57 protein-coding genes and 1 pseudogene (2 of these 58 only partly in view) are annotated in these 55,802 nt (G+C 72.3%); 25 read left to right on the top strand and 33 right to left on the bottom strand.

Going from position 1 to position 55,802, the window contains the following annotated elements; genetic code table 11:
* On the top strand, positions 1–900 hold the 3' portion of the coding sequence (gene metC / locus E4198_RS07255; protein WP_136182448.1) for a cystathionine beta-lyase. The gene continues 297 nt to the left of window position 1, outside the view; 900 of the gene's 1,197 nt are visible here — the last part of the coding sequence; its start codon lies beyond the left edge, outside the window; the stop codon is at positions 898–900.
* 373 nt (positions 901–1,273) lie between these two features.
* Positions 1,274–1,525 (top strand): hypothetical protein, encoded by a 252-nt coding sequence (locus E4198_RS07250; RefSeq protein ID WP_168711388.1) that lies wholly within the window; start codon positions 1,274–1,276, stop codon positions 1,523–1,525.
* Between the two features lie 240 nt (positions 1,526–1,765).
* Here the strand turns inward: E4198_RS07250 and E4198_RS07245 are convergent, their stop codons facing one another.
* Positions 1,766–2,929 carry an esterase-like activity of phytase family protein gene (locus E4198_RS07245; protein ID WP_136182446.1) on the bottom strand — a complete coding sequence of 388 codons (1,164 nt, stop codon included), beginning with the start codon at positions 2,927–2,929 and terminating at the stop codon, positions 1,766–1,768.
* 245 nt (positions 2,930–3,174) lie between these two features.
* A complete protein-coding gene (gene sodN, locus E4198_RS07240; protein WP_027766112.1) occupies positions 3,175–3,570 on the bottom strand; it encodes a superoxide dismutase, Ni in 396 nt (131 codons plus the stop codon).
* A gap of 116 nt (positions 3,571–3,686) precedes the next feature.
* On the opposite strand from sodN, the gene sodX reads away from it, so the two are divergent.
* The gene (gene sodX, locus E4198_RS07235; protein WP_281727966.1) at positions 3,687–4,238 is read left to right on the top strand and encodes a nickel-type superoxide dismutase maturation protease; all 552 of its coding nucleotides are present in this window, start codon (positions 3,687–3,689) and stop codon (positions 4,236–4,238) included.
* Here the strand turns inward: sodX and E4198_RS07230 are convergent.
* Complete coding sequence (locus E4198_RS07230; RefSeq protein ID WP_136182445.1) at positions 4,148–4,771, bottom strand: CGNR zinc finger domain-containing protein; 624 nt, start codon at positions 4,769–4,771, stop codon at positions 4,148–4,150. The genes sodX and E4198_RS07230 overlap by 91 nt on opposite strands.
* An 88-nt stretch (positions 4,772–4,859) precedes the next feature.
* Between E4198_RS07230 and E4198_RS07225 the strand changes: the two genes are divergently transcribed.
* Positions 4,860–5,639: a class I SAM-dependent methyltransferase gene (locus E4198_RS07225; RefSeq protein WP_136182444.1), complete on the top strand. Its 780-nt coding sequence runs from the start codon at positions 4,860–4,862 to the stop codon at positions 5,637–5,639.
* A 98-nt stretch (positions 5,640–5,737) separates the two neighbouring features.
* Here E4198_RS07225 and E4198_RS07220 read toward each other — a convergent pair whose 3' ends face one another.
* From E4198_RS07220 to E4198_RS07210, 3 genes are all read right to left on the bottom strand, one after another.
* Positions 5,738–7,300 carry an alkaline phosphatase D family protein gene (locus E4198_RS07220; protein ID WP_136182443.1) on the bottom strand — a complete coding sequence of 521 codons (1,563 nt, stop codon included), beginning with the start codon at positions 7,298–7,300 and terminating at the stop codon, positions 5,738–5,740.
* Complete coding sequence (locus E4198_RS07215) at positions 7,297–7,908, bottom strand: phosphoesterase (protein WP_247597581.1); 612 nt, start codon at positions 7,906–7,908, stop codon at positions 7,297–7,299. Before E4198_RS07215 ends, E4198_RS07220 begins: the two co-directional genes overlap by 4 nt.
* Before the next feature lie 213 nt (positions 7,909–8,121).
* Entirely contained in the window at positions 8,122–9,318 is a 1,197-nt protein-coding gene (locus E4198_RS07210) for an NADP-dependent malic enzyme (RefSeq protein ID WP_136182441.1), read from the bottom strand.
* Between the two features lie 472 nt (positions 9,319–9,790).
* On the opposite strand from E4198_RS07210, the gene E4198_RS07205 reads away from it, so the two are divergent.
* From E4198_RS07205 to E4198_RS07180, 6 genes and pseudogenes are all read left to right on the top strand, one after another.
* Positions 9,791–10,741, top strand: a complete 951-nt coding sequence (locus E4198_RS07205; RefSeq protein ID WP_136182440.1) for an ABC transporter substrate-binding protein — start codon at positions 9,791–9,793, stop codon at positions 10,739–10,741.
* Positions 10,742–10,919: 178 nt separating this feature from the next.
* The gene (locus E4198_RS07200) at positions 10,920–11,831 is read left to right on the top strand and encodes an amino acid ABC transporter permease (protein WP_136185231.1); all 912 of its coding nucleotides are present in this window, start codon (positions 10,920–10,922) and stop codon (positions 11,829–11,831) included.
* 53 nt (positions 11,832–11,884) lie between these two features.
* Positions 11,885–12,637, top strand: coding sequence for an amino acid ABC transporter ATP-binding protein (locus E4198_RS07195; protein ID WP_027766105.1), 753 nt, complete (start codon positions 11,885–11,887; stop codon positions 12,635–12,637).
* Positions 12,638–12,748: 111 nt separating this feature from the next.
* Positions 12,749–12,931 carry a DUF6104 family protein gene (locus E4198_RS07190; protein ID WP_136182439.1) on the top strand — a complete coding sequence of 61 codons (183 nt, stop codon included), beginning with the start codon at positions 12,749–12,751 and terminating at the stop codon, positions 12,929–12,931.
* Positions 12,932–13,060: 129 nt separating this feature from the next.
* A complete protein-coding gene (locus tag E4198_RS07185) occupies positions 13,061–13,912 on the top strand; it encodes a DUF4097 family beta strand repeat-containing protein (protein ID WP_136182438.1) in 852 nt (283 codons plus the stop codon).
* A 1-nt stretch (position 13,913) separates the two neighbouring features.
* Positions 13,914–14,932 (top strand): annotated as a pseudogene (locus E4198_RS07180) (helix-turn-helix transcriptional regulator).
* Between the two features lie 706 nt (positions 14,933–15,638).
* Here the strand turns inward: E4198_RS07180 and E4198_RS07175 are convergent.
* From E4198_RS07175 to E4198_RS07130, 10 genes are all read right to left on the bottom strand, one after another.
* Positions 15,639–16,070, bottom strand: a complete 432-nt coding sequence (locus E4198_RS07175) for a hypothetical protein (protein ID WP_136182437.1) — start codon at positions 16,068–16,070, stop codon at positions 15,639–15,641.
* Between the two features lie 97 nt (positions 16,071–16,167).
* Positions 16,168–17,583: an alpha/beta hydrolase gene (locus E4198_RS07170; protein WP_136182436.1), complete on the bottom strand. Its 1,416-nt coding sequence runs from the start codon at positions 17,581–17,583 to the stop codon at positions 16,168–16,170.
* Positions 17,555–17,824 (bottom strand): hypothetical protein, encoded by a 270-nt coding sequence (locus tag E4198_RS07165; protein ID WP_136182435.1) that lies wholly within the window; start codon positions 17,822–17,824, stop codon positions 17,555–17,557. The genes E4198_RS07170 and E4198_RS07165 overlap by 29 nt, the downstream gene beginning before the upstream one ends.
* 199 nt (positions 17,825–18,023) lie before the next feature.
* Positions 18,024–18,602 carry a GNAT family N-acetyltransferase gene (locus E4198_RS07160; protein WP_136185230.1) on the bottom strand — a complete coding sequence of 193 codons (579 nt, stop codon included), beginning with the start codon at positions 18,600–18,602 and terminating at the stop codon, positions 18,024–18,026.
* A gap of 48 nt (positions 18,603–18,650) precedes the next feature.
* Positions 18,651–19,613 (bottom strand): zinc-binding dehydrogenase, encoded by a 963-nt coding sequence (locus tag E4198_RS07155; RefSeq protein WP_136182434.1) that lies wholly within the window; start codon positions 19,611–19,613, stop codon positions 18,651–18,653.
* Between the two features lie 91 nt (positions 19,614–19,704).
* Positions 19,705–23,541, bottom strand: a complete 3,837-nt coding sequence (locus E4198_RS07150) for a multifunctional oxoglutarate decarboxylase/oxoglutarate dehydrogenase thiamine pyrophosphate-binding subunit/dihydrolipoyllysine-residue succinyltransferase subunit (RefSeq protein ID WP_136182433.1) — start codon at positions 23,539–23,541, stop codon at positions 19,705–19,707.
* Positions 23,542–23,934: 393 nt separating this feature from the next.
* Complete coding sequence (locus tag E4198_RS07145; protein ID WP_136185229.1) at positions 23,935–25,038, bottom strand: ATP-binding protein; 1,104 nt, start codon at positions 25,036–25,038, stop codon at positions 23,935–23,937.
* 17 nt (positions 25,039–25,055) lie between these two features.
* Positions 25,056–25,832, bottom strand: a complete 777-nt coding sequence (locus E4198_RS07140) for a response regulator transcription factor (protein ID WP_136182432.1) — start codon at positions 25,830–25,832, stop codon at positions 25,056–25,058.
* Between the two features lie 81 nt (positions 25,833–25,913).
* Positions 25,914–26,609, bottom strand: coding sequence for a spermidine synthase (locus tag E4198_RS07135; RefSeq protein WP_136182431.1), 696 nt, complete (start codon positions 26,607–26,609; stop codon positions 25,914–25,916).
* 64 nt (positions 26,610–26,673) lie between these two features.
* Positions 26,674–27,228 carry a hypothetical protein gene (locus E4198_RS07130; protein WP_136182430.1) on the bottom strand — a complete coding sequence of 185 codons (555 nt, stop codon included), beginning with the start codon at positions 27,226–27,228 and terminating at the stop codon, positions 26,674–26,676.
* 148 nt (positions 27,229–27,376) lie between these two features.
* Between E4198_RS07130 and lon the strand changes: the two genes are divergently transcribed.
* Complete coding sequence (lon, locus tag E4198_RS07125) at positions 27,377–29,788, top strand: endopeptidase La (RefSeq protein WP_136182429.1); 2,412 nt, start codon at positions 27,377–27,379, stop codon at positions 29,786–29,788.
* 243 nt (positions 29,789–30,031) lie between these two features.
* Positions 30,032–30,475: a MarR family transcriptional regulator gene (locus tag E4198_RS07120; RefSeq protein ID WP_136182428.1), complete on the top strand. Its 444-nt coding sequence runs from the start codon at positions 30,032–30,034 to the stop codon at positions 30,473–30,475.
* Positions 30,476–30,495: 20 nt separating this feature from the next.
* On the opposite strand, the gene E4198_RS07115 is transcribed toward E4198_RS07120, so the two are convergent.
* The gene (locus E4198_RS07115) at positions 30,496–31,365 is read right to left on the bottom strand and encodes a hypothetical protein (protein WP_136182427.1); all 870 of its coding nucleotides are present in this window, start codon (positions 31,363–31,365) and stop codon (positions 30,496–30,498) included.
* Between the two features lie 472 nt (positions 31,366–31,837).
* On the opposite strand from E4198_RS07115, the gene E4198_RS07110 reads away from it, so the two are divergent.
* From E4198_RS07110 to E4198_RS07090, 5 genes are all read left to right on the top strand, one after another.
* Entirely contained in the window at positions 31,838–34,783 is a 2,946-nt protein-coding gene (locus tag E4198_RS07110; RefSeq protein WP_247597580.1) for a nitrate- and nitrite sensing domain-containing protein, read from the top strand.
* Between the two features lie 83 nt (positions 34,784–34,866).
* A complete protein-coding gene (locus E4198_RS07105; protein ID WP_247597872.1) occupies positions 34,867–35,379 on the top strand; it encodes a roadblock/LC7 domain-containing protein in 513 nt (170 codons plus the stop codon).
* Entirely contained in the window at positions 35,376–35,765 is a 390-nt protein-coding gene (locus E4198_RS07100) for a DUF742 domain-containing protein (RefSeq protein WP_027766092.1), read from the top strand. Before E4198_RS07105 ends, E4198_RS07100 begins: the two co-directional genes overlap by 4 nt.
* 28 nt (positions 35,766–35,793) lie before the next feature.
* The gene (locus tag E4198_RS07095) at positions 35,794–36,399 is read left to right on the top strand and encodes an ATP/GTP-binding protein (protein WP_136182424.1); all 606 of its coding nucleotides are present in this window, start codon (positions 35,794–35,796) and stop codon (positions 36,397–36,399) included.
* An 80-nt stretch (positions 36,400–36,479) separates the two neighbouring features.
* Positions 36,480–37,718, top strand: coding sequence for a styrene monooxygenase/indole monooxygenase family protein (locus tag E4198_RS07090; RefSeq protein ID WP_136182423.1), 1,239 nt, complete (start codon positions 36,480–36,482; stop codon positions 37,716–37,718).
* Here the strand turns inward: E4198_RS07090 and E4198_RS07085 are convergent.
* From E4198_RS07085 to ctaD, 12 genes are all read right to left on the bottom strand, one after another.
* Complete coding sequence (locus E4198_RS07085) at positions 37,705–38,448, bottom strand: hypothetical protein (RefSeq protein WP_136182422.1); 744 nt, start codon at positions 38,446–38,448, stop codon at positions 37,705–37,707. The genes E4198_RS07090 and E4198_RS07085 overlap by 14 nt on opposite strands.
* A gap of 169 nt (positions 38,449–38,617) precedes the next feature.
* Positions 38,618–39,487 (bottom strand): protein kinase, encoded by an 870-nt coding sequence (locus tag E4198_RS07080; RefSeq protein WP_136182421.1) that lies wholly within the window; start codon positions 39,485–39,487, stop codon positions 38,618–38,620.
* 132 nt (positions 39,488–39,619) lie between these two features.
* The gene (locus E4198_RS07075) at positions 39,620–39,898 is read right to left on the bottom strand and encodes a hypothetical protein (RefSeq protein ID WP_027766089.1); all 279 of its coding nucleotides are present in this window, start codon (positions 39,896–39,898) and stop codon (positions 39,620–39,622) included.
* A gap of 4 nt (positions 39,899–39,902) precedes the next feature.
* On the bottom strand, positions 39,903–40,385 hold the full coding sequence (gene soxR / locus E4198_RS07070) for a redox-sensitive transcriptional activator SoxR (protein WP_136182420.1): 483 nt from the start codon (positions 40,383–40,385) through the stop codon (positions 39,903–39,905).
* A 43-nt stretch (positions 40,386–40,428) separates the two neighbouring features.
* On the bottom strand, positions 40,429–41,211 hold the full coding sequence (locus E4198_RS07065) for a TetR/AcrR family transcriptional regulator (protein ID WP_136182419.1): 783 nt from the start codon (positions 41,209–41,211) through the stop codon (positions 40,429–40,431).
* Between the two features lie 66 nt (positions 41,212–41,277).
* Entirely contained in the window at positions 41,278–42,255 is a 978-nt protein-coding gene (locus E4198_RS07060) for a diiron oxygenase (protein WP_136182418.1), read from the bottom strand.
* A 209-nt stretch (positions 42,256–42,464) separates the two neighbouring features.
* On the bottom strand, positions 42,465–42,872 hold the full coding sequence (locus E4198_RS07055; RefSeq protein ID WP_247597579.1) for an SH3 domain-containing protein: 408 nt from the start codon (positions 42,870–42,872) through the stop codon (positions 42,465–42,467).
* 234 nt (positions 42,873–43,106) lie between these two features.
* The gene (locus E4198_RS07050) at positions 43,107–43,790 is read right to left on the bottom strand and encodes an alpha/beta fold hydrolase (protein ID WP_136185227.1); all 684 of its coding nucleotides are present in this window, start codon (positions 43,788–43,790) and stop codon (positions 43,107–43,109) included.
* 25 nt (positions 43,791–43,815) lie between these two features.
* Positions 43,816–44,211, bottom strand: coding sequence for a hypothetical protein (locus E4198_RS07045; RefSeq protein ID WP_136182417.1), 396 nt, complete (start codon positions 44,209–44,211; stop codon positions 43,816–43,818).
* 200 nt (positions 44,212–44,411) lie between these two features.
* Complete coding sequence (locus E4198_RS07040) at positions 44,412–44,612, bottom strand: DUF5133 domain-containing protein (protein WP_136182416.1); 201 nt, start codon at positions 44,610–44,612, stop codon at positions 44,412–44,414.
* A 185-nt stretch (positions 44,613–44,797) separates the two neighbouring features.
* Positions 44,798–45,190: a cytochrome c oxidase subunit 4 gene (locus tag E4198_RS07035; protein WP_136182415.1), complete on the bottom strand. Its 393-nt coding sequence runs from the start codon at positions 45,188–45,190 to the stop codon at positions 44,798–44,800.
* A complete protein-coding gene (ctaD, locus tag E4198_RS07030; RefSeq protein ID WP_136182414.1) occupies positions 45,187–46,935 on the bottom strand; it encodes a cytochrome c oxidase subunit I in 1,749 nt (582 codons plus the stop codon). The genes E4198_RS07035 and ctaD overlap by 4 nt, the downstream gene beginning before the upstream one ends.
* A 292-nt stretch (positions 46,936–47,227) precedes the next feature.
* Between ctaD and E4198_RS07025 the strand changes: the two genes are divergently transcribed.
* From E4198_RS07025 to E4198_RS07010, 4 genes are read left to right on the top strand one after another with little or no spacing between them, the layout of a single operon-like run.
* Positions 47,228–48,694, top strand: coding sequence for an aldehyde dehydrogenase family protein (locus E4198_RS07025; protein ID WP_136182413.1), 1,467 nt, complete (start codon positions 47,228–47,230; stop codon positions 48,692–48,694).
* Positions 48,695–48,721: 27 nt separating this feature from the next.
* Positions 48,722–49,153 (top strand): GMC oxidoreductase, encoded by a 432-nt coding sequence (locus E4198_RS25680; RefSeq protein WP_281727965.1) that lies wholly within the window; start codon positions 48,722–48,724, stop codon positions 49,151–49,153.
* The gene (locus E4198_RS07015; RefSeq protein ID WP_136182412.1) at positions 49,150–49,407 is read left to right on the top strand and encodes a hypothetical protein; all 258 of its coding nucleotides are present in this window, start codon (positions 49,150–49,152) and stop codon (positions 49,405–49,407) included. Before E4198_RS25680 ends, E4198_RS07015 begins: the two co-directional genes overlap by 4 nt.
* The gene (locus E4198_RS07010; RefSeq protein WP_136182411.1) at positions 49,404–50,069 is read left to right on the top strand and encodes a dienelactone hydrolase family protein; all 666 of its coding nucleotides are present in this window, start codon (positions 49,404–49,406) and stop codon (positions 50,067–50,069) included. The genes E4198_RS07015 and E4198_RS07010 overlap by 4 nt, the downstream gene beginning before the upstream one ends.
* Before the next feature lie 78 nt (positions 50,070–50,147).
* Here E4198_RS07010 and E4198_RS07005 read toward each other — a convergent pair whose 3' ends face one another.
* Positions 50,148–50,837 (bottom strand): HAD family hydrolase, encoded by a 690-nt coding sequence (locus tag E4198_RS07005; RefSeq protein ID WP_136182410.1) that lies wholly within the window; start codon positions 50,835–50,837, stop codon positions 50,148–50,150.
* Between the two features lie 166 nt (positions 50,838–51,003).
* The gene (locus tag E4198_RS07000; RefSeq protein ID WP_136182409.1) at positions 51,004–51,750 is read right to left on the bottom strand and encodes a peptidoglycan recognition protein; all 747 of its coding nucleotides are present in this window, start codon (positions 51,748–51,750) and stop codon (positions 51,004–51,006) included.
* A gap of 118 nt (positions 51,751–51,868) precedes the next feature.
* Here E4198_RS07000 and E4198_RS06995 point away from each other — a divergent pair, with 118 nt between their 5' ends.
* Positions 51,869–52,786 carry a universal stress protein gene (locus tag E4198_RS06995; RefSeq protein WP_247597578.1) on the top strand — a complete coding sequence of 306 codons (918 nt, stop codon included), beginning with the start codon at positions 51,869–51,871 and terminating at the stop codon, positions 52,784–52,786.
* Between the two features lie 189 nt (positions 52,787–52,975).
* On the opposite strand, the gene E4198_RS06990 is transcribed toward E4198_RS06995, so the two are convergent.
* Entirely contained in the window at positions 52,976–53,506 is a 531-nt protein-coding gene (locus tag E4198_RS06990; protein WP_136182407.1) for a hypothetical protein, read from the bottom strand.
* Between the two features lie 206 nt (positions 53,507–53,712).
* A complete protein-coding gene (locus tag E4198_RS24815) occupies positions 53,713–53,883 on the bottom strand; it encodes a hypothetical protein (RefSeq protein WP_168711387.1) in 171 nt (56 codons plus the stop codon).
* Positions 53,884–54,217: 334 nt separating this feature from the next.
* Between E4198_RS24815 and E4198_RS06985 the strand changes: the two genes are divergently transcribed.
* From E4198_RS06985 to E4198_RS06975, 3 genes are all read left to right on the top strand, one after another.
* On the top strand, positions 54,218–54,892 hold the full coding sequence (locus E4198_RS06985) for an HNH endonuclease family protein (RefSeq protein WP_027766077.1): 675 nt from the start codon (positions 54,218–54,220) through the stop codon (positions 54,890–54,892).
* A gap of 71 nt (positions 54,893–54,963) precedes the next feature.
* The gene (locus E4198_RS06980) at positions 54,964–55,614 is read left to right on the top strand and encodes a DUF4232 domain-containing protein (protein ID WP_247597577.1); all 651 of its coding nucleotides are present in this window, start codon (positions 54,964–54,966) and stop codon (positions 55,612–55,614) included.
* Positions 55,615–55,678: 64 nt separating this feature from the next.
* Positions 55,679–55,802 carry the start of a saccharopine dehydrogenase NADP-binding domain-containing protein gene (locus tag E4198_RS06975; RefSeq protein ID WP_136182406.1) on the top strand. Its footprint extends 1,082 nt past the window's final position, so 124 of the gene's 1,206 nt are visible here — the first part of the coding sequence; the start codon lies at positions 55,679–55,681; its stop codon lies beyond the right edge, outside the window.

Raw genomic sequence — 55,802 nt, 5'->3', positions numbered from 1 at the left:
TTCGTCCGGGCCGGCGACCACGTCCTGGTCACCGACTCCGCGTACCTGCCCACACGCCGCTTCTGCGATTCCCTCTCGGCGCTCGGTGTGGAGACCGAGTACTACCCGCCGGGCATCGGGGCGGACATCGCCGTCCTCGTCCGCCCCACGACGCGGCTGGTGTACCTGGAGTCCCCGGGGTCCACCACCTTCGAGGTGCAGGACGTGCCGGCGATCACGGCCGCCTGCCGGGCCCGGGGCGTCACCACTCTCGTCGACAACACCTGGGCCACGCCCGTGTACCACCGTCCGCTGGAGCTGGGCGCGGACGTCGTCCTGCACTCGGCGACGAAGTACCTCACCGGCCATGCGGACAGCATCCTGGGCGTCGCCGTGTGCACCACCGCCGCGTACCCTGCCGTGCGCGCCACGGCCATGCGGCTGGGGCAGTGTGCCGGGGCGGACGACGTCTACGCCGCGCTGCGCGGCCTGCGCACCCTGGACGTGCGGCTGGAGCGCCACCAGGCGCAGGCGCTGGAACTCGCGCGCTGGGCGGGCAAGCAGCCGGGCGTCGCAGCCGTGCTCTCCCCGGCGCTGCCGGAGGACCCCGGGCACGACCTTTGGCGCCGCGACTTCACCGGAGCCTCCGGCCTCTTCGGCCTGGAACTGGACCCCCGGTACGGGCAGGAGGAAGCCGACGCCCTGGCCGACCGGCTCACCCTCTTCGGGCTCGGCCACAGCTACGGCGGCTACGAGAGCCTCGTGGTGCCGTGCGAGCCCACGCGGCACCGGCTCCCCGGCACCTGGCGCGGACGCGGGCCGCTGCTCCGCGTCCACGTCGGATTCGAGGACGTGGAGGACCTCAAGCGCGACCTCGCGGACGGTCTCCGGGCGCTGCCGCCTCTCCCCGGCCCGGCCTGACCGCACCGGCCGCACCGGGCCCGGACGGACCCGCGCCCGTGGGCGGGCCGTCCCGACCGGCCGCCGGGCGCCGTCCCGAACACCTCTACGATGCCCCTGAACTGCTGGCCGGTGCCCCACTGCCGATGCCGGAGCGTACGGCCCCCGGACGGCTCTCGGCTGCGCGCTGGACCCTCCCCCCGGTCGTCCGTCCCGGACGGCGTGTGGGAGGCGTTCCAGCGGGAGGCGGAGGAGTCCGGACGGCGCGGAGCGGCGGGTGCCGCCGGCGTTCCGAAGGAGCCGTCCGCGCGGGGCGGATGGTCGCCGCACGGCTGGCACCGGTCGGGCCCCGCACGAGATGCGGGGCGGCGGCGGTTGGCCGCAGCCCCGGCGGGTGGGCCTGGTGTTCGCGGTGCTCTGTCTGCTCGTGGGCGGCCTGTGGTTCGCCGACCAGCGCGGCCACCTGAACCTCGGATCCCCCGGCTCCGGCGCTCAGGAGGAGCCGCTCGCCGCGGAGACGGACCGGCCCACCGGTGCGCCGTCGGCCGCCGCGCTCTCCGGCCTGCCCACCTTGGAGCGCCCCTGGGCGGGCGTCCACTGCGACGCCGGGGCGGACGGCATGCGGCACCCGGACTTCCCTTCCTAACAGGCGGACGGGGGCGGGGACGGCCCTACGCGCGACCCGTACGACCGCAGCCGCGAGGCGGGTACGGGCGGCGCCGCCCCCGACGCCTGCGGCACGGCGACCCGCGTCAGATCACCCGGACACGACCGTGCCCGGTCCGCAGCGCGGGCCCGGGCACGGCTACCCGCACGGCAGCGGCGCGCCGGCTCGCGTTTCGAGCGGTGTGCCGCTGCCCTTGTGAAGCTGTGCCGCTGGTGGTTCTCAGCGGATGCCGAGTGCGACGATCTGGGTGACGGCGTTCTCGGCGAAGTTGTCGTCGCTGACCAGGATCAGGGTTTGTTCGCCGTTCGGAAGCGTCGGCCCCCAGGTCATGCCCTCGGTGTTGTCGACGGTGGACAGGCCCAAGTCGTCGAAATCCGCGACCGGTTTCTTGCGCATGGGCGCGACCTCCCGTCCGTTCAGGGAGCCCATGTCCCGCACGTCGGTCGCGCCGTGGGTGGTGGCGTCGTAGAGGCGGATCTTGTAGCCCGCGCCCGCCACCCAGGTGCGTTCGAGTACGAGGTAGCGGTCGGGGTCGTCGGGGAAGGCGAGGATCGCGGGTACGCCGGTGTCCGGGCCCCACGGGCTGGTCGGGTCGGACTCGGCGAAGATCTTCTCGAGGGGGTAGGCGAACTGTCCCCGCACCTGGCCCTGCCGGTTCTGCTGGGTGACGCGGATCAGGGCGCCGTGTTCCAGATCCGGTTCCAAGCCGTCCTGGAGCAGCGGGCCTTCGACGGCGCTGGTGAGCAGGCCACCCCCGCCGCCGAAGGTGATCGCCTCGACTGCCTGGTTCCGCCGGATGCCCCAGTCGCCTGTGGTGACCCGGTAGTGGGGCGCCAGGGGATGCTGTCCGAGGTACTCACCCGTGCGGGTGGCGAACTGGATCGACGGCTGGACCACTGGTTCACCCGCCGACTTCGGCCGGTTGCCTTCCTGGGCCCACACGTACTGGCAGTTCCGTGGGTCCACGCGCAGCTCTTCCGGGTCCACGGCCTTGCCGTCGCCGGCGGTCGGCGGTGGGTAGAACGAGCCGTCCGGCTGCCGGAGCGGGTGCGTGCCGGTGAAGTCCACACTGTGCACCCCGGAACGGTCCACACCGATCTTGGCGGTGTAGAAGCGAGCGGGCTGCAGGTACGAGCGGTCGTCGCTGATCATGACGTAATCGCCCGTGCACGGATCGCGGTCGATGCCGGAGAGCCCGCCGACAGTGGTGTTCCGGAAGGTGAGCTGATGGGGAATGATCTTCTCGCCGAGCAGGCGGGCCTGCACCCCGCCGCGGTCGGCCGGCGCGGCCTTTCCGTCCGGCGGTACTGCTACCGCAGGCGTCATCGTCGCGGTGAGCACCAGGGCCGCGGCACATGCGCGACGGGTCAGGGAAGCTTTCATGGGAATGATCTTGACCTGGTTTGCGTCGGCGCGCAGTCACCCAGTGGGGTGATCAGCCTCCGGGGCCACGGACGGGAGTTCGCGGACGTACACCCGTTGGAAGGCGAATGAGGCGCCTCAGCGGCCGGGCCAAGAAGACCGCACCCGGTCCGTGAGGGACGCCGTGCTCGGCGGCCTGCGGACCGGGTGCGGACCGGGTGACCAGACGATCAAGGAAATCGCAGGTCAAAGGGCTGGAGATCAGGTCAGCCCTTCTTGGTCTCCCAGAAGATCTTGTCGATCTGGGCGATGTGGTCCAGCGCCTTCTGGCCGGTCGCGGGGTCGGTGGACCCCTTGGCGGCGCTGAGGGCCTTGAGCGTGTCGTTGACCAGTTGGTGCAGCTCCGGGTACTTCTCGAAGTGCGGAGGCTTGAAGTAGTCGCTCCACAGCACGGAGACGTGGTGCTTGGCCAGCTCCGCGCGCTCCTCCTTGATGGTGGTGGCGCGGGCGCGGTAGTGCGGGTCCTCGTTGGCCTGGTACTTCTCCTGGATGGCCTTGACGGACTCCGCCTCGATGCGGGCCTGTGCGGGGTCGTAGACACCGCAGGGCAGGTCGCAGTGAGCGCTGACCTGCACCTTGGGGGCGAACAGGCGGGAAAGCATGAAAGCCGTCCTTCCTCGTGATCGTCTTCTCAGGTGCGAGGTTACTCGCTGGGGTAGGTGTTTTCCCGGGTGCCCCAGAGGGCTTGGGCCAAAAGTCCCAGAAGGAGTCGTGCCGGGTGGATGATCGGAAGGACCGGAGGCGGAGGATGCCCGAGCGGGCGAAGTCACGGGGGAAGCCGCGGGCCGCGTCGGCGCGGGCGCGTGCGGGGCGACCGGACGGCGGGCCGCGTGACCAGGGGCTGCTGCGGCGGATCGGGCTGGCGGAGGTGTACAACCCCTCGATGCAGCCCACCCTGTACCCGGGAGACCAGCTGGTCGTGCACTACGGCGGCCGGGTGCGGGCCGGGGACGTGGTGGTGCTGCGGCACCCGTTCCAGCACGACCTGCTGATCGTCAAACGTGTGCTCCGGCGGCGCGGCGCGGCGGGCTGGTGGGTGCAGGGGGACAACCCGGCGGTGCGCAACGACAGCCGGGAGTTCGGGGCGGTGCCGGACGAACTGCTGGTCGCGCGCGCGTTGCTGAGGGTGCGGCCCCGCCGGGCCGCGGGTCGCGGCGCCGGAGCCGGTGCCGCAGCCGCTCAGGCGTCGGTGTTCTCGCTGCTGCGCTGGGCGCTGTCCGCCGTGCGCCCCTTGGTGCCGCCGCCGGCCAGCCGCTTGCGCGCCCGGTAGGCGGCCACGTTGGCGCGGGTCGCACAGCGGTCCGAGCAGTAGCGCCGGGACCGGTTGGTCGAGGTGTCCAGGTAGGCGTTGCGACAGGGGCCGGCCTGGCAGATGCCGAGCCGGTCCACACCCAGGTCGGTGAGGTGGAAGGCCAGTCCCATGCAGGCCGTGGCCGCGTAACCGGCCGTCGCGTTGGCGGCGTGGTCGGCGAGGTGCATGTGCCAGAGGGGGCGCCCGTCCGCGCCGCGGTCGCCGTGCCCGGAGATCTGCGGGCTCGTGGGGAACTCCATGAGCAGCGCGTTCAGCAGGTCCACTGCGCGGACCTCGTCGCCGTCGGCCGCCGCGCCGAAGACCGCGCGCAGTCGTGTCCGTACGGCTCGCAACCGGGCCACGTCCCCGTCCGTGGCCCGGCGCGCCATCTGCCGGGCGGGGCCGAACAGTTCGCGCACGGCGTCGACGGACGTGAGCGTGTCCTCGCCGCGTTCGGGCTGCTCGGTGTTCACCAGGCGCACCGCCCAGTCCGAGTAATAGTTGAGTTCCACTTGTGGTCCTTACGGCAGCGGTCTATCGTCGGGGTGGGGCTTCGGTAATGGCCGAACTGCCATCCAGGGTATTACTCGAGGAGGACGGATGACGACCGAAACGGCCGGCCGTACGGACTGGCAGGCATGGCAGCGCAGTTGGGACCGCCAGCAGGAGTGGTACCTGCCCGACCGCGAGGAGCGGTTCCGGGTCATGCTCGACATGGTGGAGGCCGTCGTCGGCCCCGCGCCGCGGGTGCTGGATCTGGCCTGCGGCACCGGCAGTATCTCGGACCGGGTGCTGCACCGGTTCCCGGACGCCCGCACCACCGGCGTCGACCTCGACCCGGCGCTGCTCGCCATCGCCCGCGGCCACTTCGCGGACGAGGAGCGCGCCGAGTTCGTCACCGCCGACCTCAACGACCCCGACTGGACGGCGCGGCTGCCGCACCGTTCCTACGACGCGGTGCTGACCGCCACCGCGCTGCACTGGCTCCGCACCGATGCGCTGCGCGGTCTGTACGGGCAGCTCGCCCCGGTCGTGCGGGAGGGCGGAGTCTTCATGAACGCCGACCACATGCCGGACGAGGACACCCCGCGCCTGGACGAGGCGGTCCGTGCGTTCGAGCGGTCGCGCAAGGAGCGGGAGAAGGCGGCCGGCGTCCAGGACTGGGCCGACTGGTGGGGGACGGTGGCCGCCGACCCGGTGCTCGCCGACGCGGCGGCCGAACGCTTCCGCATCTTCGGCGACCCGCGCACCGGCGACCACTTCTCCGACCAGGTCCAGGCGCCGGCCTGGCACGTCCGCACCCTCCGGGAGGCGGGCTTCGCCGAGGCCCGCCCGGTGTGGGCCTCGCCCTCCGACGCACTGGTCCTGGGCCTGCGCTGACACGGGTCGGCGCTAGGTGCGCCTGCGCTGACACGGCCGCGCCCCCGACACCACGCGTCCCCGCCGGGGTCCGCCCCGGCGGGGACGCGCGGTGCCGTTCAGTCGCGGCGGTAGTGGGCGTGCGAGCCGCTGGTCGCCGAGTCCTCGTAGGCGCCGGGCTTGCCGCGGTCCACGTGCCACTTCGTCAGGGTCGACACGGGTGACTTCGGGTCGTGGCGGGAGCGCACCACCCGCATGTGCGTCGTCCACCGCTCCGGGGTGACCTCGTACAGGTCGTAGCCGTACGAACCCGCCTGGAAGTACTGGAGGTGCGGGTTGGCCTCGCCCATCAGCGGGCCGTTCTTCTCGTTCCACTCCGGCCGGTAGGCACCCGAGCAGACGGAGTGCGAGGTGAACTCCGCGCCGACCACGGGGGAGTCGGCGGCGTCGAAGTCGGTGCGGATCTCGTCGACGAACGCCGAGTGCCAGTCGCCGGTGATCACCACCAGGTCCTCCAGCTGGGCGCCGTGCACGTGGCCGAGTACGTCCGCCCGTTCGGTGCGGAAACCGTCCCACTGGTCGGGGAACATGATGTCGCTGCCCGGTTTGGCGCGCAGCTGGCTCAGCATGATCGAGTTGGCCCAGCAGTGCCACGCGTCCGGTGCGTTCGTCACACCCTGCTTCAGCCAGTCGCGCTGCCGCGTGCCCAGAATGCTGCCGTCCGCCGTGTCGGGCACCGTGCGGTACGACCGCAGGTCCAGCACGGTCAGCTCCACCAGTCCGCCGATGTCGCGGCGCCGGTGCAGCACGGGTTCCGGGAGCGCCGCGTCGACGCCCGGTTCGCCGTCGCGGTGCGGCTGGTGCTCGTACCACGCCTGGTAGGCGGCGAGTCGCCGCTGCAGGAAGGGTGCGCCGCCGACGGCCGGGCTGTAGTTGTTGCGCACCTCGTGGTCGTCCCAGGTCAGGAACCAGGGGTGATTGGCATGCGCGGCGCGCAGCGACGGGTCGCCCTTGTAGAGCGCGTACCGCTTGCGGTAGTCGGCCAGGGTCAGGCACTCGCCGGTGTCGTGGTTGCGGTCCCGGTCGCCCGATCCGGGACCGTACTCGTAGATGTAGTCCCCGAGGTGGACGACGAAGTCCAGTTCCTCGGCGGCGATGCCGCGCAGCGCCGCGTAGTAGCCGTCGTAGAACTTCTGGCAGTTGGCGCTGGCGAAGACCACCCGCCGGGCTCCCGGCGCGGGCGCGGTCTTGGTCCGGCCGATCCGGCTGGTCCTCCCGCGCGCGGTGAAGGCGTAGTAGTAGTGGCGCCCGGGGCGCAGCCCGTCGACCGGCACGTGCACGCTGTGGCCCAGCGTGGCCGACGCGTGGACGGTCCCGCGCTGGACCACCGTGCGCATGCCGCGGTCCTCGGCGACCGTCCAGCCCACCTCGACCGTCTCGGGGAGGTCCTGTTCCACGGCGAACGGGTCCGGCACCAGGCGCGTCCACAGCACGACGCCGTGCGGCAGCGGATCGCCGGACGCCACGCCCAGCGTGAACGGCGCCGGATCGTACGTGGCCCCCAGCGCCTCGGCGGCGGCCCGCGCCTGCGCCGGGGAGTGGCCGGCGGCCAGCGGCCAGGCGAGGTTCAGCGCGCCCGCCGCGGCGGCGGCCCTGAGCAGTCCGCGTCTGCCGAGCCTCATGCGATCCCCTCCCGGCGCGCCGGGGCGGTGGGTGCGGCGGAGGGAACGCGGGCGCTGCCGCCGTGCAGGGTGAGGGAGAGGGCGTCGGCGTAGCCGTCGTTGGCGGCCCCGCCGTCCTGCGTCAGCGCCAGCACCAGCCGCACCGACCGGGCGCCCGGCGGTACGGCGGCCTCGGCCGTGCGCTCGAACATGCCGGTGCGGCCGTCGCGTTCGGTCGCGGTGAGCGGGCCGAGCACGGCGAGCGCGACGGGCGTGCCCCTGCCGTCCCGGAACTCCACCGAGAGCCGGGCGCCGTCCTCCTGGTCCCCGAACCCGCCCAGCCACGCCGCCGCGCGGAACCGGACGCCGCCCCCGTCCACGGCGCCGCGGCCGGTGGCGCCGTCCGTCGGCAGGGCGACGTCCTGGAGCAGCGTGGTACGGGGGGACGTGCCGCCGGCGAAGAAGCGGCTGCCGCGCCGCGGCGGCCCCGGGTCCTTGGGCCCGGGGTGTCCCTCGCCGAAGTCGTAGCGGATGAGGGCGGGCGCCCCCTCGGTGACCTTCCAGCCCGTCACGGCGTCGACGGGTGCGTCCGTCCCGCCGGGTCCCTGCTCGGCGTCGCCGTTCCGCACGAGGTTGTCAGCGATGACGCCTCCCGATGTGACTCACGGGGCGACACCGGGTGCGTCACCCGGCGTGATGATCACATCGACGTATGGCGCGGATCGGGGCGCGCCGCCCCGTCGTCCCCCGACCGGCCCTCCCCTTTCCCCCCGGTGGCGCACCGCGGAGGGGGTGACCGCACCCGGTGCGGTCACCCCCTCTGTCGGCTGAGCCCCGCAGGGCTACGCGCGGGCCACGCCCTCCGCGCGGGCGGCCGCGGCGACCGCCGAGGTCACCGCGGGGGCGACCCGCTCGTCGAACGGTGACGGAATGACCCGCTCCGCACTCAGTTCGTCCGCGACGACCGCGGCCAGCGCCTCCGCCGCCGCGATCTTCATCCCCTCGGTGATCTCGGACGCGCGCACCTGGAGCGCCCCGGCGAAGACGCCGGGGAAGGCGAGCACGTTGTTGATCTGGTTGGGGTAGTCGCTGCGCCCAGTGGCCACCACGGAGGCGTACTTGCGGGCGACGTCCGGGTGGATCTCCGGGTTCGGGTTGGCCATGGCGAAGATGAACGCGCTGTCGGCCATCGTGGCGACGGCCTCCTCCGGCACCGTGCCGCCGCTGACGCCGATGAAGACGTCCGCGCCGTCCAGCGCGCTCTCCAGCGAGCCGACGAGCCCCGCCTTGTTGGTGAAGCCCGCCAGGTCGCGCTTGGCGGAGTTGAGGTCCTCGCGGTCGCGGGAGACGACGCCCTTGCGGTCGCAGACCGCGACGTCGCCGATGCCGGCCTCGACCAGGATCTTGGCGATGGCGACGCCGGCCGCCCCGGCGCCGGAGATCACCACGCGCAGGTCGCCGAGCGCCTTGCCGGCCAGTCGAGAGGCGTTGCGCAGCGCGGCGAGCGTGACGATCGCGGTGCCGTGCTGGTCGTCGTGGAAGACCGGGATGTCGAGGCGCTTCTTCAGTTGCTCCTCGATCTCGAAGCAGCGGGGCGCGGAGATGTCCTCGAGGTTGATGCCGCCGAAGGACGGCGCGAGCCGGGCGACGGTCTCCACGATCTCGTCGACCTCGTGGCAGTCGAGCGCGATCGGCACCGCGTCCACGCCGCCGAACTGCTTGAACAGGATCGCCTTGCCCTCCATGACGGGGAGCGAGGCGGCCGGGCCGATGTCGCCGAGGCCGAGGACCGCGCTGCCGTCGGTCACGACGGCGACCACCTGGGAGCGCCACGTGTAGTCGTGCACCAGTTCCGGCTGTTCCGCGATGGCGCTGCAGACCTTGGCGACGCCCGGCGTGTAGGCGAGGGACAGGTCGTCCGCGTCCCGCACCGGCACCGTCGCCTGCACCGCCATCTTTCCGCCGCGATGGAGCGCGAATGCCGGGTCGATCATGTCCTCGTCCAGCCCGTCCTTGGGATTGACGATCTCCGCTGCCACTGTGTGGACCCCTTGTTTTCGTATAACTGCTGAGGGTGGCCGCTCCCGGGTGAGGGGCGGGCGGGCACCACGTCCGTGACCGGGCTTGCGGGTAACCGCCGCCTGGGGGAGACACGGACGCCGGGCGCGCCGCACACGCGCCCTGGTCCCCGGGTGAGGGGTGTAATCGTCCTTTCTACCCGACCGAGGTGCGTGCCGACGAACCTCTTTCTACGGTGGGTGAGGAACCTCTCACGGCGCTGACACGCGGCTGACACGTGGTCCGCACACCTGTGCCGCGGGTGAGCGCCATAGCGCCTTTCGGGTGCCCTGTATCCGGAGTCGACTATCCGTTATCCGATTTTGACATCGTCGGGCCACTGGGATGACTACCCCGGGTGGCAAGATTCCCCCCATCAGACGTGGCCGGACCGTGACATTCGACGACGAGTGCGCGCGCCGGCGACACCCTCACTCGCAGGAGGACCTGGCCATGACCGTTCGCACCACCCGACGTTCCCCGGCCTTCCGATCCCGGATCGGGGCGGCAGGAGCCATCGCGGTCGCCGGAGCACTGCTGCTCACCGGCTGTGGGGATCAGACGGACGGGGGCGGGGACGGCGACGGCGGCGGCAAGAAGACCGCCGACGCGGAAGCCCCCCTGTACGACGAGCTGCCGCAGAAGATCCAGAAGGCCGGGACCATCAAGGTCGGCTCGGACATCGCCTACGCGCCGGTCGAGTTCGTGGACGAGAACGGCGAGCCCGCCGGCATCGACCCGGACCTGGCGAAGGCCATGAGCAAGGCGCTGGGCGTCGACTTCCAGTTCCAGAACGGCACCTTCGACCAGCTGATCCTGGGCATGAACTCGGGCCGCTACGACGTCGTCATGTCAGCCGTCACCGACACCAAGGAGCGTCAGGAGGGTGTGAGCGACGACGCCGAGGGCGGCGCCGACTTCGTGAACTACTTCAAGGCCGGCTCCTCCTTCCTGGTCGAGAAGGGCAATCCGGAGAACGTCCAGAATCTCGACGACCTCTGCGGCAAGACGGTCGCGGCCCAGCGCGGCACCGCGAACGAGGCCCTGGTCCGCGCGCAGAACAAGAAGTGCGACGAGAAGATCGACCCGTTCTTCGCGGACAAGGACACCGACTCGATCACGCAGCTCCAGAACGGCCGCGCGGACGTCGTCGTCACCGACTTCCCGGTGGCCGCGTACAACGCGAAGACCTTCGGCAACGGCGAGCAGTTCGAGGTCGCCGGCGGCCAGATCGACGCCGCCCCGTACGGCATCGCGGTGAGCAAGAAGAACACCGAGCTCCGCGACGCCATCCAGTCCGCCATGAACCGGATCATGGAGAACGGCGAGTACGAGAAGGTCATGAAGAAGTGGGATGTGACCAACGGCGCACTGGACGAGGCGACGGTCAACGCCGGCAAGTGAGCCGCAGCCGGGGCGTGACGGCGGGCCGCCGGACGGCCGCCGCCGCGCCCCGGCGCCCGCACCACCCGCTTTCTGATCCCGAAGGTAACCATCCGTGTCTGAACCCGAAGAGCCCGGAAAGGCCGCGGGCGGCGGCTCCCTGCGCAAGGGGGGCACCCGCCCGGCCGGCCCCGGGGCCATGAACACCGGCAAGGTCCCGCCGGAGGCCATCAAGGCCATTCCCGTCAAGCACTACGGCCGCTGGGTCGGCGCCGCCGCCGTCCTCACCCTGCTCGGCCTGCTCGTTCTGGCGTTCGCCCAGGCCCAGATCAACTGGGGCGTCGTCGGCGACATGCTCGACGACGAGACGTTCGTCAAGGGCGCCTGGGAGACCCTGAAGATCACCGTGTTCGCCATGATCCTGGGCGTGGTCCTGGGCATGCTGCTCGCGGTGATGCGCATGTCGGAGAACAAGGTCCTGTCGTACGTCGCCTGGGTCTACATCTGGTTCTTCCGCGGCACGCCCGTCCTCGTCCAGATCTTCCTCTGGTTCAACCTCTCGATCATCTTCGAGACGATCAACCTGGGGCCGATCTACCAGGACGAGATGAACGACTTCATGACGCCGTTCATGGCAGCCCTGCTGGGCCTGGGCCTCAACGAGGCGGCGTACATGGCGGAGATCAGCCGGGCCGGCATCCAGTCCGTCGACCACGGCCAGACCGAGGCGGCCCACGCGCTCGGCATGCGCGGCACCAAGACGATGCGGCGCGTCGTGCTGCCGCAGGCCATGCGTGTGATCATCCCGCCGACCGGCAACGAGTTCATCAACATGCTGAAGACCTCGTCGCTGGCCTATGCGATCGGCTACAACGAGCTGTTCCTCGCCAGCCGCAACTTCGGCTCCCGCACGCTCGCGGTGATGGAGGCGCTGATCGTCGCGACGGTCTGGTACCTCGTCCTCACCACGATCTTCAGCATCTTCCAGTACTACATCGAACGGCACTACTCCCGCGGCACCTCGCGGCAGATGCCGGACACGCCGATGCAGCGGGTGTGGAAGAACCTCACCACGTTCCGGCACGGGACGGGATCGGGGGAGATCCGATGAAGAACACGTCGAACGCCGCGCCGAGCACCCCGGCCGCCACCTCCGGCGGGCCGATGGTCCGTGCCGAGGCCGTGCACAAGGCCTTCGGTCACAACCTGGTGCTGAAGGGCATCGACCTGGAGGTGCAGCCGCGCGAGGTCTTCTGCCTGGTCGGTCCGTCCGGCTCCGGCAAGTCCACCTTCCTGCGCTGCATCAACCACCTGGAGAAGATCAACGCCGGTCGCCTCTACGTGGACGGCCGGCTGGTGGGGTACCGCCAGCGCGGCGACAAGATCTACGAGCTCAAGGAGCGCGAGGTCGCCGAGCAGCGCAAGGACATCGGCATGGTGTTCCAGCGCTTCAACCTCTTCCCGCACATGACCGCGGTGGAGAACGTGATGGAGGCGCCGGTCCAGGTCCGGGGCACCTCCAAGGCGGAGGCCCGCGAGCGGGCGATGCAGCTGCTGGACCGGGTCGGGCTGTCCGAGAAGACCAAGCAGTACCCGTCACAGCTCTCCGGCGGTCAGCAGCAGCGCGTCGCCATCGCCCGCGCGCTGGCCATGGACCCGAAGCTGATGCTCTTCGACGAGCCGACCTCGGCGCTCGACCCGGAGCTGGTCGGCGAGGTCCTGGACGTGATGCGGGACCTCGCCGAATCCGGCATGACGATGATCGTCGTCACGCACGAGATGGGCTTCGCCAAGCAGGTCGGCGACTCGCTGGTGTTCATGGACGACGGCGTGGTCGTCGAGTCCGGGCACCCGCGGGACGTGCTCACCAACCCGCAGCACGAGCGGACCAAGTCCTTCCTGTCGAAGGTCCTCTGAGCCCGGGGTCCGCACTGCGGCCCAGCCCCGTCGCCCTCACCGGGCGGCGGGGCCGTGCCGTGCCCGCCCTACGCTGGGGGCAGTCGTCCCCCGTCCGACCTGGGAGTCACCGTGTACTTCACCGACCGCGGCATCGAGGAGCTGGAGAAGCGGCGTGGCGAGGAGGAGGTCACCTTCGAGTGGCTCTCCGAGCAGTTGCGCACGTTCGTCGACCTGAACCCGGACTTCGAGGTCCCGGTCGAACGCCTCGCGACGTGGCTGGCCCGCCTCGACGACGAGGAGGAGGACGCGTAGCCGCCGGGTAGGGGTGCCCCGAGAGAGCCGGCCCGAGGGCGAAGGCTTCTTGCCTCGCGAGGCAACACGACATATCGTGTTTGAGGAGAGACGCGATATGTCGTCCTCTGCCTACCCAGGGGGTGCCCCGTGCCCGAAGTCTCACGACCGCAGCCGCTGGAGTTCGACGACCCCGTCGCCGCACTCGACGTCCGCATCGTCAACGGCGCCGTGAACGTCGTCGGTACCGACGCGCCCGGCGCGCGGGTCGAGATCGCCGAGATCCACGGCCCGCCGCTGGAGGTCCGCCGCGAGGGCGACCGCATCGTCGTCGCCTACGACGACCTCCCGTGGAAGGGCTTCCTCAAGCTGCTGGACCGCAAGGGCTGGGAGCGGTCGGCCGTGGTCACCGTCTCGGTGCCCGCCGGAACCCGCCTCCACCTGGGCGTGGTCGGCGCCACCGCCGTCGTCTCCGGGGTCCACGGCGGTACGACGGTCCGCGGGGTGTCCGGCGGCTGCACGCTGGTGGGGCTGGGCGGTGAGGTCCGCGCCGACACCGTCTCCGGCGCCGTGGAGGCGCAGGCACTGCGCGGCCCCCTCTGCCTGAAATCCGTCTCCGGCCACCTGACTGTCATCGATGGCGACGGCTCCTCCGTACGGGCCGACACCGTCAGCGGCGACATGATCCTCGACCTCGCGCACGCCGCCGGGCGCCCGGACATCGCCCTGACCACCGTCTCCGGCGAGGTCGCCGTACGCCTGCCGGACACGACCGACGCCGTCGTCCAGGCCGGCACGGCGGGCGGCGCGCTCTCCAGCGCCTTCGACGCCCTGCGCGTCGCCGGTCGCTGGGGTGCCCAGAGCCTGACCGGCACGCTCGGCACCGGAGCCGGACGCCTTCGCGTCAAGACGGTCTCCGGCACCGTCGCGCTGCTCCGCCGCCCGCCGCAGGAGGACGCGGTCGGCGCGGGCGCGGCGTACGACCTCAGGAAGGACGTCTGACATGCCTCCCGTCTTCGCCCACGGGCGTCTGCGCCTCTACCTGCTGCGGCTCCTGGACGAGTCCCCCCGGCACGGTTACGAGGTGATCCGTCTCCTGGAGGAACGCTTCCAGGGCCTCTACGCCCCCTCGGCGGGCACGGTCTACCCCCGGCTCGCCAAGCTCGAAGCCGAGGGCCTCGTCACCCACAGCACCGAGGGCGGCCGCAAGACCTACTCCCTCACCGACGCCGGACGGGCCGAACTCGCCGACCGGCAGGCCGAGATCGCCGAACTGGAACTGGAGATCCGCGAGTCCCTCGCCTCGCTCGCCGCGGACATCCGCGAGGACGTCAGCGGCTCCGCCCGCGACCTGCGGCGCGAGATGCGGGAGCAGGCACGCGGCACCGGCGGCGGCGCGGACGGCCCGCGCGGCGGGGACGCGGACGCCTGGCGCCAGGCCAAGGAGGAGATGCAGCGCGTCAAGCGCGAGTGGAAGGCGCAGGCGCAGCGCGCCCAGGAGGACGCGCGCAAGGCCCGCCACCAGGCGTGCAAGGAGCGCGAGGCGCACGCCGAGGCGATGGCGGAGATGCGGCGCATCGCCGGCCGGGTCCAGGACCGGGTCCGCGACCAGGCCAAAGCGGGGGACTGGCAGGGCGCGGTGCAGTCCGGCCTCTCCGAACTCAGCCGCCACATCGGCGACCTCGGCCGCTTCACCGCGCCGCCGCAGTCGTCCCCGGCCGGCGGGCCCACACAGGCGGACGGCCCCCGCCGCCCCCGCCCGGCCCCCACGCGCCGCCGCCACCGCCCGGTGGGCCCGTGCCGCCGCCGGAGGCGGACCTGCCCGGCTGGGCAGCGGAAGCGCCGTCGTCCTCCGACCCCGCCCGCGACCTGGAACGGCTGCTGGACCGTCTCCGCGACGACGTGCGCGACGCCGCCCGCGACCACGGCGTCACCCCCGAGCAGCTCCGCGACGCCCGCCACCACCTCGGCACCACGGCCGCCCACGTGGTCGCCCTGCTCCGCGGCTCACCCAAGGACTGACGTTGCGCGGCGACGGTCCGTCCCTCATCCGAAGTCGTTCACCTGCGGCGTCGGCTGAGTGCTGACGGATGGGCCGTACGTCGGCATGTTGGTCCCGTAGGTGGCACCCGGGTCCGGCAGCCCGTCGTCCGGCCCGGGGCCGAACTCGTGCGTGCCGGGCGCCGGCTGAGTGCTGATGGAGGGCCATAGGTCGGCATGTTGGTGTCGTACGCCGTGCCCGGGTCCAGCAGTCTGTCGCTCGGGTCGAAGTCCGGCGAACTGGTCGCCGGAGCCATCGGGTGCACGACTCCGCTCGGACCCAAGCCGGTTGGCATTCCGCCGTAGGCGGCCTGCGTGGTGGTGTCGCTCCCCGTCTTCTCGAAGTCCTGCGAGACTCGCTTCTCGTTCCAGTCGTGATTGTCGGCACAGGCGCGCAGGTTGTCTCCGCCAGCCTGCGCCCGGGCGCGTAGGCCGTCCAAGGCCGGCTTCCAACTCGTGGCTATATCCCCCAGGGCCGTCCCGATCGACCATCCGGTGAGCGAACCACCGGCCGTCTCGGCCTCCTTGACGGCCTTGCCAGCCGGTTCCTGCATCGTGCGCGCGATGTCGTCACACGCGCCGGCAGAGGCACGCAGCTCCGCCGGGTCGGCATTCAGTCCCTTGGACATCTTCGGCTTCCTCCCCTCTTTCGGCGCCCAGCGGTCGAGCGCACACAACGTTTCTCGAGTCAGAACTGCTGCTGCTCGACCCCGGGCGGCAGCATGCACGGTGTCCGGACGGCGAACGAAAGGCGCTGCGGTTTCGTCTTGCCGGAGCCGACGGTAGTGGCGGAGACTGCGTAGGAGTTTTTCTCATTGCGGGCCCGGAATACTGCGGACTCGTAAGAATTCTTGAACTCGCGGTACGAGGTGACTTTGTACCCGTGTTGCGGAAGTTCTTGGCGAAGTGTACGCACGATGCGGGTATGCTCCCCAGCGGGAGCAGGGGAGTATACGTAGTAGAAGAGGCTGTACCGGCCGTCCTCTGCCACCTCGTCATCCTCCCCGATGCAGTCCTGGAAGTGCACCTTCTCGGTAGACGGCAGCAACTCGGCGTTCGAAATTCGCGCCATGTATGCCGTGTAGTCCTCCGCCCATTTGACTGCAGCGTCCTTCTTCATGCGAGGTAGTGGTGCGTTCGGGTTGTCGCCCTGAGACACGCAGCCTCCGATCGAGAGCAGTGCGGCGAGAAGAATAGGAATGCGGTGCAGTGTGGCCCTATGGCCGGCCTGGCGCGTACTGATCCTGCTCGTGGTCGGGAGGAGGGGTGCCGTCGGTTTCCTTCGGAGCCTCTGAAGGAGGCTTACCTGCGAGGATTGCTCCCTGATTGGCCAATGATTCACTGCCCTGGTCCCAGTATCCGCTGTGTCCGCTGGTGTCAACCACGAAGTTGTTGCCACCGAATTCCCTGTCCATCGGGTCGGGGCCGAGAGTGGCGCCGACGAGCATATTGCTAATGAAGTCGTCCCCCGCTCCTCCGATCCACACATGCTCGGGATCCATCTGCAGGTCGTCGGCCTCTTGAACTGTCATGCCCGGGCTGCCGACTGCCACCACGTCGTCCGCGCCGAGCCCTTCCCCTCCGGCCGCAGCGGCACCAAGCACGGAAGAACCGTAACTGTGACCCAGGACTGTGGTGTGGCTGGGCGACTCATCGTGCGCAGCCTGTGTTCCTGCTACGAACTGGCGCAGATCAGGGGCTGCGTCCTCAGCGCGCCCTGTACCGGCGACACTTAGACTGGCGTCCCCACCACTGGCCTCCGGAGCGTCATAGCCCAGCCACGTAATCATGGCCACGCTTTCACCGTCCGATTGTTCCACTGCGGAATCCTGCAGGTGGTCGATCCGTTCCAACTGGCCGGGAACACTCTCCATCGTCGTTCCCGTGCCCGGGACGAGGATGCCGGTGTGGGCGGCGGTGTCGGGGTTGCCTTGGGCGATGATGGCGCGGCCGTCGTCGCTGGTGTCGTAGCCGAGCAGGTACAGCTCCTTGCCCTCGGGCGCGGTGTCGCCGGCGTCGAGCCGCTCGCTGAGTTTGATGGCGTTCCACAGGCGCTTGTTGACCGCGCCGGAGTCCTCACCCGGGTAGGCGTCCCTGACGTTGCCCTCTCTGAGGCGATTGAGTTCCTGGGCGAGCGCGGCGCGGTTGGCGTCGTTGCGGGTCTCGGTGGGTAGGCCGTCGGTGGCGCCGATCTGCTGGGGATAGAGCGTCTCGTACTCCCGGCGCTCCTCCGGGCTCAGAGCCTTCCACCACTCGGCCGCAGCCTTCGGGTCGTCCTTGGGGATCTGCGGGTCCTGCAGGCCGATCGCCTTCATGGCCTGCTCGGCGTCCTTGGCCGACTCCGCTGCCGCGTCGCGGTTGAGCGGATCGGTGAGGATGTCGCCGTTCAGTACCTCGAGGGCTTTCTTGCCGTCGTTGCTCGCCTTACGGGCGTCTGCCAGGGCGTCGTCGATCCGCCCCCGGTATTCACCGAGCGGGCCGCTGCGATCCATGATGATCTGCTGGGCATCGGTGGACTGGCGCGGTAGGCCTTCTGTCGTCGGATCGCTTACCCATCCGTCGTCGTCGACCTTGTAACGATTCCTCTCGGCGCTCTGCACCGCATTACGTAGATCGGTCTGAGCTTGTTCCATCCCAGAATTTGGTGGTTTCCAGGACCGACGCGATGGCCATGGCCTCGGTCTCGACGATGCCGATCCGTGATTCGACGTCTTCGAGGTAGAAGAGGGCGGCGTTGGCGTCGTCGCCCTTCCACGCGTGGTGGAGAGGGCCGGTTACCTGGCGGCGATGGCGGTCCGTCAGCGTATCCATGGTCGTCGACAGCTTGCGCCAGGCTTGCTCGGCCGCTTCCAGGTCCGAGAAATCCTGCCTCATCAGACGCGAGAATTCAGAAGTCACAACGGGTCCCGTCGGTTTTCGAGGCGCAGCCCCCGACGGCGCACGGCAAACCGGCAAAGCGCGACATAAAGCGAAGTTCCCCCATTTCTTCACTGGCCACCCGAATGAGTGACGAAGCGAGCGTAACAGGCCGACTACACACGCAGGCCGCAGGTCTGGGTCGGCGGGGCCGCCGTCAGGCCGTGGGTTCGCGCCACATGGGGTACATGGGCGGGCCGTCGGGGAGGCGGACGATGCGGTCCAGCACCGTGAAGCCGTGGCGTTCGTAGAGGCCGCGGCTGCGGTCGCTGCTGGCCTCGAGATAGGCCGGGAGGCCGTCCCGGTCGCACTGCGCGAGGACGGGCGCCAGCAGGGCGGAGCCCACCCCGCGGCTCTGGCGGTCGGCGGCGACCGCGATGGCCTGGAGGTAGGCGTGGTCGCGGTCCACCGGGTGGACGGACTCGGTGAGTTCGCCGAGGACGGGCAGGCGGTCGGAGTCGACCTTCTCCAGCCGCGCCCCCAGGTCGTCGCCGCCGCGCAACTCCCCTCCGGCGACGGCGAACCACACGGCCGCGCCGGCACCGTCCGCCGTGACGTGGACGGTCCCGTGCTCCATGCCGTGGTCGAGGAAGGCGCCGAAGAGGCGCGGATGCGCCTCTTCGCGGTGCGCGTCGTCGGGGAAGACCCACCGGCTCACCGGGTCGTCCCGGAACACCTCGTGCAGCAGTGCCGCGATCGCGTCGCGGTCCGCCCCCGTGGCGGCGCGTATGCCCAGGTCCGCCACGGCGGTTCCCCCTAGAAGGTCGGTCGGACGGTCGGTCCGTCAGACGGTCAGGACGATCTTCCCGAAGAGATCGCCGTCGGCCATCTTCTCGAACCCTTCGCGGGCGCGGTCAAGGGGCAGGGTGGAATCGATGACGGGCCGTACGCCCTTCGCCGCGCAGAACTTGAGCAGCGAGTCCAGTTCCTCCTTGCTGCCCATCGTGGAGCCGACGACCTTCAGTTCCAGGAAGAAGATGCGGTTCAGTTCCGCCGCCTCGGGGCTCGGCCCGCTCGTCGCGCCGGAGATGACCAGCGTGCCGCCCGGCTTCAGGGACTTCACCGAGTGCGACCAGGTCGCGGCACCGACCGTCTCGATCACCGCGTCGACCCGGTGCGGCAGCCGCGTGCCGCTCTCGAACGCGCCCTCCGCGCCCAGTTCCACGGCCCGCCGGCGCTTGGTCTCGTCGCGGCTGGTGGCGAAGACCCGCAGGCCGGCCGCCGCGCCGAGCACGATCGCCGCGGTGGCGACGCCGCCGCCCGCGCCCTGTACCAGCACGCTGTCGCCCGGCCGCACGTTCGCGTTGGTGAACAGCATTCGGTAGGCGGTGAGCCACGCCGTCGGCAGGCAGGCGGCCTCCTCGAAGGACAGCTCCTTCGGCTTCGGCAGCACGTTCCACTGCGGCACGGCCACGCGTTCCGCGAACGCGCCCTGGTAGCGCTCGGTGAGCAGCGAACGTGTCTCGTGCGGCCCGACGCCGTGTCCGGTCGCGCCGATCACGGAGTGGACGACGACCTCGTTCCCGTCGGCGTCGGTGCCGGCCGCGTCGCAGCCGAGAATCATCGGCAGCCTCTCCTCGCCCAGCCCGACGCCGCGCAGCGACCACAGGTCGTGGTGGTTGAGGGAGGCGGCGCGCACGTTGATCGTGGTCCAGCCCGGAGGCGCCTCCGGCTCGGGCCGTTCTCCCAGTTCCAGTCCGCTCAGCGGCTGGTCCCTGTCGATCCGCGCGGCGTAGGCAGCAAACATGATCCGTACGCTAGCGCCGCGGGGCGGAGGCCGACAGCCTCCGCCCCGCTAAGCGACGTACATCACCCGGCTGTACCGGATGGTGGACGGTTCAGAGCTCGTACACCTCGTCCACGAGCGCCTTCTGCTCCTCCTGGTGCCGCTTGCCGGAGCCGACGGCGGGGGAGGACGAGGACGGGCGGGAGACCCGGCGCAGCCGGTCCGCGTTGTCCGGCGCCGCGCCGATGATCAGGTCGAGGTGGTCGACCAGGTTCAGCGCGATGAACGGCCAGGCGCCCTGGTTGGCCGGCTCCTCCTGGGCCCAGACGAACTTCTGCGCCTTGGTGTACGGCGCCAGCGCGTCCTGGATCTCCTTGCCGGGCAGCGGGTAGAGCCGCTCGATGCGGATCAGCGCGGTGTCCGTGACGCCGCGCTTCTGCCGCTCGGCGTCCAGGTCGTAGAAGACCTTGCCGGAGCAGAAGACGACCTTGCGGACGTCGCCGGGACGCACCGTGTCGTCGCCGATGACCGGGCGGAAGCCGCCGCCGGTGAACTCCTCCGCCTTGGAGGTCGCCGCCTTGAGCCGCAGCATCGACTTCGGGGTGAAGATGATCAGCGGCTTGTGGTGCGGGTTGTGCACCTGCCAGCGCAGCAGGTGGAAGTAGTTCGACGGCAGGGTCGGCATCGCGACCGTCATGTTGTTCTGCGCGCAGAGCTGGAGGAAGCGCTCGATGCGGGCCGACGAGTGGTCCGGCCCCTGCCCCTCGTAGCCGTGTGGCAGGAGCAGCGTGACGCCGGAGGTCTGGCCCCACTTCTGCTCGGCGGAGGAGATGAACTCGTCCACCACGGTCTGCGCGCCGTTGACGAAGTCGCCGAACTGCGCCTCCCACATCACCAGCGCCTCGGGGCGGGCGAGCGAGTAGCCGTACTCGAAGCCCATCGCCGCGTACTCGCTGAGCAGCGAGTCGTAGACGTTGTAGCGGGCCTGCTCGTCGGAGAGGTACAGCAGCGGGGTGAAGTCGTCGCCGCTGTTCTGGTCGAGGAGCACCGCGTGCCGCTGGCCGAAGGTGCCGCGGCGGGAGTCCTGGCCGGCGAGCCGGACCGGGGTGCCCTCCATCAGCAGCGAGCCCACGGCCAGCGCCTCGCCGGTCGCCCAGTCGATCTTGCCCTCTTCGATCTGCGAGGCGCGTCGCTGGAGCTGCGGCATCAGCCGCGAGTGGACCTTGACCCGGTCGGGGATGTTGACCTGCGACTCGGCGATCCGCTTGACGACCTCCTGGGTGATTCCGGTGTCGATGTGCACCGGGAACTCGGCCTGGGGGTGCGGCACCTCGGCGGGAGCCGGGTGCGTGGTCGCCTCGCGGACCTCGGTGAAGACCTTCTCCAGCTGGCCCTGGAAGTCCTGGAGCGCCTGCTCCGCCTCCTCCATGGTGATGTCGCCCCGGCCGATCAGGGACTCGGTGTACAGCTTGCGCACCGAGCGCTTCTTGTCGATCAGGTTGTACATCAGCGGCTGCGTGAACGACGGGTTGTCGGTCTCGTTGTGGCCGCGGCGGCGGTAGCAGATGAGGTCGATCACGACGTCCTTGTTGAACGCCTGCCGGTACTCGAACGCCAGCCGGGCCACGCGGACCACGGCCTCCGGGTCATCCCCGTTGACGTGGAAGATCGGCGCCTCGATCATCCGCGCCACGTCGGTGCAGTACATCGACGAACGTGCGGACTCCGGGGCGGCGGTGAAGCCGACCTGGTTGTTGATGATGACGTGCACGGTGCCGCCGGTGCGGTAGCCGCGCAGCTGCGACATGTTCAGCGTCTCGGCGACGACGCCCTGGCCGGCGAACGCCGCGTCGCCGTGCACCTGGATCGGGAGCACGGTGAAGTCGGTGCCGCCCTTGCCGATGATGTCCTGCTTGGCGCGCGCGACACCCTCGACGACCGGGTCGACGGCCTCCAGGTGGGAGGGGTTGGCGGTGAGCGAGACCTTGATCTGCTCGCCGTCCAGACCGGTGAAGGTGCCCTCGGCACCGAGGTGGTACTTCACGTCGCCGGAGCCGTGCATCGACTTCGGGTCGAGGTTGCCCTCGAACTCCCGGAAGATCTGCGCGTAGGACTTGCCGACGACGTTGGCCAGCACGTTGAGCCGGCCGCGGTGGGCCATGCCGATGACGGCCTCGTCCAGCCGCGACTCGGCGGCGGCGTCGATCACCGCGTCGAGCAGCGGGATGACGGACTCGCCGCCCTCCAGCGAGAACCGCTTCTGGCCGACGTACTTGGTCTGCAGGAACGTCTCGAACGCCTCGGCGGCGTTGAGCCGGCGCAGGATGCGCAGCTGCTCCTCACGTTCCGGCGAGGAGTGCGGCCGCTCGACGCGGTCCTGAATCCACTTGCGCTCCTTCGGCGACTGGATGTGCATGTACTCGATGCCGGTGGTGCGGCAGTACGAGTCGCGCAGCACGCCGAGGATGTCGCGCAGCCTGGCCATGGTGCGGCCGGCGAAGCCGCCGACCGCGAACTCCCGTTCCAGGTCCCACAGGGTGAGGCCGTGCTCGGTGATGTCCAGGTCGGGGTGCTTGCGCTGCTTGTACTCCAGCGGGTCGGTGTCGGCCATGACGTGGCCGCGCACCCGGTAGGAGTGGATCAGGTCGAAGACACGCGCGGCCTTGGTGACGTCGTCGTCGTGGGAGACGTCGATGTCCTGGTTCCAGCGCACCGGCTCGTACGGGATGCGCAGCGCTTCGAAGATCTCGTCGTAGAAGTCGCTCTCGCCGAGCAGCAGCTGGTGCATGATCCGCAGGAACTCGCCGGAGGCGGCGCCCTGGATCACCCGGTGGTCGTAGGTGGAGGTCAGGGTCATGACCTTGGAGACGCCCAGCTTGTTGAGCGTGTCCTGCGAGGTGCCCTGGAACTCTGCCGGGTACTCCATCGCGCCGACGCCGACGATCAGGCCCTGGCCGGGCATCAGGCGGGGCACGGAGTGCACGGTGCCGATGCCGCCGGGGTTGGTCAGCGACGCGGTGACCCCGGTGAAGTCCTCCATCGTCAGCTTGTTGTTGCGGGCGCGGCGGACGATGTCCTCGTACGCCTGCCAGAACTCGAAGAAGGTGAGCGTCTCCGCCTTCTTGATGCCCGCGACGACCAGCTGCCGGTCGCCGTTCGGCTTCACCAGGTCGATGGCCAGGCCCAGGTTCACGTGGTCCGGCTTGACCAGGGTGGGCTTGCCGTCCTTCTCGGTGAAGGAGTGGTTCATCGAGGGCATCGCCTTCAGCGCCTGCACCATGGCGTAGCCGATGAGGTGCGTGAAGGACACCTTGCCGCCGCGGGCGCGCTTGAGGTGGTTGTTGATGACGATGCGGTTGTCGATGAGCAGCTTCACCGGGATGGCGCGCACGGACGTGGCCGTGGGCAGCTCCAGCGAGGCGTTCATGTTCTTCGCCACGGCGGCGGACGGGCCGCGCAGCGTGACGTACTCCGGGCCCGCGGCCGCCTCCGCCTCCTCGCTGGACAGCTTGGGGGGCGCGGACGTCGGTGCGGGCTTGCCGGCGGGCTTCGCGGGGGCCGCCGCGGCGGCCGGCTTCGCGGGCTGCGGCGGCGCGGCCGGTGCGGGCTGCGCCGGTGCGGGCTGCGCCTGCTCGGTGGGTGCGGTCTTCTGGGCCGGCGGGGCCTGGACCTGTGCGGTGGGGCCGCCGGCCTCGGCGGGGCTCAGCCCAGCTCCTGTGGCGCTCTCGCCCCCCTGCGCGCCCTTGTCCCGGGTGGCGGCGCCCGCCGGCCCGGGCTTGTAATCCGCGAAGAAGTCCCACCAGGCTCGGTCTACCGAGTTCGGGTCCTGGAGGTACTGCTGGTAGATCTCGTCGACGAGCCACTCGTTGGCGCCGAAGGTGACGGGTGACTTCCCGTCTCCGTCCGGCTGGGTCGAGACGCTCGAGGTTTCGGGGGACTGTGACGACACGGCGGCAACCGCCCTCTTCCGCTTCCTAAAGGTGGTGGACAGCGGAAATAAAGGCTACGCCTCTTGGGCGGGTGAGTGCAGTCCGCACGCGCCCGTCGTCGTGTACGTCACACCGGAAACTCGGTTTCGGCCGGGGAAATGGCGGGAAACACACCTGGTTTCGGGTCGGCGAGGGAACCGCGGACCCCTTCCGGGCGTCGCGGTGCGCGCTCGGGAGCGACCGTAACAACCCACGACGGCCGCAGGGGACCCCGGTGTGCGCGCCCGCACCCACGGTGACCTGCGATGCACCCAGCGGCAACGGGCCTGCCGTCCGTGGCTGTCCGATGCGTCCTCCCGGCGGGCCCGGACCGTGCGCGGGCCCGTCCGGGCGGCGGACGGGGACCCCGTGCGTCAATCCGTCGCCGGTCGCGGACCCGGGAGAGTGACGCGGATGCGGCAGCCGCGGGGGGATTCGGCCACCCTGATCCACCCGCCGTGCAGGTCCACCGCCCAGCGGGCGATGGCCAGGCCCAGACCCGTGCCGCCGTCCGTCCCGCCGCCCTGGGGGCCGCCCCCGGAGGCGTTCGCCCGGTTGAAGCGTTCGAAGACCCGCAGGCGTTCGGTCTCCGGGATGCCCGGGCCCTCGTCCTGTACCTCGATCTCCAGGCTTTCCGGTCGCTCGCCGCCGCGCGCCCGCACGGTGACCCGGCCCAGGGGCGGGCTGTGCTTGACCGCGTTGTCGATCAGGTTGACGACGACCTGGTGCAGGCGCTCCTGGTCGGCGTAGGCCGTCAGCTCCGGCGGCGAGACGTCCAGGTGCAGGTGCACGTCGTTACGGGCGTGCCCCTGCCGCTTGCTCATGTTCGACTCCTTGAGCACGCCCGCCAGGTACGGCCACACCTCGAACCGGTACGCGTGCAGCGGTACGGCGCCGCTGTCCAGCCGCGACAGGTCCAGCAGCTGGTCGACCAGCCGGCCCAGCCGCTGGGTCTGGGCGAGCGCCGTCCGCATCGTCTCCGGATCCGCCTCCGAGACGCCGTCGACCACGTTCTCCAGCACGGCCCGCAGCGCCGCGATCGGCGTGCGCAGCTCGTGCGACACGTTCGCCACCAGCTCCTTGCGGTGCTGGTCCACGGCCTCCAGATCGGCGGCCATCCGGTTGAAGGTCTCGGCCAGTTCGCCGAACTCGTCCCGGCGGCCGCCGCGCACCCGGCGTCCGTAGTCACCGCGCGCCATGGCGCGCGCGGCGTGCGTCATCTCGTCCAGCGGCCTGGTCAGCGTCTGCGCCACGAATTGGGTGATGAACAGCGAGACGATGATCGACAGGATGGTGATCACCCGCAGCTCGGTCGCCGAGTTGATGGCGAACACCACCAGCAGCGTGGTGATCGCCACCGAGACGATCACCAGCCAGCCGAGCGCCGCCTTGACCGAACGGTAGGGGTCGATCGGGCGCAGCCCCGCCCAGGTGCGCCGCCACGCACGGTTCCAGGCCCCGCGTACGGCCGTGCGCAGCCCCCCCTTCGCCACGGTCAGGAGCCGTCGGCCGCCGGGGCGGCCGGCGCGGGCGTCTCCAGCGCGTACCCCACGCCGTGTACCGTGCGGATCCGCTCGGCGCCGATCTTCCGGCGCAGCGCCTTGATGTGGCTGTCCACGGTCCGGGTGCCGGAGGCGTCCGCCCAGTCCCACACCTCGGCCAGCAGCTGCTCCCGGGAGAGCACCGCGCGCGGCGAGTGGGCCAGGCACACCAGCAGGTCGAACTCTGTGGGCGTGAGGTGCACGTCCTCGCCGCTCACCCGTACCCGCCGCTGGGCGTGGTCGACCTCCAGCTCGCCGAGCCGCAGGGTGCCGCTGCGCGGGGTGTGCGCGGCGAGCGTGGCCCGCTCGACCCGGCGCAGTAGGACGTGCACCCGAGCCGCCAGCTCACGCATGGAGAACGGCTTGGTCATGTAGTCGTCGGCGCCGACGCCCAGCCCGACCAGCATGTCGGTCTCGTCGTCCCGCGCGGTGAGCATCATCACCGGCACCGGACGCTGCGCCTGCACGCGACGGCAGACCTCCAGGCCGTCGAAGCCCGGCAGCATCACGTCGAGGATCAGCAGGTCCGGCTGCCATGCTTCGGCCGTGTCGACGGCCGCGGGCCCGTCGCCCGCGGTCTGCACCTGGAAGCCCTCGGCGCGGAGGCGCATGGCGATCGCGTCGACGATCGTCGGATCGTCCTCGACGACCAGGATGCGGCGCTGGGCGCCGGGAGTGGTCGCCGGAGAGCTGCCGCCGCCATGCGTCTGTGGAGTGTTCTTCTGGTCCATTCGCCCGCCCAGTGCCTAGCCCCGTTGGCTTGTGATGTCTGTGTGCTGGACAGCAGCGTACGGGCCCCGTACGGCCTGCGGCTACGAGGGATTGGTTGCGACGTGCACCACGTCGGGGACGCCTCGGACGACGGCTACCTCATCGGTGCGGACCCGTGCGAATCCGGATTTTCGCAACCTTTCTTCGAAAGTCGCGGACGGCCTGGCGGACCAGACGGCCAGCACGCCGCCCGGCGTCAGCCGGGCCCGGCAGGCGGCGAGCCCGGCGGGGGAGTACAACGTGTCGTTGCCGTCGGTGACGGTCCAGTCGGGGCCGTTGTCGATGTCCAGGCAGAGCGCGTCGTACCGGTCGCCGGTGCCGCGCAGGTGCGCCGTCAGGTCTGCGGTGACGATCCGGGTGCGGGCGTCGGAGCGCGCGGCAGCGGAGAGCGGGCCGAGCGGAGCGTTCCGGCCCGTGTGCCAGTCGATGACCGCCTGTTCGCGTTCGACGACGGTGATGCCGCCCCATTGCGGCTCGGCTGCCGCCTCGGCGAGGGAGAAGCCGACGCCGAGGCCGCCGATGAGGACCGTCGGCCGCTGCCTGCCGTCCAGCGCGGCGAGTGCGGCGCGCACCAGCCTGCGTTCGGAGCGGCCGTCGGAGGTGTCCATCAGGAAGCAGCCGTTGGCGATGATCTGCAGCACCTCGCCGTGCCGGCGCAGCACCACTTCGCCGTGCGGCCCCTCGCGGCGGTCCAGGACGACGGGCTCCGGCGGCAGGGGGCTGTGGGTGAGGCTCATGGCCCCATCCTCGCGGACACCTGCCCCCCGCGGTGGCCCGCTTTGCCCGACGTCGGGTCGCCGGTCAGGCGGACGGGGGCGGCAGCAGCGCGCGCACCTTCCGCAGCGGCGCGCCGAGCGTGGTGTCGTCGCGGTGGACCACGTGGCCGCCATGGGCGACGCGGTAGTGGAATCCGTCCCGGAGACGCGGGTCGAGGGTGCGGCGCGGCCCCTCGGCCAGGCGCGCCTCGGCGAGCAGCGCGCGGATGCGTGCCACATCGGGCGCGGGGATGCGGCCGCTGCGGCCGGAGGCGTCATCGTGCGGGGAGTCCGGGGAGTCAGGGGAGCCGAGTGAGCCCGTCGAGACCGTGTAGGTGCCGTCCTCGTGCAGCAGGGTACGAATCCGCACGCCCGCGAACCCGCCGGTGACCAGCCAATCCAGCAGCGGCGGGCCGGGCATACCGGGGGCGGTGGCGGACGTTGAGAGGGAGGGCGCGCCGCCCGGCCGGGACGTCGCGGACCCCTCCGTCCCGCCGCCCGGGTGTCCCGGGCCGTGGCCGCCGGGCGCGCAGGCGGTGGAGGCGATCACGGCGAACAGCCCGGCGACGAGGCTCCGGCGACGCGGTGCGGGGTTCGGCATACCGGAAGTATCCGCCCCCGCCGCTCCGGCCACTGGGTGCGCGCGGCCCGCGTATCGCTGTGAGCGAACAGGTCGTCACCGCTGGAACATCCAGGGCGTCTCCCGCATTGAGTGGGCATAGCTCAACTTCTCTTACGAGGGAGAGATCATGGCTTCGACGTCCACTTCGCTCACCCTGCCCGTCCTGCCCCTCGACGACGAGGTGGTCCTGCCGGGCATGGTGGTGCCGCTGGAGCTGTCGGACCCCGAGGTGCGCGCCGCGGTCGAGGCCGCCCAGGCGGCCGCCCGGTCCACGGGGGAGAACGGAAGAAAGCCGCAGGTCCTGCTGGTGCCGCGGATCGACGGCGACTACGCCGGCGTCGGCGTGCTCGGCCGCGTCGAGCAGGTCGGGCGGCTGTCCGACGGCGACCCGGGCGCCCTGATCCGCGGCCTGCGCCGGGTGCGCATCGGCACCGGCACCACCGGCCCCGGCGCCGCCCTCTGGGTCGAGGGCACCGAGGCCGGCGAACCGTCGCCCGACCCCGTGCCGGGCGCCGTCGCCGAGCTGATGCGGGAGTACAAGGCACTTGTCACCAGCTGGCTGCGCAAGCGCGGCGCCTGGGAGGTCGTCGACCGCGTGCAGCAGATCGACGACGCCGCCCGGCTCGCCGACAACGCCGGCTACTCGCCGTTCCTCACCACCACTCAGAAGATCCGCCTGCTGGAGACCACCGACCCCGTCGCACGGTTGCGGTACGCACTGGAGACGCTGCGCGAGCACCTCGCCGAGCAGGACGTCGCCGAGTCGATCGCCAAGGACGTCCAGGAGGGTGTCGACAAGCAGCAGCGCGAGTTCCTGCTCCGCCGCCAGCTGGAGGCGGTCCGCAAGGAACTGGCCGAGCTGGCGGGCGACCCGGAGGACGAGGGCGAGGACTACCGGGCCCGCGTCGAGGCCGCCGACCTTCCCGCGGACGTCCGCACGGCGGCGCTGAAGGAGGTCGACAAGCTGGAGCGGTCCTCCGAGCAGAGCCCCGAAGGGGGCTGGATCCGCACCTGGCTCGACACGGTGCTGGAGATGCCGTGGAACGCACACACCGAGGACGCCTACGACGTGCCGGGCGCGCAGCAGGTCCTCGACGCCGACCACGCCGGGCTGAAGGACGTCAAGGAGCGCATCACCGAGTACCTGGCGGTGCGCAAGCGACGCGCCGACCGCGGACTCGGCGTCGTCGGCGGGCGGCGCGGTGGGGCGGTGCTCGCCCTGGTCGGTCCTCCCGGCGTCGGCAAGACCTCGCTCGGCGAGTCCGTGGCCCGCGCGATGGGCCGGAAGTTCGTCCGGGTCGCCCTGGGCGGCGTCCGGGACGAGGCGGAGATCCGCGGCCACCGGCGCACCTATGTGGGCGCCCTGCCGGGCCGCGTCGTCCGCGCGATCAAGGAGGCCGGGTCGATGAACCCGGTGGTGCTGCTCGACGAGATCGACAAGGTCGGCTCCGATTTCCGCGGCGACCCCGCGGCGGCGCTGCTGGAGGTCCTGGACCCGGCACAGAACCACACCTTCCGCGACCACTACCTGGAGGTCGAACTCGACCTGTCCGACGTCGTCTTCCTCGCCACGGCCAACGTCGCCGAGGCGATCCCCGAGGCGCTGCTGGACCGGATGGACGTCGTCCGGCTGGACGGCTACACGGAGGAGGAGAAGGTCGTCATCGCCCGCGACCACCTGCTGCCCCGGCAACTGGAGCGGACCGGCCTCCGCACCGACGAGGTGACCTTCGACGACGCGGCGCTGCGCAGCCTCGCGGGCGAGTACACCCGGGAGGCGGGCGTACGGAACCTGGAGCGGTCCGTGGCCCGGGTGCTGCGGAAGGTCGCCGCCGAACACGAACTCGGCCGCCGAGACCTGCCGTTCGCCGTCGATCCGGAGGCGCTGCGGAAGCTGATCGGGCGGCCGCACCACCTCCCCGAGTCCGCCCAGGACCCGGCGGAACGGCGCACGGCCGTCCCCGGCGTGGCCACCGGCCTCGCGGTCACCGGCGCGGGCGGCGACGTGCTGCACGTGGAGGCGTCGCTGGCGGACCCGGAGACCGGCGGCGGCGGACTCACCCTCACCGGGCAGCTCGGCGACGTGATGAAGGAGTCCGCGCACATCGCGCTCTCCTACCTGCGCTCGCGCGGCGCGGAGCTGGAGCTCCCGGTCGGCGACCTCAAGGACCGCGGCATCCACCTGCACGTCCCGGCGGGCGCCGTTCCCAAGGACGGGCCCAGCGCGGGCGTCACCATGACCACGGCGCTGGCGTCGCTGCTGAGCGGCCGCCAGGTCCGGCCGGACGTGGCGATGACCGGCGAGGTCTCGCTGACCGGGCGGGTGCTGCCGATCGGCGGCGTCAAGCAGAAGCTGCTCGCGGCGCACCGGGCCGGGACCACCACGGTGATCATCCCGAAGCGAAACGAGCCGGATCTGGACGACGTTCCGGAGGAGGTGCTGGCCGGGCTGGACGTCCACGCCGTCTCCGACGTACGCCAGGTGCTGGGGCTGGCGCTGACGCCCGCCTCGGCCGACGCGGCGCTCGCCGCCGCGTAGCCCGGTCGGCAGCAGGGACGACCCGCAGAGCACCACGCAGAGAAACGGCCCCTCCCGCCCGGTGGAGGGGCCGTTTCCGTCTCTGCGGGTGGTGCCGGGGGGCTCCACTCCGGAGTGTGGCCGCCGCACCGCACGCCGTGAAGTCCCCACCGGCGCTGCCGTTGGTCTAGCCCTGCGAAATACTGGAGGAGCTGCGACGCTCTCCGCCCCTGGCGGAAACTTTCACCCTGAAGGAACCGCCCGATGGACGACTTTGCCCCCGAGTACCTCGACCTGGAACGGGAGTTGGCCGTCTTCTTCCGCCGCGCCCGCGCCGCGTCCGGGGAGATGGCCCGGGAGGTCCACCCGGAACTGGAGCCCGCCGCGTACGGGCTGCTGCTGCGGTTGGAGAACGCCGGCCCGCAGCGGGCCACCGCCCTCGCGGCCTACTTCGGCGTCGGGAAGGGCACGATGAGCCGTCAGCTCCGCGCCCTGGAGGCGCTGCAGCTGATCAGCCGCACCCCCGACCCGGAGGACGGCCGCGCCTCGCTGGTGCAGCTCACCGCGGACGGGCGGGAGCGGTTCGGGCACGTGCGGCAGGCACGGCGCGCCGCGTACGCCCGCCGCCTGGCCGCGTGGAACCCGGCCGAGGTCGCGGAACTCGCCCGCCTCCTGCACCGCTTCAACGACCTCCAGGCCGAGAGCTGAGCCGCTCCGGACCGGGGAGGTCAGGCATCCGACCGGTCGGAGAACTCCACGAGGACCGCCGTGGCGTCGTCGTGGGGCTTGCCGCGGGGGAAGGACCGGCCGGCGGGGTCGGCCTCCTCCGCGGCACGGACCCGGGCGATCAGTCCCGCCGGGCCCTCCTTGTGCACCAGGGCGCACAGGTCCGCCCAGCCACCGGCACGGAACACCTCGGACCAGCGCGAGGCGCCGTCCGTCAGACCCAGCAGGGTCCGCACGCCGTCCCGGGGCACGGCGCCGGTCACGGCCAGCGCCGCGACCGCGGGGTCGGCGGCGGCCGTGTGGAACCCGGTGCCGTCGGGTGCGTTGCGCAGGGCCTCGACGGCCGCGACGTACTCCGCCGCCGCCGTGGCGCGTTCGGACGATCCGGACGGCAGCGCCCGCGCGGCCTCCCGCAGCGCCGTGACCCCGGGCGGCAGCGTGTCCAGCCGGGTGTCCCGCACTGCCCGCACCGAGCCGTCCGCGCCCTCGACCAGCAGTACCGAGTCGGACAGCACCAGGTACTCCACCGACTCCTCGCCCCAGCGGGCCGCGACCACCGTCGCCTGCGGAGTCCGCGGGTGAGAAAGATCACAGGTTGAACGGTGTGCCCGCGCGGTACGCGCGACGGCGTCTGCGAGACATTCCGCCAGCGTCATCTCGCCCCGGGAGCCCGCAAGTTCGAGCAAGGCGCCACCCAGTCGGCCGACGTACCACGGCACTCCGTGCGCGCATCCGACGTCCCCCTCCGGCGGGGTCACGCCGTCCAGGACGACGAACGCGCCGCCCCGCCCGGAGGCCGGAAGGATCAGGGAAACGTGGTCCTCGTTGGGCCGGGTCGGGGTGCCGGGCTCGGTGGCCGTCTCCACGCGCATGCCGCCAGTCTGCCCGAGCGGCCGGAGGCCCGCCGGCAACCCGGCCTCCCTTATCGCCCCACCCGCCGGGGCGGCGCGAGCGGCGCGTCGCGGACGGCGAGAACGGCCGGAATCCATCGTTCCGTAACCTGCGGGCGGGCATATTGCCAGGACCCGGCCACGATTTCCAACCTCTGCGGAAACCGCGCACGCGCCCGTGGGACGACCGGAGTTGTTTGCTCCTGAGGACTGATGTTCACTCCTTCGGGTGGCGCGGCAGGGGGAACCACACCTACCCCGGAACGGCCTTGAAAGGGTCGTCACGTCGTGGACCGGGGCGGGACCCTACCCGTGCCCCCACGAGTTGGCTGTCGCCTCCCGGGCCCCCGGGCAGGGCAGGACGAGATTGCGAGCACGGGTGCGGACGAAGCGACTGCGGAAGCCTGGCGACTCCGGGAACGGCCGGCCGGCACACCCCCCACGGCGGACGCGGGTGCGCAACCGGCTTCTGGCGTCCGTCGCGCTCTGCTCGCTCGCGGTCCTCGCCGCCGGCGCCCCCGGCATCGTCGAGTCCTCCGGAACGCTGACGGAGTCCCAGGAACTCGTCGAACAGGCCGGTCTCCACCAGCAGGCCATCGCGCTCGCCCACTCGCTGTCCGACGAGCGCGGCGACATGGTCGCCTGGGTCGCCGCCGGGCGCGGCGAGGAGGCCCCAGACCCCGCCGACGGCGAGCCCGCCGGCACCGCGACGGGCCAGGAGGCCACCAGCGATTCCCAGCGTGCCCGCGTCGACCGGCAGATCACCGAACTGCTCGCCTCCGATGCGGTGACCCCGCCGGTGCGGCAGAGCCTCGAACAGCTTCCCCGGACCCGGCAGGAGATGCTCGACTCCTCCGAGAGCACGGCCTACGACGCGTACCAGGCGTACACCGCCGTCATCCAGCAGCTGCACACCGTCTCCCGCAACGTCGCCCGCGACCTGCCCGGCGACCACGCTCCGAACTCCACCGCCGCCGCGGCCGTCGCCACCACCGAGTCGCTGCCGCACCTCGGCCGCGCCGTCGACCAGGCCTCCGCCACCCGCGGCCTGCTGCGCGGCGCGTTCGCCTCCGACGGCCCGGCCCGCACTCTGACCGAGGCGGCACGCCTGGCGCGGGTACGGGAGCAGGGCGCGCTCGCCGACTTCGAGCAGACGGCCGGTCCGACCGCGTCCGAGACGTACGACAAGACGGTCACCGGCACAGACGTCGGCCTCGCCGAGCGGTACATCGAGCAGCTCACCGCCGACCCGGTCCTCGACGCGCAGGACCGGGGACTCGACGCCGAGAGGGTCGTCGCCGCGCTCTCCGCCCGCATCGACCGGATGCGCAGCGTCCAGTCCTCCCTGGCCACCGCCGAGGTCGCCCGGTTGGAACAGCAGCGGGACGACGACGTCGTCGCGCTCGAGATGACGGTCGGCCTGGTCGGTGCCTGCCTGCTGCTCGCCGTCGGCGCCGGCGTGCACACGGCCAGGTCCCTGTCCCGCCCCCTGTCCGTCGTGCGGCGCGGTTCGCACCGGCTCGCCACCGCCGAGGAGCCGGAGGCCGAGGAGCCGGTGCGTTTCCACGGCCGCAACGACGAGTTCGCCGAGGTCGTCGGTTCGCTCAACGCACTCCGCGAGACCGTCGCCGGCCTGCACACCCGGGCCAAGGAGGCGGAGGCCGCCAACGCGGACCTGAGCGCCGCCAGGGACGAACTGACTGCCGAACGCGAGCGGCTGCGTGAGGAGGCCGAGCGCCTCCGCACGCGTCTGCAGGCCGGGCACGGCGCCTCCCACGGCACGTTCGTCCACCTCGGGCTGCGCACCCTCGGCCTCGTCGAGCGTCAGCTGGGCATCCTGGAGGCCATGGAGGCCGAGGAATCCGACCCCGACGACCTCGCCACCCTCTTCAAACTCGACCACCTCGCCACGCGGATGCGGCGCGCCGGGGAGAACCTGCTGCTGCTCGCGGGCGCTGAGCACGTCGGCGCGCACCACGCCGGACCGGTGCCGCTGCTGGACGTGCTGCGTGCGGCCGTCAGCGAGATCGAGCGCTACGAACGCGTGCAGATCGCTGCGCTGCCCCCGCACGCCCAGGTGTCCGGGTTCGCCGCGGACGACCTCAGCCACCTCGTAGCGGAACTCCTCGACAACGCCACGGCGTTCTCCGCGCCCGACGCGGAGGTCACGCTGTCGGCCTGGATGCTGGATAAGGGCGACATCATGCTCTCCGTCCAGGACGAAGGCATCGGCGTCGCCGAGGACCGGCTTGCCGAACTCAACGCCCGACTGGGCGACCCCGCCGCGCAGGAGGCCCCCGGGACGCCCGGCTCGGGGGAGGAGGGGGACCGGGCCGAGCCGGGAGGTCTCGGCAACGGCCTGTACGTCGTCGCTCGCCTCGCCGCACGGCACGGGATGCGGGTGCAGCTCCGGGAGCAGCGGCAGGGTGGCGTCGCGGCTGTGGTGGTGGTGCCTCGCACGCTGCTGCCGGACCGTCCGGTGCCCGGCGTCAGCGGGGCGGGCACCCCGGACGGGGGGCAGCGCCTTCCCGGATCGGTCGCAGAGGCCAACTCCAACACCCTCCCCGCACGCCGCGCCCCGGCCACCAGCGCGCCCGCTCCGGCACCGGCCTCCGACGAGACGCCGACGGCCCGTTCGACGGCGGAGGCGCGAGCCGGTGCGAGTGCGGAACCGGACGACGGCGTGGGCGAAGCGGGCGGGGAGGCGCAGGCCGTTGACGACGCCGCCTCCTGGTGCCCGGACGCGAGGTCCGCGGACGACGTCGTCGCCCCCGACGGTGAGACGACGCGCGGCGCGCTGTCGCCGACCGCCACCGATCCGGCGGACGGCGGGGACCCGGAGCCGTGTCCCGGAGGGGACACGTCCACCGTGGAGGCCGCCGACGGCACGTCCGTCGCCGAAGGCGAGGCCGCGGCGACGCGCGCGGACGCGGCGGACGTGGCGGACGCGGACGAGGCGAGCACGCCGGGCGCCGGCGGCCGGGAGGCCGACGAGGCGAGGGGCACGTTCTCCCGGGAGAGCGACGGGGACGGGGTGGCGGAGCACGGGCGGGCGGACGCCGGGGACGGGATGCCGTCGGCCGCGGACGGCGGCCGGCAGGCCGCCACCGTGCCCGGGCCCCGGGAGGACGACGCCCGCGAACACCCGGCCGCGGACCACGCCCGCAGGGCCGCGGACAGGGTCACCGACAAGGGGCTGCCGAAGCGCACCCCCAGACATGTGACGGTCGAGCAGCAGGTGCGCCCCGCGGCGAGCGGCGGCGCGAACGCCGAGGAACTGCGCCGTAGGCTCGGCGGGTTCCAGCGGGGGGCGGCGGACGGGCACCGGGACGCTGCGGCGGAGGCCGCGGCTCAGGGCGCCGCCGACGCGGGCGGCGCGGAAGAGGAGGCACGGCAGTGAACGCCCCCGCCACGAACGGCACGAGCGCCACGACGGGCACGAAGGGCGCCGAGGACACGACCGGCAGTCGCGCGGCGCGCAACCTGCGCTGGCTGCTGGCGAACCTCGTCGACGAGGTGCCCGGCGTGCAGTCCGTCGCCGTGGTCTCCTCGGACGGCCTTCTGCTGCTGTCCTCCGACCCGGAGGCGGTCACGGGCGACCCGCCGGCCGAGGACGCCACCGAGAACGCCGCCGGGCATCCCGCCGGGGACGCCCCCGGCCACGCCCGCGACGAGGCCGAGCGCCCGCAGGGCCCCCGCGGTGCCGCGGCAGACCTGGCCACCATCGTGTCCGGTGTCGGCTCGCTCACCGTCGGCGCGGCCAGGCTGCTGGACACCGGCGGCGTGAAGCAGACCATGGTGTCCATGGCGAACGGCTCGCTTTTCGTGATGTCCGTCAGCGACGGCTCGCTCCTGGGCGTGCACGCCGCGCCGGACTGCGACATGAGCGTGGTGGCCTACCACATGGCCCTGTTCGTCGGACGTGCCGGACACGTCCTGACCCCCGAACTCCGCACGGAGCTGCGTAAGTCGATGGAGCTGGAGTCGAAGAAGTGACGTCCCACCCCTCGTTGCCGAGGCGTGCGCCGGCGCGCGTGCGCCCGTACGCCCTCACCGGCGGCCGTACCCGGTACGGGCACGTGCTGCTCGTCGAGTCGTTCGTCGCCGCGATCGAGGCGCCGCCCGCGCGTCCGGAGCTGGTCTCCGGCGGTCTGCGGGACCGCGTGATGCCCGAGATGCAGGCGATCGTCGAACTGTGCCGCCGGATGCGCACCGTCGCGGAGATCTCCGCGCTGCTGAAGATGCCGCTGGGCGTCGTCCGCGTGCTGCTGAGCGATCTCGCCGACCAGGGGCGGATCCGCGTGCACGGGACCGGCCACGGTACGGAACGGCCCGACCGGGCCCTGCTGGAGAGGGTGCTCGGTGGCCTCCGCAAGCTCTGAACACGACGTGAGGTCCGTGGAGGCCGCAATGCCCGCCCATGATCCGGCCGAGGGCGCCGGACACGCCTGGGAGACCGACCTGTCCCGCGCGCCGATCGCCACGAAGATCGTCGTCGCGGGTGGCTTCGGCGTCGGCAAGACCACCTTCGTCGGTGCGATCTCCGAGATCGAACCGCTGCGCACCGAGGCGGTGATGACCGAAGCCAGCGAGGGCACCGACGACCTGGCGTCGACGCCCGACAAGCTGACGACCACGGTCGCCATGGACTTCGGCCGCATCACCCTGGACGCCGACCTGGTGCTGTACCTCTTCGGCACGCCGGGGCAGCAGCGCTTCTGGTTCATGTGGGACGACCTGGTGCGCGGCGCCATCGGGGCCGTGGTGATGGCCGACACCCGCCGCCTGGAGGACTGCTTCCCGGCGCTGGACTACTTCGAGAGCTGCGGCCTGCCGTACGTCGTCGCCGTCAACCACTTCGAGGGCACCGACGTGTACGAGGCGGCCGACGTGCGCGAGGCGCTGACCGTCCCCGAACGGGTCCCCGTGGTGATCATGGACGCGCGGCGGCGGGAGACGGTGCAGGAGACCCTGCTCGCCCTCGTCGGCCACGCACTCGACCTCACCCCGGCCTGACCGCCCCGGGCCGCCGGCGCACGGCCCACTCGTCCCACCCGACTCGCCCACCGCCACAGCACCACGCAGGGAGATCCGCGATGCGGAAGATACTCGTCGTCGGAGCCGGCCAGGCCGGCCTCCAACTCGCGCTCGGCCTCCAGTCCCAGGGCTACGAGGTCACCGTGATGTCAAACCGCACGGCGGACGAGATCCGCGGTGGCCGCGTGATGTCCACGCAGTGCATGTTCCACACCGCGCTCCAGCACGAGCGCGACATCGGCGCCGGCTTCTGGGAGAGCCAGGCCCCACGCATCGAGGGCCTCGGCGTCTCCGTCGCCGGCCCCGACGGTTCCCGTGCGATCGACTGGCTCGGCCGGCTGTCGGACGGCTACGCCCAGTCCGTCGACCAGCGCGTCAAGATGGCCGGCTGGATGGAGACCTTCGCGCAGCGTGGCGGGCAGCTCGTCGTCCACGGCGCCGCCGTCTCCGACCTGGACTTCTTCGCGCGCCGCTACGACCTGGTGCTGGTCGCCGCGGGCAAGGGCGAGCTGGTCTCGATGTTCGCCCGCGACGCCGCACGTTCTCCGTACGACGCCCCGCAGCGCGCACTCGCCGTCTCCTACGTCACCGGGCTGGGGCCGCGGCCCGAGCACCCGGAGACCGAAGCGGTGCGCTGCAACCTGGTCCCCGGCGTCGGCGAACTCTTCGTCATGCCCTGCCTGACCACCTCCGGCCGCTGCGACATCCTCTTCTGGGAAGGGATTCCGGGCGGTCCGCTGGACGTCTTCCAGGGCATCAAGGACCCGAACGAACACCTGGCGACGACCCTGGAGCTGATGGAGCGCTTCACCCCCTGGGAATACGCGCGGGCGACCAAGGTCGAGCTGACCGACGGGGGCGGCACGCTCGCCGGCCGTTACGCGCCGACCGTGCGCAAGCCCGTCGGCCGGCTCCCCAGTGGCGGTGCGGTGCTCGGTGTCGCGGACGTGGTGGTCGCCAACGACCCCATCACCGGGCAGGGGTCGAACTCCGCCTCCAAGTGCGCCGCCGCCTACCTGTCGGCGATCGTCGAACACGGCGACAAGCCGTTCGACGAGGACTGGATGCAGGCCACCTTCGACCGCTACTGGCAGACCGCGCAGCATGTCACCACGTGGACGAACGCGATGCTCGCGCCGCCGCCCGAGCACGTGCTGAACCTGCTGGGCGCGGCCGGGCAGGCGCAGCCGATCGCGGACCGGTTCGCCGACGGGTTCAACGACCCGGCCGACTTCGAGAACTGGTTCTTCGCACCCGACAAGGCCGAGGCCTACCTCGCCGAGGTCACGGCGGGCTGAGCCGGCCCTGTTTCCGCTCGTGGTCGCGGAGCGCGGCGAGCTGCCGCGGCGTCAGCGAGGTGAGCATCCGCTCCACCTCGCGCATCGCGGCCCGGGACGCCTCCCGTCTGCGCTCGGCGCGGTCGGCGAGCTTCTGCTGCCGCTGGAGCGCGTCGCGGGCCTCGGCCGCGACCGCGCCCCGGTGCCGTTCGCCGCTGGCCAGTGCCCGTACCGTTGCCTGCTGCCGGGCGGCGGCACGCTCCAGGGTGTGGCCGTGCCGCATGGCGACCACCGGGTCGTCCGCGAGCAGCACCTGCACGGCGGTCGGCAGGCCCGGCGCGCCCGTCCGGTACTGGGCACGTGCCACGCGGGCGGCGATCTCGCGCTCCTCGGCGAGCCGGTAGCGGGTGCCCGCCAGGCGCCGCTCCAGCCGGTCGGTGCGCTTCTGCTGCTCGTGCAGCTGGTGCGCCGCCCGCCGGTACGCCTCCAAGGCCCGTTCCCGTTTTCCGTAGAGCACCTTCAGCGCGGCGAGCAGTTCGCCCACCGACCGGCCGGAGGCCGCGGCTGGTGCGGCTGGTGCGGTGTCGGTGGGCTCGGTGGCGTCCGCCGCGGCGGACGGGAGGGCCGCGGCGGACGGGAGAGCCGCGGGGGTCGCGTGGGGCAAGGGGTGGGCCGGTGCCGCGGACAGGAGCACCGCGCCGGCGGTGGCCATCGCCGCCGCGGCGAACCGTACGGGCCGTGCTGGGGTCACGCTCACTCACCTCCGGTGTGATGAAGTGATCGTGAGCAGGTGTCAGGTGGGAATGCGCGCCGGGTTGCGCGCTTTGCGCGCCCGGCTCACTCGATGGTGTTCCGAGGCGCCGTCCGTCCGGCGCGCCCCGTTGCGCCACTCGTCGGCCGACCCCGGGGTTCCAGGGGCCTCAGCGCCGGAACAGGCCCCGGCCGCCGAAACCGTCCGCAGCCTCGGCGAACGTCCGGATCTCGTGCGTCCACGGAGCGGGCAGCCAGGATGCGGCGGGGCGCTCGGCGGCATCGGCCAGGTCCAGTCGGCGGGCCAGCGCCGCAGGTAGCGGTCGCGCCTCGGGTGTCTTGTGCAGACACGCCGTCAGCGCCGGACGCAGCCCCTCGGGCACGCCGCTCAGGTCCGCGCCCTCCCGCGTGGACGGCAGCAGCGACCCGGCGAACGGCATCCGCGCCGACGCCGCGTACGCCAGGACGACGCCGAGCGCGAAGACGTCGTCGGCGGGCAGCGGCGACCGGCCGTCCCCCGGGGCGTGTCGTCCCTCGCTCATCCCGTAGTCGACGACACGGGGATGGTCGGCAGCCAGCAGGACGTTCCCCGGTGCGAGGTCCCCGTGGGCGACGCCCGACCGGTGCAGGGCCGCCAGCGCTCGGCACAGCCCGCCGCCCAGCGCCCGCACGGACTCCTCCGGCAGCGGTCCGTACCGGCCCACCAGCGCGGTGAGGCCGGGGCCGGGGACGAACTCCCGTGCCATCCACGGACGTTCGCCGTCCAGGTCGCAGCCGTGTGCGGCGGCGACGTACGGGCTGCGCGCTCCCCGGGCCACGAGGTCGGCGACCTGCCGGATGCGGGCACGCTGCTGCCGGTCCCGCAGCTGCTCCGGGCGCAGGGCCCGCACGGCCGCACGCTCCTTGCGGGCACCGCGTCGCGGGGCGCCCCGGCCGAGGTAGACGTGACCGGCCGGGCCCGAGCCGAGTCTGCCCAGCAGGCGGTACGGGCCGAGCCGTGGAGGGTCTTCGGGCAACAGCCGGGCCATGCCTGCGATCACGCTGCGCACCCTAGACCGCTGCGCGGCCTCCTCGCCCTTCCGCCCCCCAGACCTGCCCCATTCCTTCGCAATCCCGCCCGCTCACCGGCGCCCGCGCATCCGGCCGCCGCCACCCCCGGGGCAGTCGGCCGGTCAGCGGGCGGGGTGCCGCCAGGGCCACTTCGGGCGGTTGCCGCCCGGACGCGCATCCGGCGCGTACACGTACTTCCAGCCGCGCGGCAGCCCCAGCCGCCGGGTCACCGACGCGGGCTCCAGCCGGTAGACGTGAACGGTCTTCCCACCGCCCTCCTCCTCGGGCAGCGGCACCGGCACCTCGTACGTCTTCGGCGGGCGACCGGTCGCCCCGACGAGCACTGGCAGCACCCGCCCGTCCAGCGGCCCGCCCACGAACACCGTGTCCTCGCTGCGCACGTCCTCAGTCCTCCCCGGCCGGGCAGGCCCGGGGCTGGGCGAGGCGGCGGGCCCCCGGGCCCTCGTCGCCCAGCCGGTCGTACGGATTCGCCAGGGCGCACACGTCGATGGAGAGGCAGCCGCAGCCGATGCAGTCGGTGAGGTTGTCGCGCAGCTGCTGCATCAGCCGGATGCGCTCGTCCAGGTCGGCGCGCCAGCAGGCGGACACCCGGGCCCAGTCCTCGCGGGTCGGGGTGCGGTTGTCCGGGAGCAGGCCGAGCACCTCGCGGATGGCGGCCAGCGGCATACCGAGGCGCTGCGAGGCCCGGATGAAGGCGACGCGACGCAGCGTGTCCCGGCTGTAGCGGCGCTGGTTGCCGGAGGTGCGCCGGCTGTGGATGAGGCCCTCGCGCTCGTAGAAGCGCAGCGCCGAGGTGGCGACCCCGGCGCGCTCGGCGAGTTCGCCGACGGTGGCCTCCTTGGCCTTCCAGGACAGGTGCGTCGACATGCGGCCAGCCTAGCTGCCCGCGGGCGCGTCGTTGAACCTCGGTTCAGCTGTCCCAGCCGGGCTCCCTGCCCGCCTGGTCCGACGCCTCCGCCTGGTCCGACGGTCCGGCCGGTTCCAGCAGGTGAGCTGCGTCCGCCGCGAGCGGCAGCGCACGCCGGATCAGGTCGCCGACCGGGCCGTCCGGGCGTTCCAGCGCCAGCGCGCGCCGGGTCGCCGCCGCCGTCTCAGGGTCGTCCGCGGCCGTCGCGACGAGCAGCGCGACGAGGTGGTTCAGCAGCCAGGCGCGCAGCTCGGAGAGGGGCGGCTGCTTCCCCTCGTCCAGCCAGATCAGCGACGCGCCCTCCACCGCGGTGATCCACGTCCGCACCGTCATCCGCAGGCGGGGCCCCGGCTCCGGGGCCTCCAGGTGGCGCAGGATCTGGTGCGCCGCGTCCCGCCGCACTTCGTCGACGATGGCGCTGGTCCGCGAGGTCCCGACCACGCTGCCGCCCTGCAGCAGCGCCATGAAGCCGGTGTCGAACTCGTCCACGAAGGCCAGGTAGCGGGACAGCGCACGGTCCAGCCGTTCGATCAGCGGGCCGACGGCCGGCTCGTCGAAGCACTGCTCCAGCCGGTCGGCGGCGGACCGCAGCGCCGCCTCGTACAACTGCTGCTTGCCGCCCGGGAAGTAGCGGTAGACCAGCGGCCGGGACACCCCGGCGGCCGCCGCGACGTCGTCGAGCGAGACGTCCTCCGGCACGCGGTGGGCGAACAGTGCGAGGGCGTGCCCGATCAGCTGCCCCCGGCGCTGCTCGACGGTCAGTCTGCGGTACGCCGGTGCGGTCATGCCCCCGAGCGTAGTGCGCCCCGGAGGCGGTACGGACCGCGTGCCGGGCCGCGTCCCGGCCGGCACTCAGGCGAGTAGCCCGGAACTCCTCCACAGCCGGCGTCCCATCCCGCGCAGCACGCCGATCTCGTCGAGGAAGTCGGTGAGCCGCTTGGCGCCCTGCTGCATCACCTCGCGGCGGTGGGCACTGGCCTTCACCTGGGCCACGGCCTCGCGGCGGTCCAGGCCCACGTCCGTGTAGACCTGCGGGTTGACGAAGGAGATCGAGAAGACCCGGGCGGCCTCCCCGGAGCTGATCCGGGTGAGCTCGGCCTCCCAGCGCGGGCAGCCGGCCATCTGGCGGCGCAGCTCCTCCCGCGCGTACCGCACGTGGCGGGCCTCCTCGACCACGTGGATGCGGGTCACGCCGCGTACCAGCGTCTGGACGCGCTCGTCCGGGAAGGTGAGGCGCTGCATCCAGTCGAGGATCTCCTCGCCCAGCAGGGTCGCGGTGAACGAACCGGGGGTGGTCGAGACGGTCTTCAGCACCCGGGCCATGTTGTGGTGCAGCCGGCTGACCGGGTACGCGGGGACGCCGCCCTTGGTGATCAGGCGGGCGAACATCATGGAGTGGCGGCACTCGTCGGCGATCTCCGTCAGCGCGTAGCGGACGTGTGCACTGGTCAGCGGCTTGTCGTAGATGTGGCGGGTGAGCAGCTGCATGAGGATGATCTCGAACCAGATGCCCAGCGAGGCCAGGGACGCCGCCTCGTGACGGGCCAGCGCGTGGCGCTGTTCCTCCGGCATGCGGCGCCACAGCGGGGTGTCGTAGAGGGAGACCAGCTCCGGCGGCCAGAACCACTTGCCGTCCTCGAACGGGGCGTCCCAGTCCAGTTCGGTGTCCGGGTCGAAGGAGTGCTTGCGGGAGGAAGCCAGGAGGCGTTCGGCCACCTGCTCCCGGTCCTTGAGCCGTCCGAGCGCGTCGTGGAGCGTCGCAGTGCTGTTTCCGGCTCCGCGCCCGCTCCCGGCGTCGGTGCCGGTTCCGCCGAGGGTCGATGTCGTCATGGGAGGCCCACCTCACAGGGGTTACCGACGGTCACACGTCACGGACCCTCTTATGAGACTGCCTGTCAGCAAGGTCGTCAATACCCCGCGCGCGACTTCGTCCGCCCCGGGTGCGGCGTGTGCCCCCGCCTCCGGGCACCACCGTGCCCCCAGGCCGCTCGGGCAGCTGGGGGCACGGTGTGCTCGGACTCGGCCGGATTCCGGCCGCGTCAGCGGTGCTTGCAGAAGTGCGGGGCCGGGCCGATGTTCTTGATGTAGCGCGCCGAGGCCCACATGTAGTTGCCGTCGTACAGCTTGTACCAGCGGGGATTGCCGTCGATCCACTGGCCGTTGACCTTGCAGCGGATCTTGACCTTCTCGCCGTAGTGCAGGCTGCCGACCCACTTGTGGTGCTGACTCGGGCCGCTGCGGATCTTCAGGCCCGTGCGGGCGATGACCTTGCCCCAGTAGACGCGGCTGTGGCCGCCCAGCTGGGGAAGGGGGTTCTCAAGGGTGGACGCGGCCGGCGCCGCCGGAACGGACGTCTCGACGGCGGTCGCCGGGCCCGCTGCGGTCATGGCCGCCACGGCGCCACCGGCGGCGACCATGGCCACCTTGCTGATCGTGGACTGGAGCACTGTGCCCTCCTGGGGAGGTCGGGGCCCCTGGGACTGAGGGGCCGCGGAAAGGGAGGCGATCACGAACCGTGAAAAGGCGGTCACGCTCGCACAAGAAGCACGCTAAATGTCCTACTTTGTGACCGCAACTCGTCACTCTCTGCACACGCACCCGTCGTCGCGCCCTACGGCAAGGCCGTGTCGGCGTGTCCAACTCCCAGCCCCGGGCGCGTGGTTCACCCGCCCGGGGGAGCGTCAGCGCAGCGCCGTTCCCGTGCCGCCCGGCGGTGGCACATCGGTCCGCGCCAGCGCACGGGCGACCACGTCCGGCAGTGGCCCGTATCCGAGCAGCCCGCGCACGGATTCGGCCGTTCGGGTGTGCCACAGGACGGCCCGGCGCAGCATCGCGTGGTCGCCGCCCACCACCGTCAGGTGGCAGCTCTCCGCGCCCGCGACCCGTGCCCGCACCGCGAGCTCCCAGGAGCCGCGCGGGTCGGTCATCCGGTCGCGGTTCCCGTGCAGCAGCACCAGCCGGCGGCCCCGCAGATGGTCCACCGGCTCGCCGGGCGGGCACCACGGCGCCAGCCCCACGACACCGGTCACCAGGTCATGGGCGGCCGCCCGCAGCGCGGCGCGGCCGCCCATGGAGTGCCCCACCAGCACCACCGGGACCGGGCCGGCCAGCGCGCGCAGTTCCTCCAGCGCCCGTTCCGCGTCCCGGGCGGCGTCGCCCCGCACGCCGTTCCAGCCGCGGTACCGGTACCGCACCGCGCCGACCACCACGTCGCGGCCCTCGGTGGCACGGGCGACGGCGCGCAGGTAGGGGCGCATCCGGGCGCCCGGCAGATTCCACGGCGGGGGAGCGTCCAGGCCGTCCGCCCGGCCGCCGTGCAGGACGAGGACCGCGGCCTGAGGAGAGGCCGCGGTCCGGTGCAGCATCAGCGCGTCGGGCCGTGCCGCGGTCTCATCCACGGTCACCGTGCCCGCCCTTCCCCGCAGGTCCGCTGAGCAGCCCGTACGCGGTGAGCGCGCCCCAACCGACGGACACCGCGACCGCCTTCAGCCGCTTGTCGCGCTCCGGCAGTGTCAGACCCAGCAGCAGCGAGTCGCCCCAGTCCGCCGCGATCCGCACGAGCGCGGCCGTGCGCAGGGCGGCTCCCTCGGGCGCGGTCGCGAGCGCGACGCCGCTCGCGGCGTCGCGCAAGCCCAGCGGGCGCAACGCCACGCCGGTGTCCGGTGCCGGCCGGCCGTCCTCGTCCACCAGCCCGGACGGACGGGCCAGCAGGTCCGGCCAGGCCGCCACCGCCGCTCCGTACGCCGCGGTCGCCGCTCCCACGGTCCGCAACAGTCCGACCCGCATCCGCCACCTCGCCTCTCGCTCCGCTTCCGGTCCCGCAGCCCTTTCGGCCACCCGTACCCCCGCGGATGCAGCTCGTCGCCGGTGCACGCGCGGATTGCACCCCGCCGGTCCGCGCTCCAGAGTGCACCGGGGCGGCGCCCGGTACGCGACGGTGCCCCGGACGTGGGCGGGCGTCCGGGGCACCGTCACCTGGGGACGGCTCAGGAGGCGGCGGTGATCCGCTCCCGGGCGAGGGCGAGCGCATGCTCCACGGAGCGGGTTCCGGTGGACACACACAGCGTGTACGAGACGTCGTCGAGCTCACGCTGGTGCTGGGGCCGGGACGACGTGGTGCCCTTGCTCAGCAGCGTCTCGTAGCGCTGGACCAGCTCCCGTAGAAACGCGGGGTGTGCCATCAGCATGGTTCCGCTCCTCGTTGCAGGCGAAATGCCGTGGATGAAGGGGGCGGGCACCTCGGCGGGGGCGGCGCCCTGACGCCCACGGTGGTGCTCCACCCGTGGGCGTCTCCCTCCGCATGATGGGGCAAAAGCGGCACGGTGACCTGTTGATCTCCGCGGCCCGGTCGGTCGGGAACGCCTCGCGGATCTCACGCCGTGCGGTCGTGGTACTCGAACACGAACCAGGCGACACCGGGCACCAGGAGACCGGTGCCGATCAGGGCGAGCCACACGCCGTACACCACCCCGGCGGCCAGTACCGTCACGCCGATCGCGGTGGCCACCGGCGCGTAGCTGCGCGCGGGGAAGAAGTCCAGCGGGCCGGCGCCCTCGTGGATCTCGGCCTCCTTGCGGTCCTGAAGCCGTTGCCCCCGCACCAGGTGCTGGCGCCAGCAGAAGAAGCAGACCAGCGAGGACATGAGGAACGACACCGCCAGCGCGGTCGTCCCCACGGGTTCGAAGGTGCTCCAGAACGCGTAGCCGAGACCCGTGACGGCGAAGAACAGCGCCACCCCGGCGAACAGGAATGTCTCGGCCTTCACTCGTTCGGCCCCTTCCGCCCCTCGACGGCGCCGCCGTCCCGCCCACCGCCCACCGCTTCCCGGGAGCCGGGGTCCGGCGGTTCGGCGCGCCACCCCACCTCGGGATGGTGCAGGTCGAAGGCGGGCGACTCGGAGCGAATGCGCGGCAGCGAGCGGAAGTTGTGCCGGGGCGGCGGGCAGCTCGTCGCCCACTCCAGGGATCGGCCCCAGCCCCAGGGGTCGTCGAGGGTCGCCCTCCGGCCCGAGCGCGCGGTCTTCCAGACGTTGTAGAGGAAGGGCAGGGTGGAGATCCCCAGCAGGAACGCGCCGATGGTCGACAGGGTGTTGAGCGTCGTGAAGCCGTCGGCGGCCAGGTAGTCCGCATAACGCCGCGGCATGCCCTCGGCACCCAGCCAGTGGTGCACCAGGAAGGTCAGCTGGAACCCGGTGAAGAGCGTCCAGAAGTGGATCTTCCCCAGGCGCTCGTCCAGCAGGCGCCCGGTCAGCTTCGGCCACCAGAAGGAGAAGCCCGCGAAGGTCGCGAACACGATCGTCCCGAACAGCACGTAGTGGAGGTGCCCGACGACGAAGTAGGTGTCCGTGACGTGGAAGTCGATCGGCGGCGACGCCAGCAGCACGCCGGTCAGCCCGCCGAAGAGGAAGGTGAAGAGGAAGCCGCACGTCCACAGCATCGGCGTCTCGAACGAGAGCGAACCGCGCAGCATCGTCCCGATCCAGTTGAAGAACTTCACCCCGGTCGGCACCGCGATGAGGAACGACAGCAGCGAGAAGAAGGGCAGCAGTACGGCGCCGGTGGCGAACATGTGGTGCGCCCACACCGTCGCGGACAGCCCGGTGATGGCGATCGTCGCCCCGATGAGACTCACGTACCCGAACAGCGGTTTGCGAGCGAACACCGGGATGATCTCGCTGATGATCCCGAAGAACGGCAGCGCCACGATGTAGACCTCGGGATGCCCGAAGAACCAGAACAGGTGCTGCCACAGCAGGGCGCCGCCGTTCGCCGAGTCGTAAACGTGTGCGCCGAACTCCCGGTCCGCGACCATCGCGAGCAGCGCCGCGCTCAGCACCGGGAACGCCAGCAGCGCCAGGATCGAGGTGAACAACACGTTCCAGGTGAACAGCGGCATCCGGAACAGCGTCATCCCCGGGCAGCGCAGGCAGATGATCGTGGTGATGAAGTTGACCGACCCCAGGATGGTGCTCAGGCCCGCCACGACCAGACCCATCGCCCACAGGTCGCCCCCCGCCCCCGGAGAGTAGGTCGCGTTGTGCAGCGGCGCGTAGGCGAACCAGCCGAACGGCGCCGCACCACCGGTCGTCAGGAAGCCGCCGACCACCATCAGTCCGCCGAACAGGAACAGCCAGTAGGTCAGCGCGTTGAGCCGGGGGAACGCCACGTCCGGCGCGCCGATCTGCAACGGCATGATCGCGTTGGCGAAGCCGGCGAACGTCGGCGTCGCGAACAGCAGCATCATGATCGTGCCGTGCACCGTGAACAGCTGGTTGTACTCATCGTGGCTCACCACCTGCATGCCCGGCCGTGCCAGTTCGGCGCGCATCAGCATCGCCATCAGGCCCGCGGCGAGGAAGAAACCGAACGACGTGACCAGGTAGAGGTTGCCGATCACCTTGTGGTCGGTGGTGCTGATCCAGTCGGGGAGCCGTCGGCCGCGTCCCGGTCCGTGTCCGGGGCCCGCGGTCCTCGTCCCCGGGGCCGCGACGTCCTCCCGGCTTGTGTCCATGCAGGTCCTCCGCGCCACCGAATCCGGCCGGGACGCCGTACCCCGCGCGCCGCGCCGACGTCATGGTGGCCGCGCCGTGCCGTCGCCCGGGCGGCGGCACGCCGGGACGACACCCGGGTGGCGGGCACCGCCGCGCCCGAACGGCCGTGCGCCCGTGCGACGCCCCGCCGCCCGCGCCGTCCACGCGGCCCGGCGGGCGCGACACGCGCGTTCCCCCGGTCGGCCGTGCCGAGTGGTCACGGCACGGCCGCCGCACGAGGGTGGACTGAGGAGACTGGGAAGGGAAGGTCACGTGCCCGAACTGTTCATCGACGGGGAGTGGGTCCGGGCGGTGGCCGGAGGCCGGCGTGACGTCGTCAACCCGTTCGACGCCACCGTCCTGACCACCGTGGACGACGCCGACGAGACGGACGTCGACCACGCGGTGCGCGCCGCCCGCCGCGCCTTCGACTCCGGCGCGTGGTCCGGCCTGCCCACCCGGGCCCGGGCCGACGTGCTGTACCGGGTGCACCGGTACCTGCTGCGGGACAAGGAGGAGATCGCCCGCACCGAGACACTCGACACCGGCAAGACCCTCGCCGAGTCCCGCATCGACGTCGAGGACGTCGCGAACGCCTTCCGCTACTTCGCGGAGATCGCCGACAAGGACGGCGGCCGGGTGCTGGACGTGGGCAGCGACGTGCTCAGCCGCGTCGTGCACCAGCCCGTCGGGGTCTGCGCGCTGATCGCCCCCTGGAACTACCCGCTGCTCCAGGCATCCTGGAAGGTCGCCCCGGCCCTCGCCGCCGGCAACACCTTCGTCCTCAAGCCCAGCGAGACCACTCCGCTGAGCACCGTGCGGATGATCCGGCTCATCGTCGAGGCCGGCGTACCGCCCGGTGTCGTCAACCTGGTCCTCGGCGCGGGAGACGTCGTCGGCGCCGCCATGACCGCCCACCCCGAGGTCGACCTGGTGTCGTTCACCGGCGGTCTGGCCACCGGACGCCGCATCATGGCCTCCGCCGCCGACGGTGTGAAGACCGTCGCCCTCGAACTCGGCGGCAAGAACCCCAACATCGTCTTCGACGACTGCGACGCCGACGCCGCCCTCGACTACGCCCTGGACGCCGCGTTCCTGCACTCCGGGCAGGTCTGCTCGGCCGGCTCCCGCCTCCTCGTGCAGGAGGGCATCCACGACCGGTTCGTGAAGAAGCTCGCCGAACGGGCCGCGCGCATCCGCCTGGGCGACGGCCTGCTCCCGGAGACCGAGAGTGGACCGCTCAGCTCCGCCGAACACCGCGGCAAGGTCGAGGAGTACCTGAAGACCGGCCGTGCCGAGGGCGCGACGCTGGTCACCGGGGGCCGCAGGCCCGAGACGGCGGAGCTGAGCCGTGGCTTCTTCCTGCAGCCGACGGTCTTCGCCAACTGCGACCGCTCCATGCGCATCGTGCAGGAGGAGATCTTCGGCCCGGTCGTCACCGTCGAGCGCTTCGCCGGAGAGGAGGACGCCGTCGCCCTCGCCAACGACACCCGCTACGGCCTGGCGGGCGGCGTCTGGACGTCCGAGGCGAGCCGCGCCCAGCGGGTCGCGAACGCGCTGCGGCACGGCACGGTCTGGATCAACGACTTCCACCCCTACGTGCCGCAGGCCGAGTGGGGCGGCTTCGGCCGGTCCGGAATCGGCCGCGAACTCGGCGTCGCCGGGCTGCGCGAATACCAGGAGACCAAGCACATCTACCAGAACCTCGCGCCGGCGCCGTCCGGCTGGTTCAAGGGGTGAGCGCGACGACCGACGAGGCGGAGTCGCGTGAGGCGGTGTACGACATCGAGGAGCAGCCCCGCGGCTCTTCGCACACCCTGCACTCCCGCGCCCGCGTGCTCGGCGGCTGCTCCTCGCACAACACGCTCATCAGCTTCCGGCCGCTGCCGCAGGACCTGCACGAGTGGGTCGCCGGGGGCTGCACCGGCGCCCGGCTCCGAGCGGGAGACCGAACGCGAACTGTCCGAGTACGGCCGGCGCGCCGCACACACCGTCCACCACCCGGCCGGCACCTGCCGGATGGGCACGTCGGACGACCCCCTCGCCGTACTCGCCCCGCTGCTGCGGGTGCGCGTGGTGGACGCCTCGGTGTTCCCCACCATGCCCACCGGCAATCCGATGGTGACGGTCCTGCTGGTCGCCGAACGCGCCGCGGACCTCCTCACCGGGGCGGCCCCGGTGGAAGAGGAACGCCCGTGAACGACGCGGACTTCCTCGCCTACGGGCTGTTCGCCCTCGTCAACATCTCCTGGCCGCGCACCCCCGAGGCGCCCTGGTACGACGACTACGTCGTGCTCCTCGGCGCGGGCATCGTGGTGGGCGCCGGGCTGCTGTACATGTTCGCCACCCACCACTACGGACGCAGCACGGCCCCTGCGGGCGTCGCCGTCCCGAGCGAGCCCCGCGGCGACGCGGCCCCTCCGCCCACCCCGTCTCCGGGGGAGGGGCCATGACCGGCTCCGTTCCCCTGCACCTCGAGGTGGGCCGGGGCGCGGTGCTCGACGGCGACCTCGTCCTCCCGCCGGAGCCCCGCGGCATCGTCGCCTTCGCCCACGGCAGCGGGAGCTCGCGGCACAGCCCCCGCAACCGCGCCGTCGCCCGCGTCCTCCAGGAAGCGGGCCTGGGGACACTGCTGTTCGACCTGCTCACCGGGGAGGAGGAACGCACCGACGTGGTCACCGCGGAGCTGCGCTTCGACATCCCCCTGCTCGCGGGGCGTCTCGTCGCGGCCGTCGACCGGCTGGGGGCGCGTCCGGACACCGCGGGCGCTCCGCTGGGGCTGTTCGGCGCCAGCACGGGCGCCGCCGCTGCGCTCACCGCCGCCGCGGAACGCCCCGACGCGGTCCGCGCCGTCGTCTCCCGCGGCGGCCGCCCGGACCTCGCCGGGCAGGCGCTCGGACGGGTCCGCCCGCCCGTGCTGCTGGTCGTGGGCGGTCTCGACACGGAGGTCCTGCGCCTCAACGAGCAGGCAGCGGAGGCGCTGTCCGCCCCCTGCACCCTCCGCGTCGTCCCCGGCGCCGGTCACCTCTTCGAGGAGCCGGGGACCCTCGCCGAAGCCGCCACCTCCGCCCGGGACTTCTTCCTCAGCACGCTCCCCGGCCCCATCGGCGCCTGACGACGCGTGCGGCGCGCCCCGTGCGTGGCGGGCTGTGGCGGGCAGGGGTCCGGCTCGGGGGTCCCGACGGCGGACTGCTCAGGCGCGCGGCCCGACCAACGGGCTCCGCTCCAGCGCCGCCAGCAGGTCTGCCGGGCCTTCGTACACCGCGATCGCACCCGCCTCGACCAGCTCCTCCTCCGCGATCCCACCGGACCGCACCGCGACCCCCGCCACCCCCGCCTTCCCGCACGCCTTCATGTCCCACACCGTGTCCCCGACGAACACCGCCTCATCCGCCGGGACCCCGGCCCGTCGCAGCGCCTGTTCGACCAGGTCCGCCGCCGGTTTCGTGGCGTCGACGTCGTCTCCGCTCGTTGCCGCGCCGATCACGTCGTCCGCGTCGATCGCGGCCCGCATCGCAGCGAGTTCGCCGCCGCCCGCGGAGCTGGCGAGGACCACGCGCAGCCCCTTCCCGGCGACCGCCCGCAGCAGATCGGCCGCGCCGGGAAGTGCGGCCAGCCTGGGAAAGTACTCCGCGTACAGCACCTTGTGCGCGGTGCTGATCCGCGCGTCCTGGTCGCGGTCCCGCTGGTCGCCGAGCAGGTGACCGATCAGCCGGTCGGCGCCCATGCCCACGGACCGGTGGATGTCCGGCATGGGCACAGTGTGACCGGCCTGCCGGAACGCCTCCCACCACGTCACGGCGTGCAGGTAGTTGGTGTCCACGAGGGTGCCGTCCACGTCGAACAGCACCGCGCGCGGGCTCGTGCCTTGCGCTGCGCTCATGTGCCACTCCTCGTCGCTCTCTCACGCGCTGCCGCGCTCGTCGTCGTACGGGCCTGGCCGGGGCGACTGGCGGGGGCGCCCCGGCACATCGAACGAGTACCCGGGCCGCCGCACGGCAGCCGCACCCCGGCGGAAGACGGTGATCCTCCCGGCCGGGCGCCGCACCTCAGCCGCGGCGCAGCTCCGTCGCGTCGCGGAGCCGCTCCGTCTCGTCGCGGAGCAGCGGCAGCTTCGCCACGAGTGCGTCGCCGGGGCAGTTCGTCTCGTAGCCCGCGCGGTGTCCGGTGATCACGTCGAACGTGGCGCCGGCGCCCTTCGGGTAGCGGCTGGCGTCGTTGGTCGAGGTGAGACGGACCCGTCCGTGCGGGTCGGCGCCCGGGTCGAGCTGCCAGGCGGCCACGGCGGCGATCGCGTCGAGCATCGCGCGCGGCACGTGAGTGCCCTCGTCGAAGGTGCCGAGCGCCGCGATGCCGACCGTCTCCTTGTTGAAGCCCTTGGTGTGCGCACCCCGCACGGTGTGCGCGCCGTCCCCGCCGCGGCCCTCGTAGATGGTGCCGCAGCGGTCGACGACGTACTGGTAGCCGACGTCGTCCCAGCCCTCGCTCTCGATGTGGTCGCGCTGGAGGCCGCGGAGCAGGGCCGGGACGTGGTCGCAGTCGTAGCCGTTGACGTGGTCGGTGTGGTGGACGACGACGGCGCGGACCCGGTCGACGTACGCCGGGGCTTCGCGCACCATCTGCTCGTCCGCGCCCCACGCCACCCGCGGGACCACGTAGGGACGCGGCGCCGCCGGCCTGTCCGCGGTCTCTTCCGCCCGGGGCAGGGCGCCGGAGTCCACGGCCGGGGCACCCCACCGCACCAGCACCGCCAGCGGGAGACACACCACGGCGAGCGCGAGCCTGGGCCGCCACATGTGCACTACGGTGCGCCGCGACCAGCGACATCGCACACATCGACGCAGCCGTTCGGGTGACGTCGGTCGGTCTCCTCCGAAGTGGTACAGGTCGTCCGGCCGGGGTACTCGCCGGGCCGTGACGGACGACGAGCGGACGAACGTGATCGCGGTGGGGCTGGACGGTTCCCCGGCCGCCACGGCCGCCCTGCACTGGGCGGCGGCGGAGGCCGGGCTGCGCCGGGTCCCGCTGCGGCTGGTGCACGCCCGGGAGCCGGATTCCCGGCCGGAGCCGGAGGCGATGCCGCCGGGCCCCACCGGCAGGGAGATCGTGGACGCTGCGCGGGACGACGTACTGCGGCGCCGACCCGATCTGCACGTGATCACCGACGTGATCGCCGGGGAACCGGAGGAGGCGCTGCTGACGGTGTCCGCCGAGGCGCGGATGCTGGTGCTCGGCTCCTACGGCACCCGGCGGCTGCCCAGCTTCTTCCTCGGCGGCGTCAGCCTCAGCACGGTCGCCCGCGCCGAACACCCCGTCGTGCTCGTCCGCGCCGAGGAGGACCCGGAGGCGCGGGAGGCCGGCACGGCGCACGAGCCCGAGCAGGAGGAGGTGCACCCGCACGGCCCGCGGGTGGTGGTGGCGCTCGGCCTGGACCACGACTACGCGAACCTGCTGCGGTTCGCCTTCGAGACGGCCGAGGTCACCGGCCTGCCGCTGCACGTGGTGCACGCGATCAGGCTCCCGTCGCACGTGTACGTGCCCGGCGGCCCGGTGGTGCCGCACATCGCGGTGCAGTACCGCAAGGAGGTGGAGGGCGAGGTGCGGGAGCTGGTTCGGCCCTGGGCGGAACGCCATCCGCGCGTCGAACTTCGTGCCGCGCTGCGGCTGGAGGGCACAGCGCAGGCGGTCGTCCACGAGGCGGAGGGGTCGGACCTGCTGGTCGTCGGCCGCTGCCGCAAGCACCGTACGGCGCTGGGCCCGCGCATCGGGCCGGTGGCGCACGCGGCCGTGCACCACGCCGCCTGTCCGGTGGCGGTCGTGCCGCACGACTGAGACGACCGGGCCGCGTGAGGGCCGCGCGGCGGCGACGTCGGCCGGTACCGCGCCGGTCCCGGCATGCAGAAGGCCCGCCCGGTGCGACGGGGGATGCACACCGGGCGGGCCGTGGAACCGATCTTGCCCTATCCGCGGGCCGAACGCCAGGGGGTGGCCTGATCCAGCCCCCAGCAGGGCGGAAAAACCTCAGTCCCGCCCGCGCCCGTCGTCCCGTCCGGCGCCGCCTCGCTCCGCATCCGCGCGCCGGGCCACGTCGTCCCGGCGGGACTCGGCGAGCACCTCGTTCATGAAGGCCATCAGCTCGTGGCTCAGGCCCTCCTCGCCGAGACCGCGTCCGGCGATGCCGGTGATGTCGCCGTTGTGCACCGAGCGCAGGAAACGCAGCGACTCGACGACCTGGCCGACGACCTCGCTGCGGGACTTGAAGAACCTCGGGTCCACGTCGAAGAAGGCGGCGATGCCTTCCAGCATGTCCTCAGAAGCGGTGTAGGGCTCCCCGGTCTCCGGGTTGATCTTGCCGGTACGCAGCTTCCAGAAGGTGGTGTGGCCGATGACGTGCCGGCCGGCGCGTTCGTTGACGGCGCGGACCACCTGACGGTCGGACGGCACCGCTTCGTCCGAACGCCCGCCGGACGGAAAGGCGTTGTGCAGCAACCAGGTGATCTTCTCGGCGAGGGACCGCGGTTCATCCTCGCCAGGTATGCCCGCGCCACTCATCCGCAGCCCCCAGTCCGCCGTATGCCTGCATGTACCACCGTATCCAAAGCTTCACGGATCACACACCCGCCGGACGCTGAACCGTGCCTTGCGCATACACTCTGCGTCACTGTTTACTCGGAAAAACAGATCCAGGGGTCTGACACGGGGGTGCAGACCCCTGGATCGAAATCCCACCCCGTCGCGTGACGCGGAAGCGCCCGCCCTCAGCGGGCCCCGGGGCCGCCCGACAGGGACGTCGTCCGGCTGAAGTCCATCACCGCGGACACGTCCCGCTGTGCCTGCTCGGCGACCCGGCGGGCCTCGCTGAGTACGTCGCCGTGCTCCTGGACAAGACTGGCGTAGATCGGCGCATCGGCCCGGTCTGCGGTCGTCATCGTGCAGCGTTCCTTCAGGTCAGGGACATCCGGCCGCCGCCCGGGCTCCCCGAGGTCGGCGCCGGAGAGTCTACGTGTCCACGTCGCCTGTGCGGCCCCCCGGTCCCGGCCGGGCGCGCGGCTTCCGCCGTTTCGGGGCGGTACGACCGGAGCGCCGCGCCGCAGGGCCCGTCCCGGTACCGGGCGTTCACCCACGGGCCATGCGCCGACCCTTGCTATGGCATGCGCATGCCGTCACTCTGTTGCGCGAGGCAAGCAGCCGGACGGCACGGCCCCGGGCAACCCCGGAGCCGCGCCGGTCCGTTTCCCCCCCAACTCGCCATCCGGGAGTGCCATGACAAGCACGCGCATACCCCCCGCGCGCCGTGCGTTCAACGCGCGTCGACACCTCGCCACGCTCGCGGCCTTCGTCGGCCTGCTGTCGTTCGCGAACCTCCTCGTCGGCCCACCGGCCCACGCCTATCCCCCCGCCCCGCCCAGCGCCGCCACCGCCCGCAGCTATCTCGCCGGGCTCACCGAGAGCGGCGAGGGCTCGATGAGCGGCTACGACCGCGACAAGTTCCCCCACTGGTCGAGCCAGGGCAACAGCTGCGACACCCGCGAGACCGTCCTCAAGCGCGACGGCGAGGGCGTCTCGACCGGCAGCGACTGCTACCCGACCAGCGGCCGCTGGTACTCCGTCTACGACAGCGTCTGGTCCGAGGCCCCCAGCGACGTCGACATCGACCACATGGTGCCGCTCGCCGAGGCCTGGCGCTCCGGCGCCAGCGGCTGGTCGACCGCGTCCCGCGAGTCGTTCGCCAACGACCTGTCGACCTCCCAGCTGATCGCCGTCACGGACAACTCCAACCAGTCCAAGAGCGACCGTGACCCCTCCGAGTGGCTGCCGCCCAGCACCGGCTACCACTGCATGTACGCGCGCATGTGGGTGTGGGTGAAGCACGAATGGAACCTCACCGTGGACAGCGCCGAGAAGAGCGCCCTCAGCGGCATCCTCAACGGCTGCTGAATCTGCCGTGAGCCCCGCGGTGCCGGCCGGGACCCCCACTCCGGCTGGCACCGCGGTGCGATGATCTTTCCGTGACCTTTCTCCGCTCCGCACGTCCCGCCGCCCCTGCCGTCCTGGCGGGTCTGCTCCTCGCCACGCTGACCGGCTGCGGCCTCGGCGCCGAACTCGAACGCGAGGCGAATCCCGCGCGCACTCCCGCACCGCGCGCCACCACCACGGCCCCGCCCGGCCCGGGCGACCCTTCCGCCCCCTCCCTCGCGCCGCCCTCGGCGGCTGCGCCGACCGCGTGCCCGCCGTCCGGCCTGCGGGTCACCACGGGTCTCGTCGACGCCGCCATGGGCCTGCGCGCCACCAGCCTCACCCTCACCAACTGCGGTGGCGCGCCGTACGAGTTGAGCGGCTACCCGTCCCTGACCGTCCTCGACGACGACCACGATCGGGTGGACGTCGAGGTTCTGCGCGGCACCGACGACATCAGCGCCGGGGTCGGCGGCGCCGAGGAGCCCGGCCGGTTCACCCTTGCCCCCGGCGACTCCGCCGAGACCACCCTGGCCTGGCGCAACACCGTCACCGGGTCCACCGTTCCGGCCGTACACGCCCCCTACCTCTCCGTCGCCCCGGCGCCCGGCGGGCCGGCGCAGGTGGTCGCCCTCGACGGCGGCCTGGACCTCGGCGACACGGGCCGGCTCGGCGCCACGGCCTGGCAGCGTACCGAGGGGTAACAAGGCATAGGCTGCCCCTGGAAACCCGTGCCAGCCACTCGCACGACCCCAGGGAGCAGCCGCCGTGCCCGAGAACCGCGCAACCGAACGCCCGCACGACCTCGTCCTGTTCGGCGCCACCGGCTTCACCGGTCGGCTCACCGCCCGCTACCTCGCCGCGAACGCGCCCGCCGACTGCCGCGTCGCCC

This window comes from Streptomyces sp. RKND-216, from assembly GCF_004795255.1.
Lineage (GTDB): Bacteria > Actinomycetota > Actinomycetes > Streptomycetales > Streptomycetaceae > Streptomyces > Streptomyces hazeniae.
The sequence above is the reverse complement of the archived record's forward strand: the minus strand, read 5'-3'. Positions and strand labels throughout refer to the sequence as shown.

What these genes read in the sequence shown, in the direction of transcription:
- E4198_RS07010 (WP_136182411.1), top strand. Translation starts at nt 49,404, where the DNA reads ATGACCGGCTCCGTTCCCCTGCACCTCGAGGTGGGCCGGGGCGCGGTG.
- E4198_RS07170 (WP_136182436.1), bottom strand. Translation starts at nt 17,583, where the DNA reads ATGGAACAAGCTCAGACCGATCTACGTAATGCGGTGCAGAGCGCCGAG.
- E4198_RS07005 (WP_136182410.1), bottom strand. Translation starts at nt 50,837, where the DNA reads ATGAGCGCAGCGCAAGGCACGAGCCCGCGCGCGGTGCTGTTCGACGTG.
- E4198_RS07050 (WP_136185227.1), bottom strand. Translation starts at nt 43,790, where the DNA reads ATGCTGCACCGGACCGCGGCCTCTCCTCAGGCCGCGGTCCTCGTCCTG.
- ctaD (WP_136182414.1), bottom strand. Translation starts at nt 46,935, where the DNA reads ATGGACACAAGCCGGGAGGACGTCGCGGCCCCGGGGACGAGGACCGCG.
- E4198_RS07140 (WP_136182432.1), bottom strand. Translation starts at nt 25,832, where the DNA reads ATGGACCAGAAGAACACTCCACAGACGCATGGCGGCGGCAGCTCTCCG.
- E4198_RS07175 (WP_136182437.1), bottom strand. Translation starts at nt 16,070, where the DNA reads ATGAAGAAGGACGCTGCAGTCAAATGGGCGGAGGACTACACGGCATAC.
- E4198_RS07135 (WP_136182431.1), bottom strand. Translation starts at nt 26,609, where the DNA reads ATGAGCCTCACCCACAGCCCCCTGCCGCCGGAGCCCGTCGTCCTGGAC.
- E4198_RS07130 (WP_136182430.1), bottom strand. Translation starts at nt 27,228, where the DNA reads ATGCCGAACCCCGCACCGCGTCGCCGGAGCCTCGTCGCCGGGCTGTTC.
- soxR (WP_136182420.1), bottom strand. Translation starts at nt 40,385, where the DNA reads ATGTCGACGCACCTGTCCTGGAAGGCCAAGGAGGCCACCGTCGGCGAA.
- E4198_RS06990 (WP_136182407.1), bottom strand. Translation starts at nt 53,506, where the DNA reads ATGAGTGGCGCGGGCATACCTGGCGAGGATGAACCGCGGTCCCTCGCC.
- E4198_RS07155 (WP_136182434.1), bottom strand. Translation starts at nt 19,613, where the DNA reads ATGTTTGCTGCCTACGCCGCGCGGATCGACAGGGACCAGCCGCTGAGC.
- E4198_RS07095 (WP_136182424.1), top strand. Translation starts at nt 35,794, where the DNA reads ATGCCCGCCCATGATCCGGCCGAGGGCGCCGGACACGCCTGGGAGACC.
- E4198_RS07115 (WP_136182427.1), bottom strand. Translation starts at nt 31,365, where the DNA reads ATGCGCGTGGAGACGGCCACCGAGCCCGGCACCCCGACCCGGCCCAAC.
- E4198_RS07165 (WP_136182435.1), bottom strand. Translation starts at nt 17,824, where the DNA reads ATGAGGCAGGATTTCTCGGACCTGGAAGCGGCCGAGCAAGCCTGGCGC.
- E4198_RS07040 (WP_136182416.1), bottom strand. Translation starts at nt 44,612, where the DNA reads ATGCTGATGGCACACCCCGCGTTTCTACGGGAGCTGGTCCAGCGCTAC.
- E4198_RS06985 (WP_027766077.1), top strand. Translation starts at nt 54,218, where the DNA reads ATGACAAGCACGCGCATACCCCCCGCGCGCCGTGCGTTCAACGCGCGT.
- E4198_RS07245 (WP_136182446.1), bottom strand. Translation starts at nt 2,929, where the DNA reads ATGAAAGCTTCCCTGACCCGTCGCGCATGTGCCGCGGCCCTGGTGCTC.
- E4198_RS07090 (WP_136182423.1), top strand. Translation starts at nt 36,480, where the DNA reads ATGCGGAAGATACTCGTCGTCGGAGCCGGCCAGGCCGGCCTCCAACTC.
- E4198_RS07200 (WP_136185231.1), top strand. Translation starts at nt 10,920, where the DNA reads ATGAACACCGGCAAGGTCCCGCCGGAGGCCATCAAGGCCATTCCCGTC.
- E4198_RS24815 (WP_168711387.1), bottom strand. Translation starts at nt 53,883, where the DNA reads ATGACGACCGCAGACCGGGCCGATGCGCCGATCTACGCCAGTCTTGTC.
- sodN (WP_027766112.1), bottom strand. Translation starts at nt 3,570, where the DNA reads ATGCTTTCCCGCCTGTTCGCCCCCAAGGTGCAGGTCAGCGCTCACTGC.
- E4198_RS07120 (WP_136182428.1), top strand. Translation starts at nt 30,032, where the DNA reads ATGGACGACTTTGCCCCCGAGTACCTCGACCTGGAACGGGAGTTGGCC.
- E4198_RS07060 (WP_136182418.1), bottom strand. Translation starts at nt 42,255, where the DNA reads ATGACGACATCGACCCTCGGCGGAACCGGCACCGACGCCGGGAGCGGG.
- E4198_RS07065 (WP_136182419.1), bottom strand. Translation starts at nt 41,211, where the DNA reads ATGACCGCACCGGCGTACCGCAGACTGACCGTCGAGCAGCGCCGGGGG.
- E4198_RS07000 (WP_136182409.1), bottom strand. Translation starts at nt 51,750, where the DNA reads ATGTGGCGGCCCAGGCTCGCGCTCGCCGTGGTGTGTCTCCCGCTGGCG.
- E4198_RS07195 (WP_027766105.1), top strand. Translation starts at nt 11,885, where the DNA reads ATGGTCCGTGCCGAGGCCGTGCACAAGGCCTTCGGTCACAACCTGGTG.
- E4198_RS07205 (WP_136182440.1), top strand. Translation starts at nt 9,791, where the DNA reads ATGACCGTTCGCACCACCCGACGTTCCCCGGCCTTCCGATCCCGGATC.
- lon (WP_136182429.1), top strand. Translation starts at nt 27,377, where the DNA reads ATGGCTTCGACGTCCACTTCGCTCACCCTGCCCGTCCTGCCCCTCGAC.
- E4198_RS07225 (WP_136182444.1), top strand. Translation starts at nt 4,860, where the DNA reads ATGACGACCGAAACGGCCGGCCGTACGGACTGGCAGGCATGGCAGCGC.
- E4198_RS07220 (WP_136182443.1), bottom strand. Translation starts at nt 7,300, where the DNA reads ATGAGGCTCGGCAGACGCGGACTGCTCAGGGCCGCCGCCGCGGCGGGC.
- E4198_RS07045 (WP_136182417.1), bottom strand. Translation starts at nt 44,211, where the DNA reads ATGCGGGTCGGACTGTTGCGGACCGTGGGAGCGGCGACCGCGGCGTAC.